The sequence below is a fragment of the Pseudomonas sp. CGJS7 genome (assembly GCF_036961695.1).
Genome location: NZ_JBAMDI010000049.1, coordinates 1 through 57,671, shown reverse-complemented (window position 1 = coordinate 57,671; position 57,671 = coordinate 1). Strand labels below are relative to the sequence as shown.

Below are 57,671 nucleotides of genomic sequence, written 5' to 3'. Positions count from 1 at the left end.
GACCGCCTGCAGAACGACCAGCGTGGCGGCACCCAGGAGCTGATGCGCCTGGAGCGTGAAATTACCGGTATCCAGCGCTGGCTAGGCGAGCTGTCGGTGCTCAAGCACCGCTTTGCGCTGGTCGATGACGTCAAGGTACTGGAGCAGCAACTGCTGGCGGCCAAAGACGCCCACGACGAGCTGGCCGGCGCGCTGGCCCAGTCACGGCAGTTCAGTGCCGAAGACCTCGACGAGCGCGTACGCGACCTGGAAAAACGCCTGAAGCAGGTCAAGCAGCAGCTGGATCACGCTGACAACAACAGCTATGCCCGCCTGCGCGAAGAGTTCTCGCAGCAGGACGTCGACCGCTTGATGCGCCTGTTCAACGGCGCGCTGTTCAGCCTGCCGCTGGGCGACCGCGGTATCGAGCTGGACGACAGCGACCTGTGGGTAAAATCGCTGGAAGCGGTGCTCGACGGCTTCAAGGGCGAGCGCTTCGAGGCCCCGGGCCTGGCCATTGACCTGACCCACATCGACCCACCGGCCCTGCAGGCCCTGGCCGACCGCGCCGCCCTGCGCGACCAGAAAGAGCGCCTGGAAAAAGAACTCAAGCAGCTCAAGACCCAGCAGGCCGTGGCCGCCGACCGCTCCGCGTCCAAAGCGCAGACCGAAACCCTGTACCAGGAAGTGCTGGACGCGCAGAAGGCGCTGGAAGACTTCCGCCGTAGCCAAACCCTCACCGCCGAAGAGCCCGAGAAGCTGGAACAGCTCTCGCAGCTGGAAGCGGCCCAGGACGAACTCAAGCGCTCCAGCGACGCCTTCACCGAGCGCGTCCAGCAGCTGTCAGCCAAGTTGCAACTGGTCGGCCGCCAGCTCGGCGACCTCGAGTCCAAGCAGCGCACCCTGGAAGACGCCCTGCGCCGTCGCCAGCTGTTGCCGGCCGACCTGCCCTACGGCACGCCATACATGGAAGCCATCGACGACTCGATGGACAACCTGCTGCCGCTGCTCAATGATTACCAGGACAGCTGGCAAAGCCTTCAGCGGGTGGACAACCAGATCGAGGCGCTGTACGCCCAGGTGCGCCTGAAAGGCGTTGCCAAGTTCGACAGCGAAGACGACATGGAACGCCGTCTGCAACTGCTGGTGAACGCCTACGCGCACCGTACCGACGAAGCCCTGACCTTGGCCAAGGCACGCCGCGCTGCGGTCACCGACATCGCCCGAACCCTGCGCAACATCCGCAGCGACTACGACAGCCTCGAGCACCAGCTGGCCCTGTTCAACCGCGAGATCAACAAGCGCCAGGTTTCCAACCTGGAAAGCTTCCGCGTGGTACTGGCGCCGAACAAGGAAGCGCTCAAGCACATCGACCAGATTATCCACAGTGCCGGCCAGTACGAAGAAGGCGAAACCCTGTCGGTCTTCGACCTGACCCAGAGTGCCGATCAGGACAACAAGAACGAAGAGGCCAAGGAGTACCTGGCACGGCTGGTGGCGGCCAACCACAACCAGCTGGGCCTGAAGGACCTGTTCGAGCTGGCGTTCGAGATCACCAAGGTCAATGGCCAGCCGATCATCCACGCCGACATCGACGGTGCGGCGTCCAACGGCACCACCATGACGATCAAGGCGCTGACCAACATGTACCTGTTGCTGCACCTGATGGACCGTGACCTGGCCGGGCGCATTCGCCTGCCGTACTACCTGGACGAAGCGGCAGACATCGACGAACGCAACCAGGCGGCACTGCTGGAGACCAGCCAGCAACTGGGCTTCGTGCCGATCCTGGCGAGTGTGAAACCACAGGTCTCGGCGCACGTTGCGATCGACCTGGAAGGTGGCAGCGGGCCGAACGGCATCTACATCGACGAGGCGGACTGGAAGTTCATCAGCCGGCTGGATGAAGTGAAAGCGGTTGTGCGTGAGGATCAGGCCGAGGAACTGGCCTGAGATAGCCGGGGCCGCGTTGCGGCCCATTCGCGGGTGAACCCGCTCCTACGGCGGCCTGTGTCCAGTCACCGATGCGTACGACGGCCTGCGTCCAACCACCGAGCGTATGTAGGAGCGGGTTTACCCGCGAATACGGTGGCGGCGGCAACGGTGAACGGCGGGTGGAAATTGGCCAGCAGGTCCGGCCCTTTCGCGGGTGAACCCGCTCTTACGACGACCTGCGCCCAACCACCGATGCGTATGTAGGAGCGGGTTTACCCGCGAATACGGTGGCGGCGGCAACGATGAACGGCGGGTGGAAATTGGCCAGCAGGTCCGGCCCTTTCGCGGGTGAACCCGCTCCTACGACGGCCTGCGCCCAACCACCGATGCGTATGCAGGAGCGGGCTATCAATGAGCCCAAGGCAGGATCGGAATGGCAGTCACCGCATTCTGCGGGCTGCCTTCGATCATGCGGTCGCTGTACACCAGGTACACCAGCGTGTTGCGCTTCTTGTCGAGAAAACGCACCACCTGCATGGTCTTGAACACCAGCGAGGTGCGTTCCTTGAACACTTCCTCGCCATCCTTGAGCTCACCCTTGAAGTTGATCGGCCCGACCTGACGACAGGCAATCGATGCCTCCGCCCGGTCCTCGGCCAGCCCCAAGCCCCCCTTCACCCCGCCAGTCTTGGCCCGGGACAGGTAGCACGTCACGCCCTCTACCTTAGGGTCGTCGAAGGCCTCGACCACAATGCGGTCGTTCGGCCCGACGAACTTGAACACGGTGGACACCTGGCCGACCTCTTCGGCGCCGGCCAACATCGGCAGCACGCACGCTGCCACAGCGATTACGTTCTTCAGCAGGCTCATACCAGCACCAGGTTGTCGCGGTGTACAAGTTCCGGCTCGGCGCTATAGCCAAGGATCGACTCGATGGCTTCGGACGACTGACCAATGATCTTCTGCGCCTCCAGGGCGCTGTAGTTGGCCAGGCCGCGAGCCACTTCAACACCGTCCGGGCCGACGCACACCACCATCTCGCCACGACGGAAGCTGCCCTGCACAGTCTTCACGCCAACCGGCAGCAAGCTCTTGTTGGCCTGACGCAGCGCTTGCACGGCACCAGCATCCAGCACCAGGGTGCCACGGGTTTGCAGGTGACCGGCCAACCACTGCTTGCGCGCCGCGAGCATGCCGCGCTCGGGCGACAGCAAGGTGCCCAGGCGCTCGCCCGCCTTCAGGCGGTCCAGCACGCGCTCGATGCGGCCACCGATAATGATGGTGTGAGCACCGGAACGGGCAGCCAGGCGCGCCGCACGCAGCTTGGTCTGCATGCCGCCACGGCCCAGGGCACCACCGGTACCACCGGCCACGGCATCCAGTGAGGGGTCGTCGGCACGGGCTTCGTAGATCAACTGCGCTTCGGGGTTGTTGCGCGGGTCGGCATCGAACATACCATCGCGGTCGGTGAGGATCACCAGCAGGTCGGCCTCGACCAGGTTGGCCACCAGCGCCGCCAGGGTGTCGTTGTCGCCGAAGCGGATCTCGTCGGTGACCACGGTGTCGTTTTCGTTGATCACCGGCACCACGCCCAGATCGACCAAGGTGCGCAGGGTGCTGCGGGCATTCAGGTAACGCTTGCGGTCGGACAGGTCGTCATGGGTCAGCAGGATCTGCGCGGTGTGCTTCCCGTGCTCCCCGAAGCTCGACTCCCAGGCCTGCACCAGACGCATCTGGCCGAGCGAGGCAGCCGCCTGCAGCTCGTTCATCGCACTCGGTCGCTTGGTCCAGCCCAGCTGGCTCATGCCGGCAGCCACGGCCCCGGAGGAGACCAGTACCAACTCCACGCCTGCCTCACGCAGCGCGACCATCTGCTCGACCCAAACGGCCATTGCACCGCGGTCGAGGCCCTTGCCATCGGCGGTCAGCAGAGCACTGCCAATCTTAACGACCCAGCGCTTGGCGCCCGTCACCTTGCTTCGCATCTTCTTCCAACCTATGTCGAATCTGTAGATACCGTGGATACAAAAACGCCGCTCCAGAGAGCGGCGTTTAGTGTACTGCAACCGATCAGTCGCGCACGTAAATGATTTCCGGACCGTCTTCGTCGTCCTCGAAATCATCGTCCCAACCATCGTCGTCGCCGATGTCATGCACGCTCTTGACGCCGGTACGACGCAGGGTACGGGCGTCGTCCAGGGCCTGCAGCTGGGCACGGGCTTCGTCTTCGATACGCTGGTCAAGGTCGGCCAGCTCTTCGGCGTAGGCCGGGTCGTTGGCCAGGCGGTCGGCGCGGTCTTCGAGGTAACGCATCAGGTCGTGGCTAAGCTTGTCGGTGCCCTGCTTGGAAATAGCCGAGATCACGTAGACCGGGCCTTCCCACTCCAGACGGTCGATCACTTCCTGCACACGCTCGTCGCGCTCGTCGTCCATGACCATATCGGCCTTGTTCAGCACCAGCCAGCGCTCACGCTCGGCCAGCGACGGGCTGAAGCGGGTCAGCTCGTTGACGATGACTTCGGCGGCATCGGCCGGGCTGCTTTCGTCCAGCGGCGCGATGTCCACCAGGTGCAGCAGCACGCGCGTACGCGCCAAGTGCTTGAGGAAGCGGATACCCAGGCCGGCACCTTCGGAAGCGCCTTCGATCAGGCCGGGGATGTCGGCGATGACGAAGCTCTTCCAGCGGTCGACGCTGACCACGCCCAGGTTTGGCACCAGGGTAGTGAACGGGTAGTCGGCGACTTTCGGCTTGGCAGCCGAGACCGAACGGATGAAGGTACTCTTGCCGGCGTTCGGCAAGCCCAGGAGGCCGACGTCGGCCAACACCTTCATTTCCATCTTCAGGTCACGCTGCTCACCCGGTTTGCCTGGGGTGGTCTGGCGCGGTGCACGGTTGGTGCTCGACTTGAAACGGGTGTTGCCCAGCCCGTGCCAGCCACCTTGCGCGACCATCAGCTTCTGGCCGGGGGTGACCAGGTCACCGATCACTTCCTGCGTGGAAGCATCGATCACGGTGGTGCCGACCGGCACGCGCAGGAACAGGTCTTCACCCTTCTTGCCGGTGCAGTCGGTGCTACCGCCGTTGGAGCCACGCTGGGCTTCATGGTGACGGGTGTAGCGGTAGTCGACCAGGGTGTTCAGGTTTTCGTCGGCAATCATGTACACCGAGCCGCCGTCACCACCGTCACCGCCGTTAGGGCCGCCGTTCTCGATGAACTTCTCGCGACGGAAGCTCATGCAACCGTTGCCACCGTCACCGGCCTTGACCCGAATGGATACTTCGTCAACAAACTTCATTAAAACCGCCTCTCGTCGGCAGACGAGCTGAATGACTCAAAAACATGAGGCTCTTGCAAAAATGAGCGCGGCGGCCCCGTACGACCGTAGAAACCAACGCCGGCAACCCAGACAAACAGCTTTGCAAGAGGCTCACCACAAACGAAAAAGCCCCGTCGCATGACGGGGCTTCTGGAGCGACGTCGCGATTAAGCGGCGACGATGCTCACGTAACGGCGCATGAACTCGCCTTTCTTCTCGAACTTGATCACGCCTTCGATCTTGGCGAACAAGGTGTGGTCCTTGCCCATGCCAACGCCGTAGCCAGCGTGGAATTCGGTACCGCGCTGACGGACGATGATGTTGCCTGGCTTGATAACCTGGCCGCCATACATCTTCACGCCAAGGCGTTTCGATTCTGAGTCGCGACCGTTACGAGTACTACCACCAGCCTTCTTGTGAGCCATGGTTCAATTCTCCAAATAAATTCAGGGGATCTAGGGGATTAAGCCTGGATGCCGGTGATTTTGATCTCGGTGAACCACTGGCGGTGGCCCATACGCTTCATGTGGTGCTTACGACGACGGAACTTGATGATGCGAACCTTGTCGTGGCGGCCTTGCGAAACGACTTCGGCCACTACTTTAGCGCCAGCAACAACTGGAGCACCGATGGTGACTTCTTCACCGTTGGCGACCAGCAGAACGCGATCGAAGGTCACGGATTCGCCAGTGGCGACTTCCAGTTTTTCGATCTTGAGGAATTCACCTTCAGCGACTTTGTACTGCTTGCCGCCGGTAACGATTACTGCGTAAGACATGGTATTTCTCCGATAATCCTGCTCACCCAGCGCTTTATATGATGAGTATTGGCTGGCATGGCTGCACAGGGCTGGAACGGCCCGGCGCAATTGCGTAAGGCAGGTGCTGCCCAGGAAGTTAGGGTGCGCGATTGTACGCAACCGCGGTTTTGCTTGCAAGTGCCGCCCCCGGCCTGCGGGCACCGCGCCTTGACACACCGGGACCCGCGACCTAGCATGCCGCGCAACCTCACTGGAGCAGCCGATGCAACCCCAAACCTTCTACCGCGCGGTGGCTGATGATTTCAGCGCCGTCGACGAGATCATCAAGAAGCAGCTGACCTCGCGCGTGCCGCTGGTATCGAAGATCGGCGACTATATCACGTCCGCCGGTGGCAAGCGCCTGCGTCCCCTGCTGGTACTGCTGTGTGGCAAGGCCCTGGGCCGCGAAGGCGACGACCTGCGCCTGCTGGCCGCCACCATCGAATTCCTGCACACCGCCACCCTGCTGCACGACGACGTGGTCGACATGTCCGGCATGCGCCGTGGCCGCTCTACCGCCAATGCCCTGTGGGGCAACGCGCCGAGCGTACTGGTGGGCGACTTCCTTTATTCGCGCTCGTTCGAAATGATGGTCGAGCTGGGCTCGATGCCGGTCATGCAGATCCTGTCCAAGGCCACCCGGGTGATTGCCGAAGGTGAAGTGCTGCAACTGTCGCGCGTACGCGACGCCAGCACCACCGAGGAAGTCTACATGGAGGTCATTCGCGGCAAGACGGCGATGCTGTTCGAAGCTTCTACCCACAGTGCTGCGGCGCTGGCCCAGGCCACCGACGAGCAGCGCGAAGCCCTGCGTACCTTTGGCGACCATCTGGGCGTGGCCTTCCAGCTGGTCGACGACCTGCTGGACTACAAGGGTGACTCGCAGACCCTGGGCAAGAACGTCGGTGACGACCTGGCCGAGGGCAAACCTACCCTGCCGCTGATCTACACCATGCGCGAAGGCACTGCCGAGCAGGCGGCGCTGGTACGCCAGGCGATCCAGAAGGGTGGCCTGGAAGATCTGGAACAGATTCGCGTTGCGGTCGAAGAATCGGGCGCACTGAAATACACCGCCGAGCTGGCGCGCGATTACGTGAAACGCGCCATCGCCTGCCTCGAAGTGCTGCCTGCCAGTGAATACCGGGATGCGCTGGTTGAACTGAGCGAGTTTGCGGTCGCGCGTACGCACTGACAGACCGAGTCGACTTCATTCGCGGGCAAGCCCGCTCCTGCACCATCTGTGGGGAGCGCGCTTGCCCGTGGTGCTTTTTGTCCGGACATAATCACTTCCGGAAAAATACCTTTTACAATGTGGGCTTTTAACCGCCCGTCTGTTTGTTTGAGGAACCGAAGTGAGCACTCTGCCACCCTGCCCAAAATGCAACTCCGAATACACCTATGAGGATGGCACTCAGCTTATCTGCCCTGAATGCGCCCATGAGTGGTCGGCCAGCGGCGATGCCGAGGCGGCCAGCGACGATGTGGTGAAGAAAGATTCGGTCGGCAACATCCTGCAAGACGGTGACACCGTCACTGTGATCAAGGACCTCAAGGTCAAGGGTTCGTCCCTGGTGGTCAAGGTTGGCACCAAGGTCAAGAACATCCGCCTGTGCGACGGCGACCACGACATCGACTGCAAAATCGACGGCATCGGCGCCATGAAGCTGAAGTCCGAGTTCGTCCGCAAAGTCTGATCAGGCAAAAAAACGCCAATTGGCGCTTGCTATTCTGGTAATAAGAATTATTCTCATTGGAATTGCTTTCCAAGGAGAATAGCCATGACTTATCTGATCGACGCCTGGCTGGAACGCCCTCACCCCTACCTGCGCATTCTTCATCGGGAAACCGGCGAAGTGTGCGCGGTGCTTGAAGAAGAAGCCCTCGACGAACTGCGTGACCAGGGTGACCTGGACATGAGCGGGCTGAATTCGAGTGAACCGGGGGTGCTCAAGGAACTGGTACGGAATCTGTTTCTGTTCTGCTATGCGCGGGCGTTGCGCCCTGGGGGGACAGACTGGAATTGAGGCCGGCAGGGCCGGCCTCCAGGGCATTACAGAACGTCGAGCAGCTCGACGTCGAACACCAGAACGCTGTGCGGCGGGATGCTGCCAACGCCTTGGGCGCCGTAAGCCAGCTCGCTTGGCACGTACAGGCGCCATTTGCTGCCAGCGTTCATCAGCTGCAGGGCTTCGGTCCAGCCAGCGATCACGCCGCCTACCGGGAATTCAGCCGGCTGGCCACGCTCGTAGGAGCTGTCGAACACGGTGCCGTCGATCAGGGTGCCGTGGTAGTGCGTACGCACGTTGTCTTCGCGGGTCGGCTTGGCGCCTTCACCAGCGGTCAGCACTTCGAACTGCAGGCCCGAAGCCAGCGTGGTGATGCCTTCACGCTTGGCGTTCTCGACCAGGAACTCCTTGCCAGCAGCAGCAGCGGCTTCGGCCTTGGCTGCAGCTTCGGCTTGCATCACCTCGCGGATGACCTTGAAGCTGGCCGACAGGTCGGCTTCGCTGACGCGGCTGTCGGCACCGTTGAAGGCGTCGGTCAGGCCGGCCAGGATGGCTTCCAGGCTAACGCCTGGTGGCGGGTTGTCGCGCAGCTGGCCGCCCAGCTGACGGCCGATACCGTAGCTGACGCGCGTTTCGTCGGTAGACAGGTTGAGTTCGGACATTGTCGTGCTCCACTGCAGGGCGCAATGCAGCCGCGCCCTTGATAAAAAGGGCGAGCAGCCTAGCACACTGGGGCGCTGCGAGCAGCTACCAGGCCGAACGCTGGGAAATCGGCACCTTCAGGTCTTCTTCCGGGTGCGTACCCATGCCGCACATTTCGTCCTGCACCGACCAGTGCACCAGGTTCATCGAGACCATGGGGATGGTTTGCAGCAACTTGCGCGCATCCTCCACCGAGTGCACGCGCAAGCGTTCACCACGGGTATCGGACAGGGGGTGAGGATGGCCTTTGACCCGGGCCTCGAGCAGGTAGTCACCGCCTTCGATGGCGATCAGGTTCAGTTCGTCGACATGGCCAGCCCTGGCCTCGGTATTGAGCTGATGCAGGTTCATGAGAGCACCTCGCGATGGGAACCACGCATGAGAGCTCATTTTTTGTACAGGAAGGGAGAATGCGCAAGGCATGACTGACGCCACTCGTCAGTTGAGCCTCGATATCTGTGGAAGCGGGCGTGCCCGCGAAGCAGGCCACGCGGTGGCTGGCACCGGCTTTGCCGGTGTTCGCGGGCAAGCCCCACAGGGATCACGCCAGCTTTCAGAAATTGAGCAAGACAGTTGCTCCCACAGGAGTTGCAGTGAGGCCTGGCGGGACTCAGTGCTTGGTCAGCTTGTCCAGGTAACCCATGCAGAACGCCGAGACCACGAAGGTCATGTGGATGATCACGTACCACATCAGGTAATCGGTGGAGATGTTCTGCGCATCCATGAACACCCGCAGCAGGTGAATGGAGGAAATCGCCACGATCGACGCGGCAACCTTCATCTTCAGCGACGAGGAATCCATCTTGCCCAGCCAGTTGAGCTTTTCCTTGCTTTCATCGATGTCCAGTTGCGAGACGAAGTTCTCGTAGCCGGAAATCATCACCATCACCAGCAGGCCACCAACCAGCGACATGTCGATCAGTGACAGGATCACCAGGATCAGGTCAGCTTCGCTCAACGCAAAGACATTGGGCAGGACGTGGACCACTTCCTGGAAGAATTTCAGCGCCAGGGCCAGCAGGCCGAGGGACAAGCCGAAGTAGATCGGTGCGAGCAGCCAGCGCGAGGCATACATCGCGTTTTCGAGGATACGTTCCATGAAGTTCAGGACTCATCAGGTGACTAAAAAAGCGACGGCGAGTATAGCCAGCCACCTGTTACAGCAAAAGCCCGGGGGCTGCTCCGCAGCCTGATCGCGACACAAGGCCACACTCCCACAGCAAGCCGATGCTGTACCTGTGGGAGCGGCCTTGTGTCGCGATGGGCCGCAAAGCGGCCCCGGCATTCTTCAGGTCTCAGGATGAAACTGGTAATCCCCCAGGTTGCGACACCGCTCACCATTGATCCGCCGCAACTGCGCCTGCAAATGCAGACACCAGATCTGCGGGTCATCGGCCACCTGATAACCATGCATGGTCAGGCTGTCGACGATGGCATTGAGCACCGACTCGGCCACCAGTGGCCCATGAAACGGGCCCTGCGCCTTGATCGCGGAGGGTTGTTCACCGGCCATGCCGGCGGCGAACAGCAGGGTCCACATGCCGTTATCCCCGGCCAGTGGACGAATGCTGCATTCGATACGGGTCACCAGGCCCAGGCACTGGCGTGTGAGGCTGAGGTTGCGCATGGCCGCGTCCCCTCCAATGAGCCTTGTTCAGCCCGAAACCCTCAGGCTGTTTCCATCCTGAACGCTGTACCGTCCTTAAGTTCCAGCATAGAGGAACCGCTCAGAAAGATGGAAAACTGGCGCTGAACGGTAGCACATCGCCGTCAGCGCCAGTTTATTGACTCAAGCCGGTTTGGCCTGGGCAATCACCTCTTCCAGGCGTTCCTTTTCTGCCTTCTCGATGTCTTCCTCGCTGATCATCTCGGCAATTTCACGCAGGCGCTCCACCACTCGGGCATTGACGCTGCCCTCGGTGAACAGCCCCTTGTCGTCGAGTACCCCGGCCTCCTCGCCCACCAGCAGGCTCAGCGCCTCATCAGCCTGGCTGACCGCGTAGACGTGGAACATGCCGTTCTCCACCGCCTGCAACACGCGCTCGTCAAGCATCAAGGTGGCGACGTTTGCACGCGGAATGATCACCCCCTGCTCGCCGGTCAGGCCACGCGCCTCGCAAAGGCGGAAGAAGCCCTCGATCTTCTCGTTCACTCCACCCACCGCCTGCACTTCACCAAACTGGTTGATGGAGCCTGTGATGGCGAAGCACTGCTTGAGCGGCGTGCGCGACAAGGCCGAGATCAGCGTGCAGGCTTCGCCCAGCGAGGCGCTGTCGCCGTCCACGTAGCCGTAGGACTGCTCCAGGGCGATGCTGGCAGAGATCGCCAGCGGGAACTCCTGGGCATAGCGGCTGCCCAGGTAACCGGTGAGGATCATCACCCCTTTGGAGTGGATCGGCTGGCCAAGGTTGACCTCACGTTCGATATCGACAATACCGCTGCCGCCGGGGTAGACGGTGGCCGAAATACGCGCGGGCATGCCGAACGCCGAGTCACCCACTTCCAGCACGGTCAGCCCGTTGCACTTGCCGATGGCCGCGCCTTCCGTGTCGATCAGGATGATGCCGGCGAGCATGTCGTCCAGCACCCGTTGCGACACACGGCCGGTACGGGTGGCCTTGGCCTTCAGCGCACGCTCGATGTGGCCTGCGTCGGTCATTTCGTCACTGGCCAGCTGGCGAATGAAATCAGCCTCGCTGACCAGCTGGAACAGGTCGCCGATACGCGCCGACAGACGCGACTGGTTTTCGGCCAGACGAGCACTGTAGGTGGCCAGACGCGCTACCGCGTCACTGGTCAGCGGCGCCATGCCCTCTTCGTTGGTGCGGGTGCGCAACAGCTGGGCGAACTGCTCCAGGTTCTCGTCGACCATCGGCATGTCTTCATCGAAGTCCACCAGCACGCGGAACATCTCCTGGAAGTCCGGGTCGTGGTCCTGCAGTGCGTAGTACAGCTGGCGCGAGCCGATGATCACCAGCTTGACGTTCAGCGGAATCACCTGCGGCTGCAGGCTGACAGTGGCAACACGGCCCAGCTCACCGATCGGCGACTCCATCTTCAGCTTGCGCGACTGCAACGCACGCTTGAGCGCGTCCCATACGAACGGCTCACCCAGCATTTTCTCGGCTTCCAGAATCAGGAAGCCGCCGTTGGCACGGTGCAGCGCGCCTGGGCGCAGTTGGCGATAGGAGGTATACAGCGCACCTTGGTCGGTGCTGTATTCGATACGGCCAAACAGGTTGTCGTAGGTCGGGTGTGGCTCGAACACCACCGGCGCACCACCGTCAGCGTGATGGCCCACCACCAGGCTGGGCGCGTACTGCTCTTCGAGCAGCTTGCGGGCCACGGCGTCGGACTTGCTGTCATCGACCAGTTGCTCGACCAGCGTACGCAACAGGTTCAACTGCACCGATTGCAGGTAGGCGCAAACCGCCGCGTTTTCGGCGTACTTTTCCGACAGCGGCGCCAGCAACGGCTGCAGCGCCAGGGTGATGGTTTCTTCGTTGAGCTGGCGCAGCTGGTTGTTCGATTCGCGCTTCCATTGCGGCAGGCTGGCCAGCTCTTCGTTGAGGCGCTCCTCAAGCAGGGCAATGTCCTCGTGGAACTGCTCGCGCACCTCTTCGGGCAATTGGGCAAACTCTGCTTCATCCAGCGCCTTGCCATCCGCCATCGGCGTGAAGGCGACGTTGCTGGCATCGCGGTACAAGGCCACGTCCTTTTCCAGCGACGCGCGCTCGATCACATCCAGAGCGCGGTCATAACGCTGGTTGAAAGCGCGGTCGATGGCGCCCTTCTTCTGCTGGTAGGACGGGTGTTCGAACACCGCCGGGAACGTCGACAGCAGGTTGTCGATCAATCCGCCCATGTCGCTGATGAACTCGGCGGCGCTTCCGGACGGCAGCTCCAGTGCACGTGGTTCACGGGTGTCGTCGAAGTGGTTGACGTAGACCCAGTCGGCCGGGGTCTGCTGGCGCTTGCCCTCGGCCTTGAGGTAGCGCTTGACGAACGAGAAGCGCCCGGTGCCGGGCTCGCCCATCACATACACATTGTAACCAGGACGCGGCATGGCCACGCCAAACTGCAGGGCCTCGACAGCACGTTCCTGGCCCAGAACTCCGCGAAACGGCTCCAGATCGTCGGTATGGGTAAAAGCAAACTGCTCGGGGGAGAAACGCCGGGTCAGGGCTTCAGGCGCAAGACGCAGGCGCGCAGCGACAGGATCGGGCATTGGGTTTCCTTACTTCGGCGGGGCAGATACGCAGCATTCTGGCGCTGCCCGCGCGCGCCTTGCAAGGCTCCACGGGACTTTATGTCGCAGCCGGTGCAGTCTTGTGACAGCAAATTTTTCGCAATCAACAACGCAACCTTTAGATCGTGCCTAAACTCCAAGCTGCGCGGGTGGGTGAAAAGCTTTCCCGACCTGGCAACCGAGTTGCCAGAAACCCTGACCCTTGGTTAAGACAAAGAGAACAAATGCTATGAAACGGATTCTTCTGGGTACTCTGTTCACCGTGGTCTCGCTGAACGCCATGGCCGAAGCGCCGGGCGGCCCGAACTGCGGCTGGGGCAACATGCTGTTCGAAGGCCAGCGCGGCACGCCGGCACACTTCCTGGCTTCTACCACCAACGGCACCTCCGGTAACGCCACCTTCGGCATGACCTCCGGCACCAACGGCTGCTCGACCAAGGCTTCGCTGACCTACGGCGGCAAGTCCTGGTTCGCCATGAACGGCATGATGAACGAGCTTTCCGAAGACATGGCCATGGGCCAGGGCGAAGCACTGACCACCTATGCCGTCGTTCTCGGCGTAGCACCGGAGGACCGCAGCTACTTCAACTCGGTCACCCACCAGCACTTCAACCAGATCTTCAGCAGCGCCGACGTCACTGCCGAAACTGTCCACAGCAACACCCTGGCCGTTCTGAAGAGCGACCCACGCCTGGCCAAATACGCTACCGAGGCCTAAGCACAGCTGCTCCCGCCCCACCCGGGGCGGGTTTCGCCTTTTTCGGCATCGTCAAGAAGTAGTTGCCCGATATGCTCAAACGCCTCACTGCCCTGGCGCTGTGTGCCTGCGCCCCTGTTCATGCCGCTCCCCTGCTGGATCCAGGCCGTCTCCAGCAATTGGCCAATACCCCCTACTGGCTCGCCATTGGACATTACGAAACCGCCAAGCTCGGCGGCTGGCGCAGCTATGTGGATGATGATGCGTTCTTCCTCGCCGAAGATGGCGCGCACCATCCGGACCAGGAACTCAAGGCTACGGTCGATGCGCTGTATGCCCCGGCCAGCCTCGGTGACAAGCACGCCCAGTGCGTATTCCCCGCGCGCACCCGCTGGCTGCGCGAACAGCTCGACCTGCAAGACTTGCCACAACCGGACTGCCAGGAATTCAAGACCTGGTACCAGTCGATCGACCCGCACAGCGCCGCGTTGATCTTCCCGGCAGCCTACCTGAACAGCCCGTCGTCGATGTTCGGACACACCCTGCTGCGCATCGACCAGTCCAACACCCGCAGCGACGACACCACGCTGCTGAGCTACGCCATCAACTTCGGTGCCTATATCGAAGGCAGCGACAACAGCATCCTGTACGCCTGGAAAGGCCTGATGGGCGGCTACCCGGGGCTGTTCGCGCTGATGCCCTACCAGGAAAAACTCTCCGAATACCGCAGCCTGGAAAACCGCGACCTGTGGGAATACCAGCTGGACCTGACCCCCGAAGAAACCGGACGTATGGTCGAGCATGTGTGGGAGCTGAAGCAGATCCAGTTCGACTACTTCTTCTTCGACGAAAACTGCTCGTATCGCCTGCTGGAGCTGCTGCAAGTGGCCCGGCCGAGCCTGGACCTGACGTCTCAGTTCCCGCTGACCGCCATTCCCACCGACACGGTGAAAGCCGTGAAGCAGTCCGGCCTGGTCGCCAGCGAAACTTACCGCCCTTCTCGCGAACGTGAATTGCTGGCCAGGGCCGAGCCACTCGACCACGACGAAAAGCGCCAGGTGCTGGCTGTAAGCGCCGACACTGCGCAACTGCAAAGCCCAGAATTCCAGGCCCTGCCTCGCGAACGCCAAGCGTTGGTGCAAGATGCCGCGTATCGCCTTGAGCGGTATCGGGCCAATGGCCAGGAACGCGACCCAGGGCAGGCCAAACGCAGCTTCGAGTTGCTGCGGGCGATCAACAGCAACCCGCCGCCGCCCCTGCAGATCGAGCGCCCCGGCCTGCCCGAAGATGGCCATGACTCGCGCACCTGGCAACTGGGCGTGGGCACCCGTGAAGACCGCGCCTACGCCGAATATGGCTTGCGCATGGCCTACCACGACCTGAATGACAACGCCTATGGCTTCCCGCTGGGCGCACAGATCGAAATCCTGCAATTGAAGCTGCGCCAGTACGAAGGCAACGATTGGCAGGTGCAGCGCCTGGACCTGGCCACCATCCGTTCACTGACACCCCGTAACGAGCTGCTCAAGCCTTGGTCATGGCAAGTGGCAGGCGGGCTGGAGCGGGTGCCGGGCAAGCATGATGACGAAGTGCTGGTGAGCCATGTGAATGGCGGTGCTGGCGGCACCTGGCAGCTGGCTGACGGTTTGCTGGGGTTTGCCTTGGGCACGGTGCGGGTCGAGCATCACAACGACTTCGCTCAATTCATTGCCCCGGCGGCAGGTTTCAATGGCGGGCTGCTGTGGCGCAATGGGCTAGGCAACATGACGCTGGAGGCCAAGGGCGATTACTTCACCAACGGCGAAGTACGTCGCAGTGTAAGCCTGAACCAGCAGTGGGAAATCAGCCAGAACCTTGGGCTTCGGTTGAGTGCCTCGCGGGAGTTCAGCCACTTGGCTACGGCGCAAAACGAGGTGATGCTGGAGCTGAAGTGGTATCACTACTGAGGCCGCTCTGCGGCCTTTCGCGGGCACGCCCGCTCCCACAAGGCTCCCCACAAGATCCGTGGCCTGTGCAAGTACCTGTGGGAGCGGGCTTGCCCGCGAATTGGCCAGTCAGGCTAGTAAAGCAGTGTGACTGAACCAACTCTTTGACACTGTTTTGACACCTACCCGACAAACCGCCACCTAGACTTCCAATCATCAACTGGAGGGCTTTGTGGCTATGTCGCGGTACTGGTTCGGCGTGTGCATTGCGTTGTTGCTGTCAGGTTGCGAAACCACCCACGAGCAGATGGTCAACCACGGTTACCCTCCCGCCTATGCGGATGGCTTCCAGGACGGCTGCAGCAGTGGCCGCCAGGCGGCCGGGTTGATGGTGGGCAACTTCCGCAAAAACGTACCGCGCTACCTGCACGATCGTCAGTACGAAACCGGCTGGGACGATGGCTTCCGCCAGTGTCATGCCATGCAGAACAGCGAAGAACAGCGCCAATACCACGAGCGCTTCTGGGACCAGCGTGACCGCGATTGGGAGCAGGAAAAGGACCGCGGCGCTGCCAAGGCCTATCGCCACAATTGAGTCGCAAACGGACATTCCTTTAAACCGGCGGCCTGCCATGATGGTCTCATGCACAAGGAGGCCCTACATGAGCCGAGCATTCGTCAACGAAGACCAAGCCGCCGACCAAGCCGACCAGCCGGTCGAGCGGCGCATCAGCGAACAGCCCAACTATGTGACGGCCAGCGGCCTGCGCCAGCTGCAGACACGGGTGGCCGAGCTGAATGCCTTGCGCAGCGAACTGCAGGCGCAGGGCGAACAGGGTGACAAGCAACGGCTGGCCGATACCGAGCGGGATCTGCGCTACTTCAGCGCGCGGGTGCAAAGCGCCCAGGTGGTACCCGCGGCGACTTCCCATAGCAAGGTACAGATTGGTAGCCGGGTGCGGTTTGTCGACGCGCAGGACCAGGAGCAGGTGGTGCAGCTGGTGGGCGAGGATGAGGCGGATGCCGGGCGGGGGTTGATCAACTGGGGTTCGCCATTGGGGCGGGCTTTGCTCGGGGCTGGGCCGGGTGATGAGGTGGTCTGGCGGCGGCCGGTGGGGGAACAGGTGATAGAGGTGGTTGAGATTCTGGGTGAGGGTTGAGGGCCCTGGGGCTGCTTTGCAGCCCATCGCGACGCAAGGCCGCTCCCACAGGGCCTTGACTGCCTGGTTGTCCAACTTCTCGGGTGCAGTCCAGCCTGTGGAAGCAACTGTCTTGCTCAACTTCTAAAAGCTGGCGCCATCCCTGTGGGAGCGGCCTTGCGTCGCGATGGGCCGCAAAGCGGCCCCCTACGGTCTCAGATCAGACCACGCCCTGAGCCAGCATCGCATCGGCCACTTTCACAAAGCCCGCAATGTTCGCCCCCTTGACGTAGTTGATCCGGCCATCAGCCTCTTCACCGTAGTGCACGCATGCATGGTGAATCGACTGCATGATGTTGTGCAGCTTGCTGTCCACTTCACCGGCCGTCCACAGCAGGCGCATGGCGTTCTGCGACATTTCCAGGCCCGACACGGCTACGCCGCCCGCATTGGAGGCCTTGCCCGGGGCGTACAGAATGCCGGCGTCCAGGAAGATATCCACAGCCTCTAGGGTAGTCGGCATGTTGGCGCCTTCGGCCACACAGATACAGCCGTTACGCAGCAAGGTGCGGGCATCTTCGGCGCCCAGCTCGTTCTGGGTGGCGCATGGCAGGGCGATGTCGCACGGCAGGCTCCACGGGGTCTGGCCCTTGCGGAACTCCAGGCCGAATTGCCCGGCCAGCTCGCTGATACGTCCGCGCTTGACGTTTTTCAGCTCCATCAAGGCGTCCCACTGGGCGTCGGTCAGCCCGGCTTCTGCATACAGGGTACCTTCAGAGTCAGACAGCGAGATCACCTTGCCGCCCAGGTCCATGACCTTACGCGCAGCATACTGGGCGACGTTGCCCGAACCAGACACCGCCACGCGGCGGCCGTCGATACGCTTGTCCTGACGCTTGAGCATTTCTTCGGCGAAGTAAACGCAGCCATAGCCGGTGGCTTCCGGGCGGATCAGGCTGCCGCCATAGGTCATGCCCTTGCCGGTCAACACCGAGGTGAACTGGTTGGCCAGGCGCTTGTACTGGCCGAACATGAAGCCGATTTCGCGGGCACCCACGCCGATGTCACCGGCCGGTACGTCGCAGTCAGCGCCGATGTGGCGATACAGCTCGCTCATGAACGCCTGGCAGAAGCGCATCACTTCGGCGTCGCTCTTGCCTTTCGGGTCAAAGTCCGAGCCGCCCTTGCCGCCGCCCATGGGCAGCGAGGTCAGCGAGTTCTTGAACACCTGCTCGAACGCCAGGAACTTCAGCACGCTGAGGTTCACCGACGGGTGGAAACGCAGCCCGCCCTTGTACGGGCCAATGGCACTGCTCATCTGAATGCGGTAGCCGCGGTTGACCTGCACCTTGCCCTGGTCATCGACCCAGGAGACGCGGAACAGTACGGCGCGCTCGGGCTCGACCATGCGCTCGAGGATGCCGGACTGCAGGTAGTGGGGGTTGGCTTCAAGGAATGGCCACAGGGTGCGCAGCACCTCTTCCACCGCCTGGTGGAATTCCGGCTGGCCTGGGTCACGCTGCTTTAGGCGTGCAAGGAAATTGTCGACAGATTCGATCATGGTAGACATCTCACCAAGAGGATTGGACTTATTGGTTTTTTTCAGAAATGTACCAAGAAGCAATCGCACCGGAATAGGGCGAAATGTCGTTTTTTTGAAATTATTTGGTGCGTTTTATGTAAGTGTATACAAAATACACCTTCGCCTCGCCCTTTATAGCGGTCCGCCAGGCACAAAAATGGGGCCACTTGGGGCCCCATTCTTGTGCATCAGAAAACCGGCTTACTGGGCCAGTTTCTTGTGCCGTACACGGTGCGGCTGGGCTGCAGCATCACCCAGACGCTTCTTGCGGTCGGCTTCGTACTCGGTGTAGTTACCTTCGAAGAACACCACGTTCGAGTCGTCTTCGTACGCCAGGATGTGAGTAGCCACACGGTCCAGGAACCAACGGTCGTGGGAAATCACGATCGCGGCGCCCGGGAAGTCCAGCAGGGCTTCTTCCAGCGAACGCAAGGTTTCGACGTCGAGGTCGTTGGACGGTTCGTCGAGCAGCAGAACGTTACCGCCTTCCTTCAGGGTCAGGGCCAGGTGCAGGCGGCCACGTTCACCACCGGACAGGTCCTTGACGAACTTCTGCTGATCGCCACCTTTGAAGTTGAAGCGGCCAACGTAGGTACGCGAAGGGATCTCGTAGTTGCCGATGCGGATCTGGTCGGAACCGTCGGAGATCTGCTGGAACACGGTCTTGGCGCCGTCCAGGTCCTCACGGCTCTGGTCAACACAGGCCAACTGTACGGTTTCACCGATCTCGATGCTGCCCGAGTCCGGCTGCTCCTTGCCCATCAACATGCGGAACAGGGTCGACTTACCGGCACCGTTACCACCGATCACGCCAACGATGGCGCCTTTGGGCATGGAGAACGACAGGTTGTCGATCAGCACACGGTCGCCGTAGCCCTTGGTGACGTTCTTGAACTCGATAACCTTGTCACCCAGGCGCGGACCGGCCGGGATGTAGATTTCGTTGGTTTCGCTGCGCTTCTGGAATTCCTGCGACTGCATTTCTTCAAAGCGCTGCAGACGGGCCTTGGACTTGGACTGGCGGGCTTTGGCGCCTTTGCGCACCCACTCCAGTTCCTCTTTCATGGCCTTCTCGTGGGCGCTCTGCTGCTTGGATTCCTGCGCCAGACGCTCCGACTTGGCTTCCAGCCAGCCCGAGTAGTTGCCTTCGTACGGGATGCCGGCGCCGCGGTCCAGCTCCAGGATCCAACCGGCGACGTTGTCGAGGAAGTAACGGTCGTGGGTAATGGCTACCACGGTGCCCGGGAAGTCGTGCAGGAAGCGCTCCAGCCAGGCCACCGAGTCGGCGTCCAGGTGGTTGGTCGGTTCGTCGAGCAGCAGCATGTCGGGTGCCGACAGCAGCAGGCGGCACAGGGCCACACGGCGTTTCTCACCACCGGACAGGTGTTCGATGCGCGCATCCCAGGCCGGCAGGCGCAGGGCGTCGGCAGCGACGTCCAGCTGGCGCTCCAGGTTGTGGCCATCGGCGGCCTGCAGGATGGCTTCCAGCTTGGCCTGCTCGGCGGCCAGCTTGTCGAAGTCGGCATCCGGCTCGGCGTAGGCCGCATAGACCTCGTCCAGGCGGGCCTGGGCGTCCTTGATTACGCTGACCGCTTCCTCGACCACTTCACGCACGGTCTTGGTTGGGTCCAGTTGCGGTTCCTGTGGCAGGTAACCCACGTTGATGTCGGGCATCGGACGGGCTTCGCCGTCGAATTCCTTGTCGACGCCCGCCATGATCCGCAGCAGGGTCGATTTACCGGCGCCGTTCAGGCCAAGTACGCCAATCTTGGCGCCTGGGAAGAACGACAGGGAAATGTTCTTGAGAATTTCCCGCTTCGGCGGCACGACCTTGCTCAGCCGATGCATGGTGTAGACGTATTGAGCCAAAACCAAGCCCTCTAATCAGATAGGTAAAGACATCGCCGATCGCCCCGGCACGCGGTGGCCAGTGGGATGTGTTTACGGGGTGTCATTGAACAAAGTCGACCATTCTACGCCAACGCGCGGCGTTGCATAGGAGGGGCCGATGGTGGGGTGTGATCAGTGCGGTCACTGGGATGAATTCATTGCCTGTGCCGGCCTCTTCGCGGGCATGCCCGCTCCCACAGTGTCACCACAGAGTCTGAAGAATCCGCGATTCCTGTGGGAGCGGGCGAGCCCGCGAAAGGGCCGGCACGGCAGCCGAAGAGGCTCAGACGTGACGCTGTTTGGCCTTGCCCCGCGGCAGGCGGCAACGGTCGCCCTGCTCGGCCAGGCGCGCGGCCCAGGCGGACTTCACGCTGAAGCCGCCGCTGCGGGCAGGTTGCTGCTCGGCCGCCTTGGCCGGTTGGCCAGGTGCAGGCGCAGTGCTGACCACCTTGGCTGCTGGCTTGGCCGCCGCCACTGCAACAGCCGGCTCTGCTGCCACCTTGGCGGTCTTGCGCAGTTCAGCCAGCGATGGGGCCTTGCTTTTTGCGGCAGCGGCCGCCTCGGGTTTGCCCAGCGAACGCTGGCAAGACTTGCAGGATACGTCCTCGGTCACGGCAGTGCTGACAAGGGTCTGACTGCTGCGCCCGCAGGCGGAATCGAGGCCATTGGAGGAAAAGTGAGTAACCAAAACCGAACATCTCCGATGCGTTGTCATGTGAAGCGGGCGCTATTCTCGCACAGGTTACAGGGGCTTGCCGAACCACCGGGCAGCCACCATCGGTCAACATGGCTGGCACTTCGCCATAATCCGAGGCATGCTAGCCGGTTTCGGGTGTCCGGCCTTATAGTGCGCCACCGCGGTGCGCAAGCCGGGCGCCGGCACGCACCGTGCACGATCATTCCCTGCCATCGCCAGCCCAATCGCAGGATCAACGCTTGACCAACCTTACTCATCCGTCGTCATTGCGTTCCGCCCCACAAGCACCCGCGACTCTCCTGCGCGGGTCGATCAAGGGTGCGCTGGCGCTGCTGGCCCTGATCCTGCTGGGCCTGCTGCTGTGGCAGCTGTTCGCCCAGTTCAATCATACCCAGGCCGAATTGCGCAAACAGAGCCTGGACGCCTCCGCGGAACTGGCCGACCACCTGAGCCTGAACATGGCGCTCAAGGCGCAACAGGCCGTGAACGTGGTGCAACCCTACCCTGATGCACCGACACCTGCCGCCCTGCCCAGCCTGCTCGGTACCCTGCGCGAGCGCCTTCCCGCCCTGCAGAGCGTGGCCTGGCTGGACAACGTCGGGCAGCTACGCGCCGACAGCCAGGCCGGCAGCCCCGACCGCCAGTCGCTTGACGAGTTGCTCGTACTGAGCCAGGGTCGCCCGTACTTCTTCACCAATTCGGCCGACAACCACCTCCTGTACCTGTTGCTGCGCCAGGATACCGCACAGGGTAGCGGCTACTGGTTACTGCGCCTGTCACCGGACTATTACCGCGAGCTCACCCTCCACCTCGAGGGCAGTGGCCACCCGCAGTGGCTGCTGGAAAACAGCCGCAGCGGCGAGGTGCTGCAGCGCCATGCCGCAACCGACACCAGCGACGAGCCGCTGCAAAGCGTGATGCTGGCCTTTATCGAAAACAGCACCTGGCAGCTACGCGGTCTGTTCGACGCCAAACTGGCCCAGCAAAAATTATTGCCGGCGCTGCTCGGCAAGTGCCTGCTGGTGCTGTTCTGCGCCCTGCTGCCAGTGCTGGCGCTGATCAACATGCGTCGCCGCCAGCGGGCGCTGCAGGAAGACCGCCGGCGTTATCAGGAAATTTTTGAAGGCACCGGCGTTGCCCTGTGCGTGCTCGACCTGTCCAGCCTGCCCGGCCAGCTCGACCGCTACCACCTGCGTAACCGGGCCGCACTCAAGCACAGCCTGGCGCTGGACCCGAACCTGCGCCGCTCGCTGCTGCTGGAGCTGAAGATCACCGAGGTCAACCAAGTGGCGCGCCAGCTGCTGAACATCGACTGCCACGAAGGTGCCTGGCAGCGGCTGATCGATGGTACTGGCGACAGCCGAGACAGCGTCGGCATGCAACTGATCGACGCACTGATCGAACAACGCCCGTTGCTGGAGCTGGAAGTGCGTCTGCCGACACCGCAGGGCACCGAACTGCACCTGTGGCTGATGGCGCGCCTGCCGCTGCAGCGCCGTGATTATCAGGCGGTGATCCTCAGCATCAGCGATATCACCAGCCGCAAACAGGTGGAGCTGTCGCTACTGGAACGCGAAAGCTTCTGGTCGGACGTGGTACGCACCGTACCCGACCAGTTGTATGTGCAGGATGTGCCGAGCCAGCGGATGATCTTCAGCAACCGCCACCTCGGCCAGACCCTGGGCTACGACCGCACCGAGCTGGCTCAGATGGGCGACCGCTTCTGGGAGCTGCTGCTGCACCCCGAGGACGCCGCACACTACCAGGCACTGCGCCGCCAACAGCGCGACAACTGTCATGACCAACCGCTGCACTGCCAGCTGCGCTTCCGCCACCGCGACGGAAGCTGGCGCTGCTACGACATCCGCGAGCAGGTGCTGACCCGCAACGCCGAAGGCCTGGTGACGCGCATCATCGGTGTGGGCAAGGATGTGACCGTTCAGATCGAGGCCAGCCAGTCGCTTCGTGACAGCGAGCAACGCTACCGCATGCTCGCCGAAAGCATCAGCGACGTGATCTTTTCCACCGACAACCAGCTCAAGCTCAATTATGTCAGCCCCTCGGTACAGAGCGTGCTGGGCTACCAGGCCGACTGGATCTTCGCCAACGGCTGGCAGTCGATCGTCGCCAACCCGGCTCAGCTCACCGGCATCTACAGCCTGATGGAGCGTGTCAGCAAGGCCATGGGCGATCCGGCGCAGATGGCGCAACTGTGCAGCCAGTTACCCACCCAACTGTTCCTGTTCGACTGCCTGCGTGCTGATGGCCGCAAGATCCCGATCGAGCTGCGCCTGGTGCTGGTGTGGGACGATGACCAGCGCTTCGAAGGCGTACTCGGGGTGGGCCGCGACATCAGCCAGCAACGCCGTGCCGAAAAAGACCTGCGCATGGCCGCGACCGTATTCGAACATTCCACGTCGGCGATCCTCATCACCGACCCGGCCGGCTATATCGTTCAGGCCAACGAGGCGTTCAGCCGCGTCAGCGGTTACGCCGTCAGTGAAGTGCTCGACCAACTGCCGGGCATGCTCACTGTCGACGAACAGCAGGAAGGCCACCTGCGCTATGTGGTCAAGCAACTGCACCAGCGCGGCAGCTGGGAAGGTGAAGTGTGGCTCAAGCGCCGTGACGGCGACCATTACCCGGCCTGGGTCGGCATCACCGCGGTACTGGACGACGAAGGCGACCTGGCCAGCTACGTGTGCTTCTTCACCGACATCAGCGAACGCAAGGCCAGCGAACAGCGCATCCACCGCCTGGCCTACTACGACGCCCTTACCCACCTGCCCAACCGCACACTGTTCCAGGACCGTTTGTACAACGCCCTGCAGCAGGCCGAGCGGCAGAAGGCCTGGGTGGTGCTGATGTTCCTCGACCTCGACCGCTTCAAACCGATCAACGACTCCCTCGGCCATGCGGCCGGCGACCGCATGCTCAAGGACATGGCCCTGCGCCTGCTGGCCTGCGTGGACGACGACGACACGGTGGCACGCATGGGCGGCGACGAGTTCACCCTGTTGCTGCAACCGCGCCCCACCCGCGAAATGGCCCTGAACCGCGCCATCCACGTGGCCGAGAACATCCTCGGCAGCCTGGTGCGGCCGTTCGTGCTGGAAAACCGCGAGTTCTTCGTTACCGCCAGCATCGGCATCGCCCTCAGCCCGCAGGATGGCAGTGAGCTGAGCCAGCTGATGAAGAACGCCGACACCGCCATGTACCACGCCAAGGAGCGCGGCAAGAACAACTTCCAGTTCTACCAGGCCGAAATGAACGCCAGCGCCCTGGAGCGCCTGGAGCTGGAAAGCGACCTGCGCCATGCCATGGAGCAGAACGAATTCATCCTCTATTACCAGCCGCAGTTCAGCGGCGACGGCAAGCGCCTGACCGGCGCCGAGGCACTGCTGCGCTGGCGTCACCCGACCCGAGGCCTGGTGCCGCCGGGCGACTTCATCCCGGTGATCGAGGAACTGGGCCTGGTGGTGGACGTGGGCGACTGGGTGCTGCGCGAGGCCAGCCGCCAGCTCAAGGCCTGGCACAAGGCCAAGGTGCGGGTGCCGAAAGTGTCGGTGAATATTTCGGCGCGGCAGTTCTCCGACGGCCAGCTGGGCACACGGATTGCCAACATCCTGGAAGAAAGCGGCCTGCCGCCGGCATGCCTGGAACTGGAGTTGACCGAAAGCATCCTGATGCGCGAGGTGAACGAGGCGCTGCAGATTCTTGCCAGCCTGAAGAACCTCGGCCTGAGCATTGCGGTAGACGACTTCGGCACCGGCTACTCGTCGCTCAACTACCTCAAGCAGTTCCCCATCGACGTCCTGAAGATCGACCGGACCTTCGTCGACGGCCTGCCCGAAGGCGAGCAGGACGCGCAGATTGCCCGGGCGATCATCGCCATGGCCCACAGCCTCAACCTGGCAGTCATCGCCGAGGGCGTGGAAACCCACGAACAGCTGGAGTTTCTGCGCGAGCATGGTTGCGACGAGGTGCAGGGCTATCTGTTCGGGCGGCCGATGCCGGCGCATCAGTTCGAGGCGCAATTCTCCAACGAGACCTTGTTCATGTTCCATTGACCCGCACACAAGGTCCCCGTAGGAGCGGGTTTACCCGCGAACACCGGCCAAGCCGGTGCCATCCACCGCGCCGCATTCCTGCATAAAAAAGCGGACTTCCAGGTCAACTCCCGCCCCCGCCCAGCCCAGAAACGGCGCGGGATGCAAGATGAAGCCCATTGGTCTGCGACTTGACGCCACTTCATATGCCAGCCGCGAATCAATCGGTTAGAATGCACACCCAAATTACCCCGATCCTTGAGGACCGCCATGTTCAGCCGTGATTTGACCATTGCCAAGTACGACGCCGAGCTCTTCGAAGCCATGCAGCAAGAAGCTCTGCGCCAGGAAGAGCATATCGAGCTGATCGCTTCGGAAAACTACACCAGCCCGGCAGTCATGGAAGCCCAGGGCTCGGTCCTGACCAACAAGTACGCCGAAGGCTACCCAGGCAAGCGCTACTACGGCGGTTGCGAGTACGTCGACGTCGTCGAGCAACTGGCCATCGACCGTGCCAAGGAGCTGTTCGGCGCCGACTACGCCAACGTACAGCCGCACGCTGGCTCCCAGGCCAACGCTGCCGTCTACCTGGCCCTGCTGTCTGCCGGTGACACCATCCTGGGCATGAGCCTGGCCCACGGTGGCCACCTGACCCACGGTGCTTCGGTAAGCTCCTCGGGCAAGCTGTACAACGCCATTCAGTACGGCATCGACGGCAATGGCCTGATCGACTACGACGAAGTCGAGCGCCTGGCTGTCGAGCACAAGCCCAAGATGATCGTTGCCGGCTTCTCGGCCTACTCGCAGGTTCTGGACTTCGCCCGCTTCCGCGCCATCGCCGACAAGGTCGGTGCCTACCTGTTCGTCGACATGGCCCACGTTGCCGGCCTGGTTGCCGCTGGCGTGTACCCGAACCCTGTTCCGTTCGCCGACGTGGTCACCACCACCACCCACAAGACCCTGCGCGGCCCGCGCGGCGGCCTGATCCTGGCCCGTGCCAACGCCGACATCGAGAAGAAGCTGAACTCCGCCGTCTTCCCGGGCGCCCAGGGCGGCCCGCTGGAGCACGTCATCGCGGCCAAGGCCATCTGCTTCAAGGAAGCCCTGCAGCCAGAGTTCAAGGCTTACCAGCAGCAAGTCGTGAAGAACGCCCAGGCCATGGCCAGCGTGTTCATCGAGCGCGGTTTCGACGTGGTTTCCGGTGGCACCCAGAACCACCTGTTCCTGCTGTCGCTGATCAAGCAGGAAATCTCCGGTAAGGATGCTGACGCCGCCCTGGGCAAAGCCTTCATCACCGTCAACAAGAACTCGGTACCGAACGACCCGCGTTCGCCGTTCGTCACCTCGGGCCTGCGTTTCGGCACCCCAGCCGTTACCACCCGTGGTTTCAAGGAAGCCGAGTGCAAGGAACTGGCCGGCTGGATCTGCGACATCCTGGCCGACCTGAACAACGAAGCGGTGATCGACGCCGTCCGTGAGAAGGTCAAGGCCATCTGCAAGAAGCTGCCGGTTTACGGCAACTGATTGGCGCTTGCCTGAAGTGAAAAAGCCCGGCCCAGTGCCGGGCTTTTTCGTGAACGGACCATGAAACACGTTCGCAGGCCTGATACACATCCTGTGGGAGCGGGCGTGCCCGCGAAGAAGGCTACGCGGTGGATGGCACCGGCTGCGCCGGTGTTCGCGGGCACGCCCGCTCCCACAGGGAATGATTTCGAGCAGCCACGTGCCATCACGTATTACCCTGTTTGACACCACCAACCACAGGCCACACCTTGACCAGAGAACAACTCGAAACCCGGCAGATCCCCATCTACTTCGCCGCCGTACTGGCCGCGATCGTTTTCGGCCTGCTGGCCAGCGACACTGCGCGCCAGCTTGAAGCCCTGATCACCCCCGCCATCGCCGTGCTGATGTACGCGATGTTCCTGCAAATACCCTTCCTCGACCTGCGCCAGGGCCTGGGTAACCGCCGCTTCATCACGGCCCTGCTACTGGCCAATTTCATTCTCGTTCCGCTGCTTGTCTGGGCCATCACCCGCGGGCTGGTGGAACACCCGGCGATCCTCGTCGGAGCCTTGCTGGTGCTGCTCACGCCCTGCATCGACTACGTGGTGGTGTTCACCCACATTGGCAAAGGCGACTCACGCCTGACCCTGGCCGCAACCCCCGTGTTATTGCTGGCGCAACTGGTGCTGCTGCCGATGTACCTGGCCCTGATGCTGGGTGGCAGCAGCCAGGTGGCAATCTCCATCACCCCGTTCGTGGAAGCCTTCGTGCTGTTGATCGTGTTGCCGATGGCCCTCGCGGTGCTCACCAGCGCCGGTGCCCGGCGCTCGCGCGCAATCGCGACCTGGAACGACGCCTGGGCGTGGTTGCCGGTGCCGGCGATGGCCTTGGTGCTGATGGTGGTGATCGCTTCGCAGATTGCCGTGGTACTGCGTGATTTCGACCGTTTGCTGCCGGTGGTTCCGGTATACATCGGCTTCATGCTGCTGGCGCCGGTGCTCGGCTTCATCTGTGCGCGCCTGCTGCACCTGCCGGCCAGCGAGGCACGCTCGGTAACCTTCAGTGCAGCCACGCGCAACTCGCTGGTGGTGCTGCCGCTGGCGCTGGCATTGCCAGAAGAGATGCGCGGGTTGGCGGCAGCAGCCGTGATCACGCAAACCCTGGTAGAGCTGGTGAGCGAACTGATCTATGTACGGGCGGTACCACGGTTTGTGCGTTGACCCGTGGTACTCGTCATAGAGAAAAGGACTATTCGGGGCACACGGCGAATACCTGCACCTCTACCAGGTAGCCAGCCCCCAGGTCGGCACCCACGCAGGCCCGCACCGGTTTTGCACAGCCTTGCAACCAGGCGTCGTACACTTCGTTGACCAGGTCGAAGTGGCGGTAGTCGGCCAGCCACATCTGAACCCGCGTCAGCTGCGCCTTGCCGACGTTGGCCTGCACCATCAGGCCGTCGATCACGCTCAGCGCCTGACGCAACTGCCCCTGCACATCCTGTTGCAGGTCGTCGGCCACGATGCCTGCCGTTTCGAACAGGCCCCTGTAACTGACCGCCAGTGACATCCGCGCGCTTGATCCGTAGCGAGTGATCATCGAGGTACCCTCCCCCTCAACCCATCTGGTTGAAGCAGACGACTTTGGGTTGGGTCATGTCCTCGTAGGCAAACCGCACCCCCTCACGCCCAAGACTCCCATACTTGGCGCCACCAAATGGCATGGCATCGAAGCGGTAGTCGGAAGAGTCGTTGATCATTACACCGCCGGCCTCGATACGCCGGGCCAGGCTCAACGCCAGCGACAGGTCGCGGGTGAACACACCGGCATGCAAGCTGTACTCTGGGGCATTGGCCAGCGCTATCGCCTGCTCGACAGTCTCGAAGGGCGCCAGCATCACCACCGGTGCAAAAACCTCCTCAAGCCACAGCCGGCTGACGGGGTCCACGCTTTCGAGCACTGTCGGCGCATAGATCGCCCCCTGACGCTGGTGGCCACAGAGCAGGCGGGCACCGCCCTCAAGCGCCTGGTTGACGCGTTCTTCGATCTGCCGGGCAGCCGCTTCGGTGATCATCGGCCCCATATCGGTTTCGCGCCGGCCCGGATCGCCCCAGACCATCGCCTGGGTCAATGCCACGAAGCGCTCACGAAACGCCTCGTAGATCGAGGCATCCACGAGAATGCGCTGGGTGCCGATGCAGTTCTGCCCGGCCGCCCAGAACGCGCCCGACACACACGACTCGACAGTGGCTTCCAGGTCGCAGTCCTTGAGCACCAGCACCGGGGCATTGCCGCCAAGGTCCATGGCAAGCTTTTTCAAGCCAGCCCCGTGCGCAATCTGTTCGCCCGTCGCGAAACCGCCCGTAAAGGAAACCATGCGCACCTCACGCACAGCCACCAGCGCCTTGCCCAGTTCGGCGCCCCCTGTGGCTACGGTGACGACGGCCTCCGGCAACCCTGCCTCCACCAGGTACTGCACCAGTTTCAGGGCAGAAAGCGGGGCCAGTTCCGAAGGTTTCAGAATGACCGCATTGCCCCCTGCAAGTGCTGGCCCCAGCTTGTGCGCCACAAGGTTGAGCGGGTCGTTGTACGGGGTAATGGCCAGGATCAACCCCAACGGCTCGCGGGTGAACCAGCCCTGACGCGATTCGGAGCCTTCATAGGCATCGAACGGCACCACCTCACCGGCGTTGCGCCGCGCCTCTTCGGCAGACAGCTTGAGCGTGTTGATGCAGCGTTTGACCTCTTTTTCGGCCTGGCGCAGGGTCTTGCCCGCTTCATCGACGATCAGGCCGGCAAAGTCTGCCGCATCCCGTTCAATGAGCTGAGCGGCGTGTTCCAAAATAGCTGCCCGACGGTGCCGGGGCAGCGCCGCACTTTCACGCATACCCTGACGGGCAAGGGCGAGCAAGGCAGGCACCGCTTCTGCGCCGAGGTTGTCGACGCTGCCAACCAGGCTGCCATCGAAGGGGTTGTACACATCGATCAAGGCGGGTTGCTGAACAAGCGCCCGCGATATGGAAGTCAGGCTCATGAACGTTGCTCCTCAGGCCGAATGGCCGGCCGCGTGAATGGCGACAATGTCCGACAGCAGGGCAAAAGCCGTTTCGATGCGCCCCGCCCCCGGGCCGGACACGGTTACAGCTCCCAGCAACTCGGTGTCGAACGCCAGCGCATTGGTGGCGCCTGAAATACCTGCCAAGGGGTGATGGCCAGGCAGCAGCTTCGCTTCGACGCTGGCACGCACCGAGCCATCGGCTTCACGGCGGGCGCTGCCGATCAGCTTCCAGCGCTCGCCCGCCGCCCGTGCCCGCTCGATAGCCGCGCTGTCAATGGCACTGATACCGCTGCAGGCCACATCACCCACCTGCAGGCAGGCGCCGAGCAACTCATTGGCGAGGATCACCACCTTCAGGCGTACGTCATGGCCTTCCACATCGGCGGTCGGGTCAGCCTCGGCAAAGCCAAGCGCTTGTGCCTGGGCCACCGCCTCGTTGAAGCCCAGCCCTTCCTCCATGCGCGTGAGCACATAGTTCGAAGTCCCGTTGAGAATGCCCTCGAAACCCACCAGGCCCGCGCCCGCCAGGGTCTGGCGCGCCATGCGCAGCACCGGTGTGCCGCTCATCACGGCGCCTTCGTATTCGAACGACACATTGTTGGCCTTGGCCAAGGCCTTGAGCGCCTGGGCATGCAAGGCAATCGGCCCCTTGTTGGTGGTGACCACATGCTTGCCCGCCTCCAGCGCCCAGCGGCAGAAGGTTGCCGCCGGTTCACCGTCCTTGGGGTTGGTGAATGTGGCCTCGGCGATGATGTCGGCGCCTGATTGCTTGATCACCGCCTCATTGAACGCCTCAGCCGAACCTTGAGGGATTTGCGCCAGCGCGCCCTTCTGGGCCGGCAGCGCGGCCAGCATGGCGGCATCCAGGCCGTCGCGGTCGATCACCGACCCCAGGAACAAGTCGGTGACACCAACGATTTTCAGGCCAAAGCCCAACTCTTGCTGCCAGCGCGCATTGCGTTCGGCGATCAGTTGGGCAAGAGCGCGGTTAACGCCACCAAAGCCAACGAGTGCAATTTTGTATTCGGTCATGGTTTGCTGTCCTGTCCAGGCAGTGGGTCGATGAGGGCTAGCGTAAGAGCCGTGCACTGCCAGTTGAATATGGCAATCCGCTGTATTTATTGGCCAATCTGGCCAGTGCAAAGCGCGCACCTGCGCCAGGGCAAAACGCACAACGCCGCCTGGGCGCGAACCCAGGCGGCGTTGTGCTAGCCAATGCAAAGACGCGGTTCAGACCACCGCGGCCAGGACGAACGAAGTCACCGTGTTCTCCACCCCGGGCATGGCAGCGATTTCCTTCCACACATGATGCACCCGCTCCGGGCTGGAGGCCTCGACGCGCAACATCAGGTCGAACTCGCCGCTGAGCACTTCACACTGGATCACCTCAGGGATCTGGCGAAGCGCATCGAGTACCGCGTCACCGCGCATGCGGTCATAGCGGTAGACGAAGATCACCGCGTTGATCAACGACGCCGGCCGTCTGCCCTCACCGATGCGCAGGGTGTAGCCCTGAATGGCGCCGTCGCGCTCCAGGCGCTCGATGCGCTGGCGTACCGCATTGCGCGACAGGTTCACCTTCAACCCCAATTCGGCGTGGGCGATACGCGCATTGGCGGTGAGCTCGGCGAGAATGCGCTCGTCCAGGGGGTCGAGGATGCGCTTCATCGCCCAGCCTGCAACCGAGTCAACAAGGCATGAACACCGGCCAGGTCGTCAGCTGCCAACAGCGGCCCATCGCCCGCTGTGCCGACCGCGCCGGCGGGCACCTCACCGTGCCAGGCCCCCAGCTCCGCCAGCAGCTCGGCAGACTTTTCGGGGGCAAACTGCCCCAGCGTGACAATGGGCGCACCGATGTTGCGCCGGTGCAGGCGCCCGGCGAATACCCCTGTCGCGGCATGAGGGTCTACTGCGCTGCCCGTTTCGTGGAACAGCGTGACAATTTCTTCGCGAATCAGCGCGTCGTCCACGGCATAGGAGTCGAACAGCATGCGCGCATGCAACCACTGGCGGTTGCCGATGCTCAGCTCGCCGCACGCCTCGAAGTGCTCCATCAGTGCCCGGGTCGCCCCGCCATCGCGGTCATACAGTTCCCAGACAAAGCGCTCCAGGTTGGAGAACAGCGAAAAGTCCATGACCGGTGACAAGGTCTGGCTGGTTGAGCCACGGCTGTAGCGGTTGCAGTGGATGAACCGGTGCAAGGCATCGTTGCGGTTGGTGGAGACGATGATCTGGTTGATCGGCAGGCCCATTTTCTGGGCAATGAACCCCGCGTAGATCTCGGCAAAACTGGCCGTGGGGATGCTGAACCCGACCGGGCGTATGCCGCCACCGAGCTGCAGCGCCGCATGGAAATAGAACACGATCTGCGCCAGCACACCGACCCAGTTGGTGGAGTTGAAGCTGACCGGAATCAGCCCGGGGCATGGCCAGTCACGCAGCAGCGCCGACACCAGCGACTGGCAATCGTCAAAGCTGCCATCCACGGCCACGCAGCTCACGCTGTCGGACGCGGCGCTGCGCATCACTGCCGCGCGGTCGGCGGGCGTGCCTGCGCTGGGGTATAGCGCCAGCAAGCCTGCTGCAGGGCAATGCCGCAGCGCCTCGATAGCCGCTACTGCGGTATCGCCGTTGCTGGCACCGACCAGCATGACCCGCTCGCACTCCGCCCCCAGAAAGTGCCGGACAAAGCGCGCCTGCAACTGCGCGGCAAAGTCCTTGGAGGACCGGGTAGGCCCATGGAAAAGCTGCAGGATCCATTCGTTATGGCCAAGCTGCTGCAACGGCGCAATGCCGCGGTGGCGGAACCCGCGATAGCTGTCGCTGACCAGCGCCCTGAGCGTAGGCTCGTCGAGGGTATCGCCGACAAACGGTGCCATTACCCGCCAGGCCAGTTCGTCGAAGGGCAACCACGACCAGCTGGCAATTTCCTGTGGGCTGAACACCGGCACCGAGGTGGGCACATAAAGCCCGCCATCATCGGCCAGGCCAGAAAGCAATGCCGTGCGGAAATCGACCCGTGTCTCGTTGCCGCGCGTGGATGTGTACTGCATCGGTGCTCCAGATAGCTACGTAAATTAACGATGCGCCATGGCCACCAGCCAATGGCTGAACGCCTGGGCATCGGGGGACAACGCTTCACCCAGGCCGCGTACCAGGAAAAACGACTCGCTTGCCTCGATACGCTGGGCAAAGGGAGCGACCAGCCGCCCCTCCTGCAGCAGCTCCTCTACCAGCGACGAGCGTGCCAGCGCCACCCCCAGCCCCAGCTCCGCCATGCGCAGGGTCGACACCAGCGTGTCGAACTGCAGGCCGCTGGAAGAATCGACCTGATCGGCACCGACCCGCTCCAGCCAGTAGCCCCACCCCTCCTCGTAACCCAGCACATGCAGCAACGGCACACGGGCCAGGTCGCGCGGGTCGCGCAGCGGGCAACCGGCCAGCAGCGCGGGTGCGCACACCGGCACCAGCACGTCGCGGGTCAGGCGCTGCGCCTCTACGCCAGCCCACTGCCCGCTGCCCCAGCGGATTTCCAGATCATCTTCGGCATCCAGCTCCTTGACCCACAGGTTGCTGATGTAGCGGATGTCCACCTGCGGGTGCGAACGCCGGAAGTCGGCCAGCCGGGGGGCCAGCCAGAAGTGCAGGAACGACAGGCTGCCCCGTACCTTCAGGGGCCGACGCTGGCGTTGCCCGAAGATTTCATTGGTGCCTACCGCAAGGCGGCTGATGGCGTCCTGCACCACCGGCAGGTAGGACTGCCCTTCTTCGGTCAGCCCCAGGCCGCGCGGCAGGCGCTTGAACAGCGCCACACCCAATTGGCTTTCCAGGTGACGAATCTGCTGGCTCACGGCCCCTTGGGTAAGGTGCAGCTCTTCTGCCGCATGGGTGAAGTTCAAGTAACGCGCCGACACTTCGAAGGCTCTCAGCCAGTTCAGGGGGGGGAGGGTTTTCTGAGTCATCGGCGGCATCTCGTGGCTAGGTTCCGGTGGCCTAGTATCACCTGCTCAGGCGGCCTCGGAACCTGGGGCGACAATTTCCACCGGGCCCGTACGGCGGCTGCGGTACTTGCACGTCAGCCAATAGGCCAGGTAGCACCAGGCAATGAAGGGCAAGCCGAAGTACAGGGCAACCCGCTGAGCTGGGTCGAAGGCAATGCCGACGCAGGCCAGTACGCAGCAGAAAATGGCCCCCAGTGGTACGAAGGGGTAGCCACGCACCCGGAACTTGAGGTCCTCGAGCTTGCCGCCGCTGGCGATGTAATGACGGCGGAATGCGATCTGGCTGGCCGCGATGCTGATCCACACCACCACCACGGCCAACCCTGAAATCGACACCAGCGCCAGGTAGATGGTGTCGGGGGCAAACACACTGCTCAACAGCGAAGCCATGCCGCCAGCCATGCTCAGCACGATCGCATTGAAGGGTGTGCCGCGGCGCGACAGCGTGGCGTAACGGCGGGGCATGTTGCCTTGGTCGCTAAGGGTCCAGAGCATGCGCGAAGCGGCGTAGAGGCCGGAGTTGGCGGCAGACAGCAGCGCGGTGATGATGACGAAGTTCATGATATCGGCCGCATACGGGATACCAATCATCGCAAAGACCATCACGAACGGGCTTTCAATAACCCCGGCCTGTTCACGCGGCAGCAAGGTGGCCACTACAAAGATGGTGCCGATGAAGAACAGCGCCAGGCGCAGGACCGTGGTGCGAATGGCCTTGGGCACGTTCTTTTCCGGGTCTTTGGTTTCGCCGGCAGCGATGCCGATCAGCTCGGTACCCGAGAACGCGAAGGCCACTGCCAGCAGGGTCATTGCAATGGACCAGAAACCGGTGGGGAACAACCCTTCACGGGTGAAATTGCCCAGCCCTGCACTGTGCGCCTGCTGGATCTCGAAGCCACCCAGAATGGCCCCGCCGCCCACCACCAGAAAGGCGATGACGGCCAACACCTTGACCAGTGACAACCAGAATTCGGTTTCGGCGAACGATCGCACCGAAATGATATTGCTGATGAACACCGCAGCGCCGAACAGCGCACTCCACATCCATACCGGCGTGTCGGGGAACCAGCGCACCATCAGGATGCCCGCGGCGGTGAATTCGGAGCCGATGGCCACCGTCCAGGTCAGCCAGTACATCCAGGCCACCATGTAACCGGTGCCAGGGCCGAGGTAACGCGTGGCGTAACTGCTGAACGAGCCGACTTCCGGCATGTGTACCGCCAGCTCACCCAGGCACATCATGACCAGGTACACCATGATTGCGCCAAGTATGTAGGCGATGACCGCGCCCAACGGGCCGGCCTGGTTAACGGTGTAGCCCGACGTGAGAAACAGGCCGGTGCCTATCACTCCGCCCAGCGCCAGCATGACGATGTGGCGGGTTTGCATATCCTGCTTGAAGGTATGCGCCGAGGCATTTCTAGTTGTGGTTGTCTGCACGGACATTGTGGGTTACTCATGAAAGTTGGCGGGCAAGGACGTAGCAACGACCTCGTCTTGGCAGAGCGAATCGAGTTGCCTTGCATATTGTTTTTGTTCGACTTCATGAAGTGGCACCCACCACACGGGTGGGTGCTACGCGCCAGCCTCAGGCCTGCACCGGGCTCTGGCAGGCGTCTGCGTCAGCGTGCAATTCCTTTGCGACGGCCAGTTCCTCACGCACCGATGCACAGGCCTGTGCCAGGTCCGCCAGCAGGTCATCGGTTTCCTCGATGCCCACTGAAATGCGCACCAGCCCTTCGGAAATGCCCAGCGCCAGGCGCTCTTCCAAAGTGTTCTCGACATGGCTGGTGGTGCGCGCCGGGCCATAGATGGTCTCTACCGCGCCGAGGTTGCCGGCCCGGTGGGCATACTTCAGCCGCGGCAGCAAACGGGCCACGGTCGGCATGCCGCCCTTCAGCACGAAGCTGACGATGGCGCCAAACCCGCGCATTTGCGCCTTGGCAATGGCATGCCCGGCATGCGCCGGCAAACCTGGGTAGTTCACCGCTTCAACCAGCGGCTCGGTGCTCAGGTAATGGGCCAACGCCATGGCACTGGCTTGCTGCTGGCGCAGGCGCACTGCCAGGGTCTTGATACCGCGGATGATCAGGTAGGCCGAGAACGGGTCCAGCGCCGCACCGTTGATTTCCCGGTAGTGCCGCACCTGGGCCATCAACGCCTCCGCGCCGCACACCACGCCACCCAGCACGTCACCATGCCCGGACAGAAACTTGGTTGCGCTGTGCACCACCACATCCACGCCCAGCGCCAGCGGGTTCTGGTTCAGTGGCGTGGCAAAGGTGTTGTCGGCCACCACCAGCGCCCCCACCTTGTGCGCAGCGGCGCTCAGCCGACGAATGTCCAGCACCTTCAGTGTCGGGTTGGTGGGCGTTTCCAGGTACAGCAGGTCGCAACCGGCGGCAATCTCGCGCTCCAGCGCTTCAGTGTCCAGGGTATCGCACAGGCACACTTGCACGCCCATGCGCGGCAGGAACTCTTCGAAGATCTTGTTGGTGCCGCCATAGCTGTCGCGGGTCGACACCACGCGTTTGCCGTTGGACAGGAAGGTGTGCAGCACGGCACTGATGGCCGCCATGCCGCTGCTGAACGCGACTGCCGACTCGGCTTGCTCCAGTTCGGCCAGTTTTGCTTCCAGCGTGGCGACCGTGGGGTTGCTCATGCGGCTGTAGATGAAGCCCGGCTGCTTGCCCTGCGCCACGTCGTACCAGGCATCGATATCGTTATAGCCATAAGCGGCGCTGACCACGATCGGGGTCTGCGTGGCGTTGTACGGGTGCTGTACCTGTTCCCCGCTCCACACGACCCGCGTCCCCACACCGGCCGCAGCATTGCCCTCGAATTTTTCGTTGTTGTTCATATCCGGTTCCCGCCCAGCTGAGTTGTGTACACCGATGCAGCATCGGCCTTCAGCGGACTATAGGGAGATGGCGGGGGCCTGAAAAACGATGGAATCCGGGTCTGACTGGCGTTTTTTTTAATGGCTGCGGGCCGGGCGCTGCAAAAGCCGCCCGGCCATGTGGGCGCTTAGGCCAGGTTGCGCTTCAGCTCGGCGATATGCTCCGGGCCGATGCCACAGCAACCGCCGACCATGCTGGCACCACGCGCACGCCAGTCCTTGGCCCATGCCAGGTAACCCGGCGGATCGAGGTCTTCGCGCAGTTCGTCCAGGCCATCGTTGGCAGTGGCTTCTTTGGGCTGCGGCGGGAAGGCGTTGGCATAGGCACCGATGGCAATCTCGGCGTTGTGTCGCTCGATGACCGAGCGCGCGACATCAATGGCGGCGCCTATCACCTCCGGCTGGCTGCAGTTGAACAACACCGCAGCCACGCCCAGGCTGACTGCGGCTTCGATGGCTTCGGCCACCGGTTCACCGGAACGCAGGCGCGGAACCTCGTCGACGTCCTCGTCCTGCAGGGTGAAGGACACCCAGAACGGCCTGCCGTCTGCCGGCAAATGGCTATGAATGGCCCGCACTTCGGCCACGGAACTCTGGGTTTCGGCCAGCCACAGGTCAACATGCGGGGCCAGGCCCTGGAGCAGCGGGGACAGCACCTCTGCCACACGCTCGGGCTGGAACAGGTCTGGGCGGTAGGACCCGAACAGCGGCGGCAGCGAACCGGCCACCCTGACCGGGTGCGCGCCGCTATCTGCCGCGTGCCGCGCAAGCTGGCCTGCGATATGGGCCAGCTGTCGCCCTTCGGCGGCAAAGCGTTCTTCACCGATGTGGAACGGCACTACCGCATAGCTGTTGCTGGTGATGACCTGCGCACCCGCCTCAATGAAGGCTGCATGCACACCCACGACCGCCTCCGGCGCCTCGCTCAGCGCCAGCGCCGACCACTCGGGCTGGCGAAACGGTGCGCCACTGCGCTGCAGCTCTCGGCCCATGCCGCCGTCCAGAATTACCATCGTTCGCTCTGCCATATAACTTCTCTGAAGGTTCTTATGAATAAAATTCATTATGGGGATTGGCGGTTATAACTATTAAATACCCTATCACCCATTTGCCCAACATATCAGGTATGTACATGCGATTTTCTTCTCTGCTGGGTGCGGGCCTTGTACTGCTCGCAACTGCCACCCAAGCCTTTGCTGGCGCCACGTTGGAGCGGGTTGAATCGCGCAAGGAAATGGTCAACGTGCTGATGGAAAGCTACCCGCCGTTTTCCTTCCTCAATGACCACAACCAGCTCGACGGTTACGACGTGGACGTGGCCAAGGCAGTGGCCGACAAGCTCGGCGTCAAACTGCGCCTGGAAACACCGTCCTGGGACGTGATTGCCGCTGGCCGCTGGAGCGGGCGCTACGACATCTGCATTTGCTCGATGACCCCGAGCAAGGCGCGCGCCGAGGTGTTCGACTTCCCCGTGGAGTACTACGCATCGCCCGCCGTGATCGTGGTCAATGCCTCGGATGAGCGCATCCATGGCGCCAAAGACCTGGAAGGCCGCAAGGTGGGTTCGATCAGTGCATCGAGCTACGAAAGCTACCTGAACAAGAACCTGGTCATTGAAGGCAAGGAAGACCAGAAGATCGATTACCCGTTCGACTTCGTGCAGGCTGCGCCCTACGACACTGAAAACGTCGCCTTCCAGGACCTGGGCCTGGGCACTGGCGTGCGCCTGGACGCCATCATTACCAACCTGGTGACCGCGCAGCCGCGCCTGCAGCAAGACAAGCGCTTCAAGCTGGCCGGTGCGCCGCTGTATGAAGAGCCCAACGCGGTGGCCATCGAAAAAGGCGACCCTGAGTGGGATGCCAAGGTACGCCAGGTGTTCGCCGAGCTGAAGGCTGATGGCACCCTGGCCAAGCTGTCGCAGAAATGGATTGGCGCCGACATCAGCAAATGAGCACCTTCCCTCCCTCCCCCAAGCCCGTGGCAAAGCCTGCGGGCGCCGGCCTGTTCGGCTTTCGCACCCGGTTACTGCTGACCTGGCTGGCGCTGTTCGGGCTGTTTGTCGCCTTCTTCCTCAGCTTTGACCTGAAGTTCGCCATCATTCTGGAGAAGTTTCCCAACCTGGCCGGTTTCAAGCTGGGGCCCAATGGTTTTCTGCAAGGCGCCGCACTGACCCTGTTCCTGTGCCTGTGCTCGATGGTGGTATCCGTGCTGCTCGGCTTTGCCGCCGCGCTGGCACGGTTATCCAACAGCGCGGTGCTGGTGGGTGTGGCCAGCTTCTACACCTCGTTCTTCCGTGGCACGCCGCTGCTGATCCAGATTCTGCTGATCTACCTGGGGCTGCCGCAGGTGGGCCTGGTACCCGGCGCCATCAGCGCCGGCATCATTGCCTTGTCGCTGAACTACGGCGCCTACCTGAGCGAAATCTTCCGCGCCGGCATCCTCGGCGTGGCCCGTGGGCAGCGTGAAGCAGCATTGGCGCTGGGCATGCGCACGCCGCAGATCTTCTGCCACATCATCCTGCCCCAGGCCATGCGGGTGATCATTCCGCCCACCGCCAACCAGTTCATCTCGATGCTCAAGGATTCGTCGCTGATTTCCGTGATGGGGGTTTGGGAGGTGATGTTTCTGGCGCAGTCGTATGGGCGTTCGAGCTATCGCTACCTGGAAATGCTGACCACCGCAGCCGTGATCTACTGGGTGCTGTCGATACTGCTGGAACTGCTGCAGGCGCGGCTGGAACGGCATTTTGGCAAGGCTTATCAGCGCTGAGGGCTGCCACACGGCCCTTGCAAAATCATCTACGCAGGCACGACGTGCAGGAGCGCCACCAGGGCGCTCCTGCATCGACCGCGTCAACTGAAGCCGCTTTGCTGCTCACAAAGCTTTCATCTCGGCAATATCCCGCGCCACCTGGTCTGCCGAGTGGTCGAACATCGCCTGTTCCTGCGCATCCAGCGGCAACTCGATAATCCGCTCAAGCCCCTTCTCTGCCAGTACGCAGGGCACACCCATGGCGATATCCGTTCGCCCATACTCGCCCTCAAGAATCGCCACCGCCGGCAAAATACGGTTCCGCCCATTGGCGATCGCATCGACCATCTGCGCAATGGCCACGCCCGGTGCATCGCAAGCGCTCCCCATCTTCTTCAACCCCAGAATCTCGCCGCCGCCCTTACGTGTGCGTTCGACAATCTGCTCGATCTGCTCATCGGACAAGAAGTGCGACAACGGCACCGAGCCAATCTGGCAGTAGCGCATCAGCGGCACCATGCTGTCGCCATGCCCGCCCAACACCAGCGCCGTGATATCCCGTGCAGAAAACCCAGTTTGCTCAGCGATAAAACACTTCATGCGCGCGGTATCCAGCACCCCCGCCTGCCCAAACACCTTGTCGCGCCCCTGCCCGCTGACGCTCCAAGCGCGATAGGTGAGGACATCGACCGGGTTGGACACCACCAGCACCGTCGCTGTCGGCGCGTGGTGTTTGATGTCCGCCATGATGCTGTCGAGGATTGGCAGGTTGGTACTCAATACATCCTGGCGCGACTGGCCGGGCTTGCGCGGCACGCCGGCCGTGATCACCACCAGCTCGGACCCCTCCAGCATCTCGGCTTTGGCCCCGCCGTGAACATGGGTATCGGAACCTGAATCCACCGCCGCCTGCCAAACGTCCAGCGCCTTGCCTTGCGCCAGTTCACCCTGCACGTCCATCAACACCAGCTCACGGCACAACTCATCCCGGGCGATGATCTGCGCCGCCGCCTCGCCGACCAGGCCGGCACCCACAATCGTTAATTTGTTCACCAGACACCTCCCAGCGGCGCGCGCCACCAGGAACACGCCTGCGTATAGAGAGAAGTATTGCCTGCCGGGGCCAAATGGCCACCCAAGATGATGCGACTACCTTCACTTGACAGTATTCCACGGCAGCGCGAATACTTTGGCCAGATTCATATAGATGACCATACAACAAGGTGAATCAATCGATGAACATACTGCCCAAGTGCCCCGTCGCCACACCACCACCCGCCGGCCTGAGCGCCACGCCTCCATGCTGCCCATCTTCCGTTACCAGGCGCCCGCCTGTGAGCGGCAGCTAGCGCAAAGCCGCGTTCCCTTCCTCGAAACCGCAGCAGCAGCCGCAACGGCAGCCACCTGGCATGCCCCGTGGAAACGCCCGTCACGCCTTCAAACCCTGAGTGCACGCCAGCCCAACCGAGACTCCTTGAATGACTCCCTTAGATATACAGCTATTACTGACAGCATTGGCCAGTGTTCTGGTGCTGGTGGCGCTCATCGTTTCGCGCCTGAAAATGCACCCGCTGCTGGCCTTGCTGGTGGTGTCCATTGGCGTGGGCTTCGCGACGCATATGGCGCCAGGCAGCATCGTCTCCCACCTGCTCACCGGCGCCGGCAAGACACTGGGCGCAGTGGGGGTGGTGATTGCGCTGGGTGCGATGCTCGGCAAGATCCTGGCTGACGCTGGCGTCACGGAGCAGGTCGCGGATGTCATCCTCAAGCGCACCTCCGACCGCATGATCCCTTGGGCCATGATGCTGGTTGCCTTCGTCATTGGCATCCCCATGTTTTTCGAAGTCGGCCTGGTGATCATGCTGCCGCTGATATTCAGCGTGGCGCGCAAACTGGAAAGCAAGGCGCGCTTCAAAGGCTCGGCGTATGTGTATGTAGGTGTGCCGGTCATTTCGGCGCTTGCCGCCATGCACGGCATGGTACCGCCGCACCCAGGCCCCTTGACCGCCATCGCCGTGCTCAAGACCTCGGTTGGGCCCACCATGCTCTATGGCTTCCTTGCCGCCATTCCGGCAATGATCCTGGGCGGCCCGCTGTACGGCATGTTCATTTCACCGCGCATGAACACGCGGCCCGATCAGGCATTGCTGGACCAGTTCACACTGGCTGATAAAGCCGATGGCCAACCCCGCCCCGGGGTAATGGTCGGCATGCTGGCCGCATTGCTGCCGGCCATCCTGATGCTGGTGCATGCCGTTGCCGAGATGCTGCTGCCCAAAGGCAATGCGCTGCTGGAACTGGCCAGCTTCCTGGGCAACCCGCTGATCGCCATGCTGCTGGGCGTGCTGTTCGCCGGCGCCAGCCTGGTGCTTGCGCGCGGCGGCGACGCCGAACAGCTGCGCGATGCGCTGGGCAAAAGCCTCAAGCCGATCGCCTCGATCATCATGATCATTGCCGGTGGCGGTGCCTTCCAGGAGATGCTGACCAGCGCCAAGGTTGGCGATGCCATTGTGCACCTGACCCAGCAATCTGCCTTCCCTCCCCTGATCCTGGGGTGGCTGATCGCGATGCTGCTCTCGGTGTCTACCGGTTCCGCCACGGTCGGTATTGTGGGTGCTGCCGGCTTGCTGGCGCCGCTGGCAGGTGCAGACCCCAGCCTAAACCTGCCTTTGCTGGCCTTGTCCATCGGCTGCGGTTCGCTGTTCTTCAACTATGCGAACCATGCAGGCTTCTGGATGGTGAAAGAATCCTTTGGCATGACCATGGGCGAAGCCACCAAGACCATTTCGGTGGTGCAGTCCATCGTGGCGGTGGTCGGGCTGATGGTGGTGTTGATGTTGAATGCGGCCATCACCATAGGTTGAACTCGAGTCAACGGGGGCTGCGCAGCAGCCCCAATCTGGCCCCCCCTCGAGCAACGATCTGGCCTAACGCTGCAGATCCTGCTCGCTTCGTTCCATTACCTTCCCACACTGCTCACTGGCCAACCGGCTGATGATCCGGATCGCTTGATGGATACCGGCCGTGTTGCGAAAACTCAGCCGCGGGTTGTGTTCGCACTCGAGCATTTCGTCGTGCTGGACCAGGGCCTCGCCTAGCAGTTCCAGGGTCCAGGCGTAGCTTTGGATGGTGGAGAGGCGTTCTTGGTCAGACATGGCGGGCCTCCGGTTGGGTGGAGACGAAGCGGGGTTGGTTGAGGGTGACGTAGCTGAGGGCCGTTGAGGAACGGCGGGGGAGAACGGATGCGAGGGTCCTGCTTGGACTTGAGATAAGCATGCATGAGGCTCCAAGTTTTAGTTGGAGCTGCCACGATCCTTCCTACGGGATTGGGTGACAGCTGTGTGCGGGGTAGGAATACCGGGAAACTTGGAAACCCGGCCAGGCCGAAGCCTGCCCACACACAGCCGCCATGACACAGCACGGCAGACGCAAAAAAAGCGCCAGCTGTGATGCAGGGGCGCCTAGTGCGTGCGCCAAGTTTACCAACGGGTTCCTACGCCCGGTCACGGGATTTACCGTGACGGAGAGATTTAGCCTCACATTGGTTGGTCGGGCAATAGGGTAACTTGTAGGAAACGTCTACGAATAACGTATGAATCGCGCCGATAGGATGACAACCTTTAAAAACCAATGACTTCTGCGCCTGTAGCAATGAGCTAAGGATTAATCGCTAACCTGCCAGAGCAGCCGTGGTTTCGACTTCAACGTAGCTTGACTCTCCACCTCCCTGTGCCCCCGACAACCAACCCCATACGAAATGAAGTGTGGTGCGCCCTGCATCATCCACCCCTACCCGGCCACGTGACCATCCGGCGAGAATTTCGCCGTCATGAGTGATGCAGTGGTAAAGCAGTTCGATAGTATCGAGGCCAGTTACCCGGCCTATCTGGTGGCCGGTACGGATTCGGCCACCCTGGTAGGTGCTGGTGATAGCAATACCTTCGACCTGGTAATGGAAAACCGTACCAGTACCTGACAGCCCCTGAGTATTGTTGGCAACCGCGAAACGACGATTGTGCAGCCGGTCTTTGACTTGGGCGAAGGTGCTTTCCATGGCGGTGTATTCTCAATGTGGGATGCCGAGACTAAGACGCTTACTACCACGGCTGCAACAGAACGGCACTGGAGTGAGGTATTTGAGCCAGGAGTCGCGTCGAATTTCTGCCGGACGTCCCCCCAAAAAATGGCTGGCAGTTGCCGAATTTCAACGGAATTCCGTAATGAACAAACCACGAAAAAGCGGGTTTAAGGGGGTCTAGAGATTTTGGTCGCTCTCAGTGAACGCTGAATTGGTGCGGAGACAGACGGACGGTTGTTGGGCGTCAGGGCCCGGTTTTCACGGGGCTGGAATTTGGTGGTTTTATAGACGTACCTCATAGGGTATCTATAAACAAATCAGCTATTTATGGCTTTCAGTGGAATCGAATCGGGACTTGCGAAGGATCCAGTGAGAGCTACGACCGCCGTGGCATCAACGTTCACGCCTTGATGAATCCATAGGTCACCCACATCCAAGCGAAGCCAAAGGCCGTCAGCCACGTGGATACCTGTAGAGCCAACTTAAGTTTTGCAGGGAAGTTTTCTAGTTCTTCGATGTCCAGATGCCCTCGGCGCATATGTACGCCAGGCCAAGTGAGTATTCCACAAAGAAACGTTATCAGCAGCCACCGAGCGCCAAAGCGCCGCGTGCCCAAAAACAGCTTCATTTGCTCCAGGCCGGGATGACTTTGGATAGCCGAGGTTGCAACAGTGAAATTTCTTGTACCCGCGATGAATGCACTGACCGCACCACCGGCCAACGCGATCACGAACGGACACGCCAGCATTATCCACTTCAGCCACACGGGCCAACTCTCGAACTCAGTCATAATGTGATTCGTAGATCAGCTCGCCCATTTGCTCACCGCCCTCCGCACCGGCGATGCTCCCAGCAAAAGCCCCTCCCCCGACCAGCGCAATGCCACATACCGGCGCCCCGAAACCCGCGGTACCAGCAGAGAACACCCCACATACAGCGAGCGCAGTGATCCCAGCAATCTTGCCACCCACGATCCCTCCCGCCAGCCCCCCAGCGAAAGCACCTGCCTCAAACAAACGAATTTTTTTGCAGCCTTCGGTTTCCCCTGCACGGCAGGCCTCTTGGACTTTCAGATAGGAAGATGTACCACCTAAGCCAATTCCGACATGCCCACCATACCGAAGGTACTTACTAAGCTTCGCCACTTTGTCCAAGTATGTGGCGTACCCAGGAATCTGCCCTGGCCCACCGGCTTTCGACCAATGATGCACAAGGCTCTTGGTCGAGATATTCAAGCTTTTCTTCAGCCGCTCGTAGGCCCCTAGATTCAGATGTTTATTTAGAAAAGTCGCCTTCAGCTGACCATCTAGCTGTTCCAATAACAGCCGTCGTTCGGCGAAGAAGGATGGGCTATTCAGATGGCCATGGCGCAGAAATTCTTGCTGATGCAAACGCTCGATGTTGCCAAGTGTGCTGCGAAGCTGCCGGAGGCCGTGGTCCATCATGTCCTTACCCACACCCATGGAGAGACTGGCGTCACTAAGCAGTCCGGCAATTTCAGCCTGATACTCCATCATGAAATCTGACTCGGCAAAATCGAGTACAGCCAAGGAACGTCGCGCGCGCTCGGCGGCCGCCATGAGTTGGCCCTCCTCCTGGGTGCAGGCATAACCGTTATCCGGATCGCCGATGACGAAGATTTCCCCTGCCTTGAACCCCTGTTCGAAAGTCGGGTTCAGGCGTTGCAGGTACGAAATGGGCAAGGTCGAATCATGGCTAGCCAGCTCCAACAGAATCTGCGGGAACGACATGCTCCGGGGCACCACATAGAATCCCGGCTGCATCTGCCCAGGCAACCCGCCAACCATGGCGGGCGAAGCCCCTGCCAAAGCGCTAGAGCTCCCAGGGCCAGTGGGTGTGAGGCTAGTGCGTACGGCAACCGGCAGCCGCGGCGGGGGCATTTCCCCTAAAGGCGCCACCACCCGGTTGCTACCCTCTGGGCAACCGCAATCAACTAACGCGCCATCCATCGCGACTGGCTGGCCATCCGAGATGAAGTGCCACACCCCTTCGACGACCTTTCCTTCCAGCCCGCAAAGTGGACAAGGTGTGGTGGGATCCCCCATCCTCAGGACCATTCGTCCCTCGTCGAGGTAACCTTCCCCGGTGGCGATGCAAATCGCACCTGTGGTGGTCACATCACCGTCTACTGCTTGGCCAAGCCCATCCAGACTGACGCGCATTTCAGAGTCCCTTGCGAACTGTAGGAGCGAAAGAACCTAACAGCTAAGAAGGGGCAAATGAGGCCTCGAGCAGCCAACGAGACGATTCCTACAAGCAACGCGGATTTAGGACTAGGCACGACCTAGCGGTTTGAGAACGGGACAGCGGGAACAAAAAAGCCCGCACAAGGCGGGCTTCTATTGGTGCCAGGTAGCGAGAAATCGCCATAGGCCAACTGATTCTGGTGCCGGAGACAGGAATCAAACAGTGGACGATATGACCAGTATCTACAGGGGAATCTAGCTAATCGCATGAAGCCGTATCCCTAAATGTATCCCTAAAGCAAAAGTCACCTCACCGGAGTCGAAGCCGGGAGACCGTCTAGGATTAGCTGAACCCAACCCAGAGCACTGCCATATGACTACCACGCCCCAAAATCTCAACACCATGCTGCGCACACTGCTGAAGATGCATGAGGAAGGCCAGGAACTCGAGAGGACATTCATCGAGTCCAATGCGGAAATTTTTGAGCAACTGTGGGCGAAAGGTTACGGATGCTACCGAATCACGAGGATGCAGGCCGGTAACATCAGGCCTCGTAGGGAGTATGCCGGCCTGCTAACCCCACGCGGCATTGAGGCGGCTCGAGCCCTTGGCGGTTAATGCACCGCAACACTCCTGCTGGGATCAATGAGCTGACTGCAAGCGAAGCCTCATTCTTGCAGTTGGCAAGATAATTCGAGGGTTAACCAATCATTTGGGTGGGTTCACCCAGTGAAGCAGTTCACTAAGCTGTGAACGCTCCCGCTAACAAGAAAGCGCGGGTTCCCAGCCCCGTATGTTGCGCATACTCCCAGGGTCCCCGGCTGGTTACAGAAAACGGGAGATCGGGACTACCTGTACCGCTGAAGGCGTGAACATATAGGGGCATGGGGTTTCTAGCTAGCCAACTCTATCCAGCGGTGTAACAGGTGTAATCCGTGTAACCAGCACTACTAATCTATTGATTTTAAAGGCCTAAAGCATAGTTACACGCTAGCTTGGCCGCTCGTGCCTTGCAGTGTAGCGGTCGGATCGGTGTAACCACCGATAATGAGGTTCTATTGCTGAGCACTGACAATAGGTCGTTACCATTCTATTTGCCGTTAACACCACGGCATGTCGGCCTGTAAGCTGTACAGGAGGCCGCCTACCAACTCTCTCAGGATCGTTAGCGATTCGTCACCAATCCTGACAGAGAACCCCATGACTACACCCATCCGCCGAGCAACATCCCTTCGCCCAGAACAGTTCAAGCACCTGATCCGCGTAGCATCCGTGACTGGCCGCCTACCAGAGCGCGACGTGATGCTTATATGGCTAACACACACGACTGGCGTTCGCGTTACCGAGCTGGCCTTGCTGGAAGTCGCAGACGTGCTGTATCCCAGCGGGGCTATTAAACCCGAGGTGTATCTGCGCGCAGCCATCACAAAGGGCTGCCGACCGCGCAACGTGTACCTGACCCATCCAGGATGCGTCGCCGCCTTGGAAGCGTGGATCACAATCCGCTTGCGGCGCCGCTGGGCGCTTTCCGGTACTGACGAATACCGAGGTCTACGCCCAAATTCGAAACTGGTCACTACACACAAGGGCCATGCCTTTGAACTGGCGTTCAAGCACCGTGAACTGGAGGGGGGACCAAAGGTGTACCGGGCTTGTGATTCGCTGCAGCAGACCATCAGCAGGCTTTACCGGCAGGCAGGTATCAAGCTGGGATCTTCTCAAAGCGGCAGGCGCTCCCTGGCGGCCAAGGTGCTGGCGGCAACAGGAGATGTTGAGACGGTGCAGACTATTCTTGGCCATTCCAGTCTTGATCACAGCAAGCCTTATTTGGCCGTTGACCAAGCGACGGTCCGGCATGCATTCGAGGTTGCACTGGCATAGCGACATCAGTAGTGTTCATTGGATCCATCTTTGCACTGGAATTGCCCCATGCACACCCACCCCCTGCTGTCGAACGTGAGGCCCATGCCGTAGGAGGGGCACAATCCACGGCGCCCAGGATCGAGCAGGTAAAATGCTCAAACGCGCATCAAGGACACGATCGTCCAGCCATGTGCCATAACGCTCGCAGCAGTAAAGCGGGCTCACTGCTTGACTAATTGAAAAGGACCTCTTTCCATGAGTCTGTCTGAAAGTCTTCGCTTGGCTGTGCTTATCGACGCTGACAACGCCAGTTCGTCCGTGGTCCAAGAGCTTTTGCAGGAGGTAGCAACCCTAGGGACTGCTACCGTCAAGCGCGCGTATGGCGACTGGACCACCTCCAACCTGTCGGGTTGGAAAAACCACCTGCACAAACATGCGATCCAACCTATTCAACAGTTCGCCTACACCCAGGGCAAGAATTCGACAGATTCGGCGTTCATCATTGATGCCATGGATTTGCTATATGCCGGAAACGTGGATGGGTTCTGCATCGTTTCGAGTGACAGCGACTTCACACGGCTTGCCACACGTTTACGAGAGGCCGGCAAGCATGTGTACGGACTTGGCGAACGTAAGGCTCCTGAAGCTTTCAGAGCCGCCTGCGAAAAGTTCGTGTTCTTCGAAGTGCTCAAAAAGCCAGCCCAGAATGCGGCGCCAGTGGCCATCGAAGACCTGCCTGACCTCAAGGAAATTCTGACCCAAGCTATCGAGGCCAAAGCGCGCGAGAACGGTTTCGCGCCGCTGTCGGCAGTGGGTAGCTACATCCAAAAAAACCACACCTCGTTTGATCCACGAAACTATGGCTTTGCCAAATTGAGCACGCTGGTGCGCGACGTGCCCTACATCGAAGTGAAAGAGGTGCCCTCTGGCGAGGTTCTCCACATTTACATTCGAATGAAGGCCTAAATGGAAGGCTGGGGAACGGAATGCCCCGGACACAAATGTAAGTGAGCTTCGTGCGCCTCTCTCCGAAAGTCTGACCATTGATCGGCTCGACGCGATAAGACGTAGGCTAGGCTCTATCTGGATGAAAGAGCCGAAGACGGCGCATGGAGCAAGCTCTCTAGACCATCACGCCGTAGCTTCTTGTAAGCTATTGAAGCTCAGACAATGAGGCGGTCCTATGTTCAGCCAGCGAACCTGCCGCTGGATGAAGTTGCGCTGTCGATAATTGTACAGCTAAAAATTTCGGTAACCTGAGCCAGGGCTTAGGATTGATGGAGTGCACCGTTATGATGGGTTTGACTCGATATTGGTCGCAGCACCGGCAGAAGGCCTCAGCGGGGTAATCATTTTCTGCAAGCAACGATTTGGAACGCTTGCAATGGCGGCCCCGCTGGCTTGCTGGGATGCAGTCATCAACTAGCATTGGCTGGGCATAGTCGATTTCATCGGTTTACCCGCCGGAGAGAAATAAATGCAACGGCACGCTTTTAGCGTCGCAGAGCATATGGATGTTGGTAAACCACACCACCACAACTGCAATCTAAAACGTGTTCAGAGGGCTCGTCAGGCCCCTTTTTCCGTACCCAGATCAGGCAAGGGTAAGGGATTACCTCGAAAAGCCTTTAGGCCGAAATCGTTACCTGGCCAACTCTAATTACTCCGCCAATCTATAGCTGCCAACAATATTATAGTAGGCGTAAAGCAAAAACATACTTTGATCAAGGAGAGGGGATAAGTCTATGAAGATTTTCGAAGCTACAGCGGATCAAATTATTAGGCTCAAGGATTTTGAATTAGTAGATTTACTACGGAGGCTCATAAGTGCTGAACTTAAAAAAAATGGGATCCCCCTTGGGTCTGGCACAGCACCGGCCCAGATAACCATCGCCGATGGCGGGGAAGATGGTCGCGTTTCATGGTCTGATGGACCATTAAAAACAGACTTCATCCCACACCGCTATACAATTTTTCAGTGCAAGAAAAGCGCCCCCTCCCCTTCCAGCCTCAAAGAAGAAACTTGGACGAAAGCATCTCAAGGAAAAGGTAAGACGAGGGAAATTAACGAGGCGCTAGCCGAGACGATAAAAAACGAGGGCGCGTATATAGTAATCACTGGAAGCCCTGTCGTAGGAGTGAAAGTTACACGTCGCATCGAAGCGGTGAAGCAAGGTATCCGTGAAGCAGGTGGAGACCCTTCTAAACTTTCCGCCATTGACATTATCGATGCGAATAAACTTGCTACATGGACAACTACTCACCCCTCTGTGGCGTTGTGGCTTAACTCAACGCTGAGCGAGATACACCTACACGGTTTTCGAAACTATGACGAATGGTCATTGCACCCTAATATCACTGAAACGAAATTCCAATGCATTGGAGAGAAACGCCTTTTAATGCGCGGAGCTCCTATTCGCGCATGGAAGAAAGACCGAGAAGATCTGGAAGACCTTCAAAGTGTCGAGACCTTACGGACATCTCTAGAGGAGTTCTTCAAAGCCTATGGCCGAACGATTCGTATTATAGGCCCTTCTGGCTACGGCAAGACAAGACTCGCACATGCTTTATTTGGTAGTGAAAGATCTGGAGACTATCTCGACCCCAGGCAAATCGTTCATGTATTCTATGATGATGTAAAGCACATTATCGTCAACATTGCACGGGAGATTGCCTTATCAGGATCCCCGTGCATTCTAATCGTCGATGATTGCCCTGATGAAGTCCATACTCGACTTTGGGAGGCAATGGGCCGTGGGAAAGCTAATAGCATCCTACTAACAATAGGTGTAGAAACCAAATCTGACTCGCTCGACAGAAACTTAGTAATTGAATTAAAAAAAGCATCAGACGAACTGATAGAAGGTATAGCCAGTGACATTTCAGGCGAGAGCACATTAAGCGATAACCATTTTGTGCGCGAACTAGCCCAAGGATTTCCAAGTATGGCGGTCCTGGCTGCTCATGCCGCCAGAAACGGAGACGAGCAATTATCATCTGCTGAAGCGCTTGTCGATCGCATCGTATGGGGAGAAAAGCAACAAGATCAGGATGCATTATTTGCGCTTCAAACTCTAAGTCTCTTTACTGCCCTCGGCGTCGAAAATGAGCCAAGCAAAGAGCTCAATGAAGCTTCCGAGTTCATCGACATGAAACCCCAAACTATGTTTCGCTTGTTAAGCAGCTTTCGGGACAGGGGTATTGTGGGGCGCCTAGGAGACTATGCACATGTGCAACCCATTCCACTTGCGATGCGACTTGCTAATGGTTGGTTAGCATCAATGCCTAGAGGAACTCTTGAGCGTCTGTTTCGTGAAATAAGCCCAACACTTCAACTTCGCCTTGCTGGACGTTTGCGCTGGGTTTCGTGGTCAACAGAGGTAAATAGCGCAGCAGAACGACTTCTCGGCGAACTTCTGCCAACTCAAAGCGATCTTAATACAGAACATGGCTCAATGTTGCTAGACCGATTCGTTCACCTTGCTCCCGACCGAGTCATGGAGCATTTGAACAACTTACTTGGAGACCAAACGCTAGATGAATTGTTGGACTTCAGTTCAGGGCGACGCCACACAGTCTGGGCGCTTGAGAAGCTGGCATTCAGAAAGGAAACTTTTACAGACGCTGCAGCATTGCTGCTTAAACTAGGTGCAGCCGAAAATGAAAGCTGGGGCAACAATTCAAGCGGCCAGTTCAAATCGCTTTACAAACTACACCTCTCTGGCACTGAGGCTGAGCCACCTTGCAAATTAGCGCTTTTAGACAACGCCCTACTAAGTGAGGACTTGAGAATACGAAGTATATGTGTTGATGCTCTGGAAAACATGCTGTATACCGATCATTTCTCAAGATCGGGTGGACAAGAGCGAATCGGGACATCAGAGCCACTTTCTGACTGGCAGCCGAAGACTTACGGTGAAATATTCGATTACTACCGCTCTGCTCTAGTTCGCTTAAAAGATATTGCACTTAACAACAAAGACCCTCTCCAAGCCACAGCAATCAACCATATCGGCAATCACCTTCGCGGGTTGTTTAGTATCCCGGCAATTTACGAAGATATATTGGAAACAATTAACGGCATCCGAGCGGCTCATCCGCGCTGGCATCGTGGGCTATCCGCCGTTAGTGACTGGCTATACTTTGATCGAAAGTCCGCCCCACAAGAATATATAAATCGGCTACGCACCCTTTACGACGACCTGATGCCCAGCGAACACCTGGAACGAATTTTAATATATAGCGCCGGCTGGCGAGTTGAACTTCATGACCCAGATGTTCCTTACAAAGAAGACGGTGAAAACGATTACTATTACGCCGACAGAATGATTGAAAGCTTAATTACAACCTCGCCCATGGAGAGCGCTTACTTCGAGTCAACAGTAAAGGCATTTACTGAAGACACTTACCATAACGCCGGCTCCACATTGACTCGAATTGCAATGCATGTAACAGACCCCCACAACCTCGTTGCATACACCCTTGGTTTTTTGGGAGATGAAAATGGGCTTCACACTACAGCTTCAATGCTTCGTAGCATTCTCTATGGCATCAATAAAGTCAATGGAGAAGTAGCCCGCCTGCAACTCGAAATAATTTTAAGCAGAAAAGAACTTTCACCCTACACTGCCGACCTGATTTCCTCCGTTGGAGTGGACGATAGGCTTTTCGGCTTACTGATCGATCGTCTGCGTGTAGGCGACATGTCACCCTGGAGCGCCAATTCACTTGGTCATGTGGCGGAGATGAAGAGTGTATCCAGCAAACTAATCACTGAGCTTATTGATGTGCTAATCGCTTCAGGAGCGGAAGGGGCTTGGGCAGCCGTAGACTTCCTTACTTATTTCCTGCACAACAATAAAAAACTTGCAGCTACAGAAGCGCTCCTTATTAAATCCGCAGTCATCAACCCTAACCTTTTACTGAAAGAACAGTTTGGGCACATGGACGCGTACCATTGGAAAGAGCTCACCAAAAAACTATTCGAGGATGACTTCCTTGATCCCAACTTTGGACGAGACCTGACCCAGTTCATTACATCAATGATTGATATACCGGACTACAGCGTTCAGCTTTCCTTCCGTGAATATGCACGAGACATATTGAAAAAAATGATTGACGCCCACCCTGAGATCGTTTGGATGGAATATACAGAACGCTTAAAACTATCCCCTAAAAAGAAACACAGACTTGCGACATTATATGGAACAGATATAGGAAACCCTGCTGAAGGAGGGGTATTAGACTATATGCCCTTAGCCATCATCGAACCATGGATGCTGGAGGATAAAAGCCAAAGACTACCTGTGATATTGAGCTGGATTAAAATCTTTGAAGATAACGAGTCAACCGGACATTGGAACTCAAAGTTCGTTATATTTCTTGAGCGACACATTAGCAATGCCGAGGAATTGACACCCCTTATCTCCCGACTCACAACAGGTAGCTGGTGGGGCTCCTATGCTAATAAATTAAACCCTATAGTTGAACGACTAGAAGCTCTAGCCAAAATTATTACTAACCCTGCTGTACGTCGATGGGCAGTCCAGACTCGACACTCTCTTCTACGTGCAATTGAGCGCGCTCGGCACGACGAAGAAAATCGTGACATCGGATTCAGACTGTAATTCTATAAAGACCACACAAGCATACGACTTAAGCCAGTACAGAGATCAATAATTTCTGCACGGCTTAAGTCGTAATCGATGTCCCAGATATCCAGTCGCTTACATCTTCCGCATCACCCAAACCTAATTACCAAGGAGATTGACGACACCTACTGACGGGCACCCTTGGTCAGTGTAAATACGCACCAATCACAACTAACCATTTCGGACACATATTATTCAAAAGCTCTCAACTAACGGATCGAGACTCGGAATATTTATATCGATAATTTCGGCAGGAGAGTAACGATAACTCATACCAGCCAAGTCACTTTCCTCCCAACTTTTAAAGCTCTCTAGTTGACTACCAACATAGAAACGATGAAATGCCATCTGCTCGCGCCCCATATAGCGTTTCGCTGCATATAGCTTGGCGCCCAGATCAAGAAGTTCCTTAACCGACGCATCCCACTGCTCTTCCAAGCGTTCCAAAGCTATTACTACTGCAGAGCGTTCGGCCTTCAGGACTTCGTCTGCAGCCTCTTTGATATGCGCGTCGATCGTTTCGATTTCCTGCTCCATGGCAGTGATCAGCAAACCTTGGCGCCGCTGATGCTCCATCGCTGAACTCAAAGCTTTGGCAGCCTTCTGCGCGTCATCAGCGGCCTTTTTCTCGCCCTCATCATCGCTCCAAGCAACGGCTTGAGCATAGGCCCGTGCGGCCTCTTCTTCAGCCTGACGAGCATCAGCGATGAGCTTCTCGGACTGGCTCTTGGTTTCCGCCAGCCGAGTATTCAGAACCCTCCGTTTACCCTCTAGGTCCGCCTTATCGGTTGCCCAGTTGCTCATGGTTTCCTTGTAGTCAGCCATCAATGCGGAGCTGTTAGCTTTCCGATCGAACCATGCAATTTCCTGATCGATAACCGAAATTTTATACTCGACGTTATCGACTTTCGATCTCGCTTCTTGGAGAGGAATCTTAAGGCTCTGTCCGTTCGGCGATTCAGCGAAATCTGGGTCCTCCAAATGCACTTCCCATTGGGTGATTTGCTGTTCTAGTTCATGGAGGGCCGCTTGGTGTTGACTGCGTTCAGTGTTCAGTTGTTCGAGGCTTTTCATTGATCTGTTTTCCTAGAGTTGAGGTGTGGGGTAAGTGGCTGGCGAGGCCGGACACGCCGGCGTATGCCTCACGTGCAAGGGCTGCTTTTAGGCAGCCGCCGTCTCAGCCAGCGGACTCTCGGTGCTCGGCTCACTGAGCACCACATAACAGCGCTGCATTCCCATGCCAGGCAGCCTCACAGTGCAGGACGCCTTTCCATCCTTACCGCTCTGTAGAACACCTCGCTCTATCAGCTCGCGATTAACGGCCGTGATGTTCATTCCCCGGAACACCTCAGATCGCCACGCCTCCGGGAGCACGTAATACGTGATGGTCGTATGCATGGTGTCGCCCATGCCGTGCTCCATTGTTTTGCGGAAGCCCAAACGGTCGATTGTGCGAGGGCCATGCTCATCAATCTTCGCGGCGATGGACTCCCACCGTGTGAACCGGCTCTCACCGAAGCGCTCTATGATTTGTCGCAGGCGAGCCATGATGGCTTCCCCCTCCATGTTCCCAGCACCGCCGCGCTCCGCCAGCCAGGCGTGCAGACAAACGCGAGCTGCCGTGAGTGCAGCGCCGTCAGGCCAGCCGGTCACGCCCAAAGCAGTGGCGAGCTCGCCCGCTGCGCCGGCCAGGCCGAAGCGCAGAGCAGCACGCTGGACCTGCCCACTTGCAGACGCCGGAAGGTTCTGTGCGATGAACTGCTCGACAGTACGACGCATGATGCTAACCAGACCGGGAAGCTTGCCGGGAGCGCAAAGGGCCTCCAGGAATGCTGTGAGCGGCGTGCCGTAGAACTTGCTCACCCGCAGCTTGAGTGCATCGGAGAGCGTCGCGGCATCTTCAAATCCACACAGGGTGTCGAACATCCCTAACCCTTTGCTGGCGTTCGCCGGTACCGCCAGCATGCGAACCTCCATGCCAGCCTTGAGCTCTTTGTTGGCTTCAGCCATGTGTTGCGCCAGCGTCTTCTCACCGGTCGAAAGAAACAGCAGGCGCCATTCCTGTACGGTACGGCCTGCTTGTCCTCGATCATTCGCCCGGGCTTTACCGGTGCCGTTGCCGAGCATGTAGACGGTCTCGCCGATAATGCGAGCGTCGCACATGCCGATTTCATCCAAGATCAACAGTCCATCAGAGTGCGCTGCAGCGATTGACTCAAGCGCGTTGTCGGTCGACCTCCATGACCGTACCAAACGTGGTCCGCCGTAAACCGACGCGGCTACCTGCAAGTGCGTGGTCTTCCCACCGGAACTGTCACCATAAAGGTGAAAACCGCCGGACTCGTGTCCCAGCAGATGAAGCAAGGGGCCGGCAAAGGCCGTGCTGACCACAAACGCCAAGCGATGATTACCGACACAGAGAGCGCCGATCTGGCTCTGCCACTGCTCTAGGGTGCCCGCCTCGTTGATTGGCGGGAGTTGGGCTCCAGCGTCATAGAAATGCAGGTGCTCGCCATGCTGACCGATCTGACGATCAGGCAGCAGGAATGCGTTGTTGTGCCAGCCCAAACGGGTAACCAGTCGTGCGCGCTGCGAGCTATCAAAACCCTGCAGATAGCTCTGCAGGTCGTTACGCGCATGCCTGCCTGACCTAGAGCCGGCCAGGCGCAGCCCCATGTCGACCAGTGGACCCAACACGTCTTTGCCGAAATCGCCGGTCATAGTGCGCGCCGGGATGTTCCAACGCTTCTTTTCACCGTCGGGGTCGTCGAACTCGACCAGAAGTCCCCAGTTGTGTCCCTTCTCGTCGCGGGTGCGCGCGAGAATCTCAAGGGGCGAACATACGGGACGTGCCTCACCATCTTCAGTGGCGTAGAACACGCCTTCTTCTGTCAAGCGGAAGCCAGTCGGGAGTAGTTCCCGACTATGGCGAGACTTCACTTTCTCTGCTTTGCTTGGCCTCGCATCAACCAATTCCTCAACCGATTGAGCGCTCTGGTTCGAGCCGCCGACCAGCTCTCCAGTGCTAGCAAGCAATGCGAAATGCGCAGCAGTCCACCCTTTCTCCAGTGCGTCGGCGGCGTCATCACCGTCACCCCATCGGCCGCCTTTGGTGAAGCTCGGTGTTTCGCCCTTGAGCACAGGCTTGCGCTTAAACACCGCTAGCTCGATGGTTTGAACTACACAACCAATTTCCGCCAGCTTGGTGGCTATCGCCTGCATGCATTTGGCGCCGCTGTCGTCGTTATCGGGCCACAAGAGCACCTCACGTCCCTGCAACGGGGTGAAGTCCGCCTTGTGCCAAGAGTTGGAGCCGTTTGGCCAGCAGGTGGCCACGTGACTGGGCAGAAGCACCTGCGCTGCATCAGCGGCCTTCTCGCCCTCGCACAGAATCACTGGAGCGTCTGGCTTCTTATCCAGCTCGTCCAGGCGTAACAATGGTCGTGGCCCAGCTAGCCCCTGCCAGCGCCATTGAGCCGGACCCTGCGCGCCACGCATGCACCACGTGAGCGGCGTAAATACCTTCTTGGCGGGTTCTTCTGGACTACCGGCGACATCGAATCGATAGAGAACCATCAAGGGCTCGCCTTGGCCATTGCGGTAACACCAAACTTTCGACGGAGCCCCATGCTGTCGGTGCTTGCTTGGGCATTTGGTCATCGCCTCAGCGGGGATCGGTAATACCGCCTGCCATTCAGCAGTTGCTGGCTTTTTAACCGGCTGAGCCGGGATCGCGGTACGAGGATCAATACGCAGAAACTCGACCAGCTTCTGGCATGCATCAAAGTCAGACGAGCTTTCGAGATAGCGCACTAGGTCGATCAGATCGCCGCCTTTGTCACCCGTTGCAAAGTCAGCCCACGTGCCCTTCGTCAGGCTAATCTTCAGAGAGCCAGCGTGCTTGTCATTTCTGGTCGGGTTTGGTGCGGTGTATTCCTTACCACCGTCTACACGCTTTCCGTTCGGCAGCCAGTGCGAGAGCACTCGGTCGATCTGACGCAGCGCCTCAGCTTTGACCTGTGCAAAGGTAGGGCGACGGCTGTTGACTTTTGTTCCGCTCATGCGCCACCGCCTTGGGCAGCTTGAAGCCCTGTGGCGACGTCATCGATGAGGGCTTTAGCCATTTCCCCGAGATAATGAGCAGCCCAAACTACCGTACCATTCTCATTTTCCATCCCGCCTCGTAGAGTGAGCTTATTTATGCAGTCCATCAGAAGAGAGGCTTGCTCAAGCGCTTCCTCACAAGAAACGCCGGCATTAACACGGAACAGCGGTGAACCCTGCGAGTTGCAATTGGCAAAGGTGGCGCCGCCGGCGGTGTTGATCACCAAAGAGGCCTTCATTGCGCACCTCCAGATACCGAGCGACGGCTAGATTCGTCAGCATGAATCACCAAGGTGCGAATCAGCCCCAGCGTCCCGCGTACGTCCCACAGGGCAGCGGCGATCACGCAGTTTGCCAAGCGAGGGGCGTCACATTCGAACTGATCTTCTAGCAGCAGCAGAACAGCGTTCGCACGCTCTACCGCGCAAGTGATGGCATCGACTGGAATACCGGCATCAGTCTGTTTAGGAACAGCGAGGATATCTTCGGGAAGGGCCATAGTCAGAGAAGTGCTCATTGCGCCCCCCCTGTACTTTCCAGGGCGCGGGCTTTGGCCATATGGTCGTTGTAACGGGCAAGACGAGT

At 60.1% G+C, this 57,671-nt stretch carries 48 protein-coding genes (1 of these 48 running past the window's edge); 17 read left to right on the top strand and 31 right to left on the bottom strand.

What is annotated here, in order from left to right; translation table 11 throughout:
- Positions 1–1,932: the 3' portion of an Mks condensin complex protein MksF gene (mksF, locus tag V7787_RS26455; protein WP_064491212.1), read on the top strand. Its footprint begins 900 nt before the window's first position; 1,932 of the gene's 2,832 nt are visible here — the last part of the coding sequence; its start codon lies beyond the left edge, outside the window; the stop codon is at positions 1,930–1,932.
- A gap of 390 nt (positions 1,933–2,322) precedes the next feature.
- On the opposite strand, the gene V7787_RS26450 is transcribed toward mksF, so the two are convergent.
- The 5 genes from V7787_RS26450 to rplU all read right to left on the bottom strand — a co-directional run bounded on the left by V7787_RS26450 (position 2,323) and on the right by rplU (position 6,010).
- Positions 2,323–2,784: a CreA family protein gene (locus V7787_RS26450; protein WP_010951941.1), complete on the bottom strand. Its 462-nt coding sequence runs from the start codon at positions 2,782–2,784 to the stop codon at positions 2,323–2,325.
- Entirely contained in the window at positions 2,781–3,899 is a 1,119-nt protein-coding gene (proB, locus tag V7787_RS26445; RefSeq protein ID WP_003247458.1) for a glutamate 5-kinase, read from the bottom strand. Before proB ends, V7787_RS26450 begins: the two co-directional genes overlap by 4 nt.
- An 85-nt stretch (positions 3,900–3,984) precedes the next feature.
- The gene (gene cgtA, locus V7787_RS26440; protein WP_003247460.1) at positions 3,985–5,211 is read right to left on the bottom strand and encodes an Obg family GTPase CgtA; all 1,227 of its coding nucleotides are present in this window, start codon (positions 5,209–5,211) and stop codon (positions 3,985–3,987) included.
- A 188-nt stretch (positions 5,212–5,399) separates the two neighbouring features.
- Entirely contained in the window at positions 5,400–5,657 is a 258-nt protein-coding gene (rpmA, locus tag V7787_RS26435; protein WP_003247464.1) for a 50S ribosomal protein L27, read from the bottom strand.
- A 38-nt stretch (positions 5,658–5,695) separates the two neighbouring features.
- Positions 5,696–6,010: a 50S ribosomal protein L21 gene (rplU, locus tag V7787_RS26430; protein ID WP_003247466.1), complete on the bottom strand. Its 315-nt coding sequence runs from the start codon at positions 6,008–6,010 to the stop codon at positions 5,696–5,698.
- Between the two features lie 244 nt (positions 6,011–6,254).
- Between rplU and V7787_RS26425 the strand changes: the two genes are divergently transcribed.
- The 3 genes from V7787_RS26425 to V7787_RS26415 all read left to right on the top strand — a co-directional run bounded on the left by V7787_RS26425 (position 6,255) and on the right by V7787_RS26415 (position 8,055).
- On the top strand, positions 6,255–7,223 hold the full coding sequence (locus V7787_RS26425) for a polyprenyl synthetase family protein (RefSeq protein WP_010951940.1): 969 nt from the start codon (positions 6,255–6,257) through the stop codon (positions 7,221–7,223).
- Between the two features lie 160 nt (positions 7,224–7,383).
- Positions 7,384–7,725, top strand: coding sequence for a zinc ribbon domain-containing protein YjdM (locus V7787_RS26420; RefSeq protein ID WP_010951939.1), 342 nt, complete (start codon positions 7,384–7,386; stop codon positions 7,723–7,725).
- An 84-nt stretch (positions 7,726–7,809) separates the two neighbouring features.
- Positions 7,810–8,055 (top strand): PA4570 family protein, encoded by a 246-nt coding sequence (locus V7787_RS26415; protein WP_010951938.1) that lies wholly within the window; start codon positions 7,810–7,812, stop codon positions 8,053–8,055.
- 26 nt (positions 8,056–8,081) lie between these two features.
- Here the strand turns inward: V7787_RS26415 and V7787_RS26410 are convergent, their stop codons facing one another.
- The 5 genes from V7787_RS26410 to V7787_RS26390 all read right to left on the bottom strand — a co-directional run bounded on the left by V7787_RS26410 (position 8,082) and on the right by V7787_RS26390 (position 12,967).
- Positions 8,082–8,699, bottom strand: a complete 618-nt coding sequence (locus V7787_RS26410) for an FKBP-type peptidyl-prolyl cis-trans isomerase (RefSeq protein ID WP_003247482.1) — start codon at positions 8,697–8,699, stop codon at positions 8,082–8,084.
- 85 nt (positions 8,700–8,784) lie between these two features.
- Positions 8,785–9,090 (bottom strand): DUF6482 family protein, encoded by a 306-nt coding sequence (locus V7787_RS26405; protein ID WP_014589631.1) that lies wholly within the window; start codon positions 9,088–9,090, stop codon positions 8,785–8,787.
- A 259-nt stretch (positions 9,091–9,349) separates the two neighbouring features.
- Positions 9,350–9,838 (bottom strand): TIGR00645 family protein, encoded by a 489-nt coding sequence (locus V7787_RS26400; protein ID WP_003247486.1) that lies wholly within the window; start codon positions 9,836–9,838, stop codon positions 9,350–9,352.
- Between the two features lie 189 nt (positions 9,839–10,027).
- Entirely contained in the window at positions 10,028–10,366 is a 339-nt protein-coding gene (locus V7787_RS26395; protein WP_010951936.1) for a PA4575 family protein, read from the bottom strand.
- A gap of 162 nt (positions 10,367–10,528) precedes the next feature.
- Positions 10,529–12,967 carry a Lon protease family protein gene (locus tag V7787_RS26390; RefSeq protein ID WP_004575710.1) on the bottom strand — a complete coding sequence of 813 codons (2,439 nt, stop codon included), beginning with the start codon at positions 12,965–12,967 and terminating at the stop codon, positions 10,529–10,531.
- A gap of 250 nt (positions 12,968–13,217) precedes the next feature.
- Between V7787_RS26390 and V7787_RS26385 the strand changes: the two genes are divergently transcribed.
- The 4 genes from V7787_RS26385 (at position 13,218) to V7787_RS26370 (ending at position 16,770) form a co-directional block, all read left to right on the top strand.
- The gene (locus tag V7787_RS26385; protein ID WP_003247492.1) at positions 13,218–13,706 is read left to right on the top strand and encodes a DUF3015 domain-containing protein; all 489 of its coding nucleotides are present in this window, start codon (positions 13,218–13,220) and stop codon (positions 13,704–13,706) included.
- Between the two features lie 71 nt (positions 13,707–13,777).
- Positions 13,778–15,631 (top strand): Lnb N-terminal periplasmic domain-containing protein, encoded by a 1,854-nt coding sequence (locus V7787_RS26380; RefSeq protein ID WP_064491213.1) that lies wholly within the window; start codon positions 13,778–13,780, stop codon positions 15,629–15,631.
- A 217-nt stretch (positions 15,632–15,848) separates the two neighbouring features.
- Positions 15,849–16,205, top strand: a complete 357-nt coding sequence (locus V7787_RS26375) for a hypothetical protein (protein ID WP_064491214.1) — start codon at positions 15,849–15,851, stop codon at positions 16,203–16,205.
- Positions 16,206–16,272: 67 nt separating this feature from the next.
- Positions 16,273–16,770 carry a GreA/GreB family elongation factor gene (locus tag V7787_RS26370; RefSeq protein WP_004575713.1) on the top strand — a complete coding sequence of 166 codons (498 nt, stop codon included), beginning with the start codon at positions 16,273–16,275 and terminating at the stop codon, positions 16,768–16,770.
- 199 nt (positions 16,771–16,969) lie between these two features.
- Here V7787_RS26370 and gdhA read toward each other — a convergent pair whose 3' ends face one another.
- The 3 genes from gdhA to V7787_RS26355 all read right to left on the bottom strand — a co-directional run bounded on the left by gdhA (position 16,970) and on the right by V7787_RS26355 (position 20,909).
- Entirely contained in the window at positions 16,970–18,310 is a 1,341-nt protein-coding gene (gene gdhA / locus V7787_RS26365) for an NADP-specific glutamate dehydrogenase (RefSeq protein ID WP_003247498.1), read from the bottom strand.
- A gap of 222 nt (positions 18,311–18,532) precedes the next feature.
- Positions 18,533–20,200, bottom strand: coding sequence for an energy-dependent translational throttle protein EttA (ettA, locus tag V7787_RS26360; protein ID WP_010951931.1), 1,668 nt, complete (start codon positions 20,198–20,200; stop codon positions 18,533–18,535).
- Between the two features lie 304 nt (positions 20,201–20,504).
- Positions 20,505–20,909, bottom strand: a complete 405-nt coding sequence (locus V7787_RS26355) for a hypothetical protein (RefSeq protein WP_064490907.1) — start codon at positions 20,907–20,909, stop codon at positions 20,505–20,507.
- 248 nt (positions 20,910–21,157) lie between these two features.
- Between V7787_RS26355 and V7787_RS26350 the strand changes: the two genes are divergently transcribed.
- The 3 genes from V7787_RS26350 (at position 21,158) to V7787_RS26340 (ending at position 27,693) form a co-directional block, all read left to right on the top strand.
- A complete protein-coding gene (locus V7787_RS26350; RefSeq protein WP_336090170.1) occupies positions 21,158–24,988 on the top strand; it encodes a sensor domain-containing protein in 3,831 nt (1,276 codons plus the stop codon).
- A 249-nt stretch (positions 24,989–25,237) separates the two neighbouring features.
- Positions 25,238–26,491 (top strand): serine hydroxymethyltransferase, encoded by a 1,254-nt coding sequence (glyA, locus tag V7787_RS26345; protein ID WP_003247505.1) that lies wholly within the window; start codon positions 25,238–25,240, stop codon positions 26,489–26,491.
- Positions 26,492–26,739: 248 nt separating this feature from the next.
- The gene (locus tag V7787_RS26340) at positions 26,740–27,693 is read left to right on the top strand and encodes an arsenic resistance protein (RefSeq protein WP_336090168.1); all 954 of its coding nucleotides are present in this window, start codon (positions 26,740–26,742) and stop codon (positions 27,691–27,693) included.
- A 28-nt stretch (positions 27,694–27,721) separates the two neighbouring features.
- Here the strand turns inward: V7787_RS26340 and V7787_RS26335 are convergent, their stop codons facing one another.
- The 9 genes from V7787_RS26335 to V7787_RS26295 form a co-directional block, all read right to left on the bottom strand.
- On the bottom strand, positions 27,722–28,069 hold the full coding sequence (locus V7787_RS26335; RefSeq protein WP_029615639.1) for a RidA family protein: 348 nt from the start codon (positions 28,067–28,069) through the stop codon (positions 27,722–27,724).
- A 16-nt stretch (positions 28,070–28,085) separates the two neighbouring features.
- Entirely contained in the window at positions 28,086–29,504 is a 1,419-nt protein-coding gene (locus V7787_RS26330; protein ID WP_336090165.1) for an aldehyde dehydrogenase family protein, read from the bottom strand.
- A 12-nt stretch (positions 29,505–29,516) separates the two neighbouring features.
- Entirely contained in the window at positions 29,517–30,560 is a 1,044-nt protein-coding gene (locus V7787_RS26325; protein WP_064492828.1) for a homoserine dehydrogenase, read from the bottom strand.
- Positions 30,561–30,758: 198 nt separating this feature from the next.
- Entirely contained in the window at positions 30,759–31,196 is a 438-nt protein-coding gene (locus V7787_RS26320; protein WP_014589620.1) for an Lrp/AsnC family transcriptional regulator, read from the bottom strand.
- The gene (locus V7787_RS26315; RefSeq protein WP_104886704.1) at positions 31,193–32,581 is read right to left on the bottom strand and encodes a threonine synthase; all 1,389 of its coding nucleotides are present in this window, start codon (positions 32,579–32,581) and stop codon (positions 31,193–31,195) included. The genes V7787_RS26320 and V7787_RS26315 overlap by 4 nt, the downstream gene beginning before the upstream one ends.
- Before the next feature lie 24 nt (positions 32,582–32,605).
- Positions 32,606–33,490 (bottom strand): LysR substrate-binding domain-containing protein, encoded by an 885-nt coding sequence (locus tag V7787_RS26310; RefSeq protein WP_064492831.1) that lies wholly within the window; start codon positions 33,488–33,490, stop codon positions 32,606–32,608.
- Positions 33,491–33,535: 45 nt separating this feature from the next.
- Positions 33,536–34,975 carry an amino acid permease gene (locus V7787_RS26305; RefSeq protein ID WP_064492826.1) on the bottom strand — a complete coding sequence of 480 codons (1,440 nt, stop codon included), beginning with the start codon at positions 34,973–34,975 and terminating at the stop codon, positions 33,536–33,538.
- A 142-nt stretch (positions 34,976–35,117) separates the two neighbouring features.
- A complete protein-coding gene (locus V7787_RS26300; protein WP_010951917.1) occupies positions 35,118–36,389 on the bottom strand; it encodes a cystathionine gamma-synthase family protein in 1,272 nt (423 codons plus the stop codon).
- Between the two features lie 167 nt (positions 36,390–36,556).
- Positions 36,557–37,441, bottom strand: a complete 885-nt coding sequence (locus V7787_RS26295) for a homocysteine S-methyltransferase family protein (protein WP_198747363.1) — start codon at positions 37,439–37,441, stop codon at positions 36,557–36,559.
- 119 nt (positions 37,442–37,560) lie between these two features.
- On the opposite strand from V7787_RS26295, the gene V7787_RS26290 reads away from it, so the two are divergent.
- Both V7787_RS26290 and V7787_RS26285 read left to right on the top strand, forming a co-directional pair.
- Positions 37,561–38,382 (top strand): ABC transporter substrate-binding protein, encoded by an 822-nt coding sequence (locus V7787_RS26290; RefSeq protein ID WP_003247511.1) that lies wholly within the window; start codon positions 37,561–37,563, stop codon positions 38,380–38,382.
- A complete protein-coding gene (locus V7787_RS26285; RefSeq protein ID WP_003247513.1) occupies positions 38,379–39,200 on the top strand; it encodes an amino acid ABC transporter permease in 822 nt (273 codons plus the stop codon). The genes V7787_RS26290 and V7787_RS26285 overlap by 4 nt, the downstream gene beginning before the upstream one ends.
- A 105-nt stretch (positions 39,201–39,305) precedes the next feature.
- Here V7787_RS26285 and V7787_RS26280 read toward each other — a convergent pair whose 3' ends face one another.
- Positions 39,306–40,235, bottom strand: coding sequence for a malate dehydrogenase (locus V7787_RS26280; RefSeq protein ID WP_198747362.1), 930 nt, complete (start codon positions 40,233–40,235; stop codon positions 39,306–39,308).
- Between the two features lie 425 nt (positions 40,236–40,660).
- Between V7787_RS26280 and V7787_RS26275 the strand changes: the two genes are divergently transcribed.
- Entirely contained in the window at positions 40,661–42,046 is a 1,386-nt protein-coding gene (locus V7787_RS26275; RefSeq protein WP_198747361.1) for a GntT/GntP/DsdX family permease, read from the top strand.
- 63 nt (positions 42,047–42,109) lie between these two features.
- On the opposite strand, the gene V7787_RS26270 is transcribed toward V7787_RS26275, so the two are convergent.
- The 4 genes from V7787_RS26270 to V7787_RS26255 form a co-directional block, all read right to left on the bottom strand.
- Positions 42,110–42,337, bottom strand: a complete 228-nt coding sequence (locus V7787_RS26270) for a hypothetical protein (protein WP_014755271.1) — start codon at positions 42,335–42,337, stop codon at positions 42,110–42,112.
- Positions 42,338–42,852: 515 nt separating this feature from the next.
- On the bottom strand, positions 42,853–43,236 hold the full coding sequence (locus V7787_RS26265) for a hypothetical protein (protein ID WP_081273280.1): 384 nt from the start codon (positions 43,234–43,236) through the stop codon (positions 42,853–42,855).
- 424 nt (positions 43,237–43,660) lie between these two features.
- A complete protein-coding gene (locus V7787_RS26260) occupies positions 43,661–44,050 on the bottom strand; it encodes a hypothetical protein (protein WP_064492822.1) in 390 nt (129 codons plus the stop codon).
- Positions 44,043–45,443 (bottom strand): PAAR domain-containing protein, encoded by a 1,401-nt coding sequence (locus V7787_RS26255; protein ID WP_266023759.1) that lies wholly within the window; start codon positions 45,441–45,443, stop codon positions 44,043–44,045. Before V7787_RS26255 ends, V7787_RS26260 begins: the two co-directional genes overlap by 8 nt.
- A 1,225-nt stretch (positions 45,444–46,668) precedes the next feature.
- On the opposite strand from V7787_RS26255, the gene V7787_RS26250 reads away from it, so the two are divergent.
- The 3 genes from V7787_RS26250 to V7787_RS26240 all read left to right on the top strand — a co-directional run bounded on the left by V7787_RS26250 (position 46,669) and on the right by V7787_RS26240 (position 52,958).
- Positions 46,669–47,349 carry a site-specific integrase gene (locus V7787_RS26250; protein ID WP_336090159.1) on the top strand — a complete coding sequence of 227 codons (681 nt, stop codon included), beginning with the start codon at positions 46,669–46,671 and terminating at the stop codon, positions 47,347–47,349.
- Positions 47,350–47,586: 237 nt separating this feature from the next.
- Positions 47,587–48,297, top strand: coding sequence for an NYN domain-containing protein (locus V7787_RS26245; protein ID WP_133970200.1), 711 nt, complete (start codon positions 47,587–47,589; stop codon positions 48,295–48,297).
- Positions 48,298–49,076: 779 nt separating this feature from the next.
- Complete coding sequence (locus V7787_RS26240) at positions 49,077–52,958, top strand: hypothetical protein (RefSeq protein ID WP_336090155.1); 3,882 nt, start codon at positions 49,077–49,079, stop codon at positions 52,956–52,958.
- Between the two features lie 219 nt (positions 52,959–53,177).
- Here the strand turns inward: V7787_RS26240 and V7787_RS26235 are convergent, their stop codons facing one another.
- The 4 genes from V7787_RS26235 to V7787_RS26220 all read right to left on the bottom strand — a co-directional run bounded on the left by V7787_RS26235 (position 53,178) and on the right by V7787_RS26220 (position 57,603).
- Positions 53,178–54,056, bottom strand: coding sequence for a hypothetical protein (locus V7787_RS26235; RefSeq protein ID WP_336090153.1), 879 nt, complete (start codon positions 54,054–54,056; stop codon positions 53,178–53,180).
- A gap of 87 nt (positions 54,057–54,143) precedes the next feature.
- Positions 54,144–57,044 (bottom strand): DUF927 domain-containing protein, encoded by a 2,901-nt coding sequence (locus V7787_RS26230; RefSeq protein ID WP_336090151.1) that lies wholly within the window; start codon positions 57,042–57,044, stop codon positions 54,144–54,146.
- A complete protein-coding gene (locus V7787_RS26225; protein WP_336090149.1) occupies positions 57,041–57,325 on the bottom strand; it encodes a DUF3077 domain-containing protein in 285 nt (94 codons plus the stop codon). The genes V7787_RS26230 and V7787_RS26225 overlap by 4 nt, the downstream gene beginning before the upstream one ends.
- Entirely contained in the window at positions 57,322–57,603 is a 282-nt protein-coding gene (locus V7787_RS26220) for a hypothetical protein (RefSeq protein ID WP_336090146.1), read from the bottom strand. Before V7787_RS26220 ends, V7787_RS26225 begins: the two co-directional genes overlap by 4 nt.
- Positions 57,604–57,671: the final 68 nt, after the last annotated feature.

Excerpts from the sequence above, each read along its gene's own strand:
- V7787_RS26450 (WP_010951941.1), bottom strand. The coding sequence starts at position 2,784 with ATGAGCCTGCTGAAGAACGTAATCGCTGTGGCAGCGTGCGTGCTGCCG.
- proB (WP_003247458.1), bottom strand. The coding sequence starts at position 3,899 with ATGCGAAGCAAGGTGACGGGCGCCAAGCGCTGGGTCGTTAAGATTGGC.
- cgtA (WP_003247460.1), bottom strand. The coding sequence starts at position 5,211 with ATGAAGTTTGTTGACGAAGTATCCATTCGGGTCAAGGCCGGTGACGGT.
- rpmA (WP_003247464.1), bottom strand. The coding sequence starts at position 5,657 with ATGGCTCACAAGAAGGCTGGTGGTAGTACTCGTAACGGTCGCGACTCA.
- rplU (WP_003247466.1), bottom strand. The coding sequence starts at position 6,010 with ATGTCTTACGCAGTAATCGTTACCGGCGGCAAGCAGTACAAAGTCGCT.
- V7787_RS26425 (WP_010951940.1), top strand. The coding sequence starts at position 6,255 with ATGCAACCCCAAACCTTCTACCGCGCGGTGGCTGATGATTTCAGCGCC.
- V7787_RS26415 (WP_010951938.1), top strand. The coding sequence starts at position 7,810 with ATGACTTATCTGATCGACGCCTGGCTGGAACGCCCTCACCCCTACCTG.
- V7787_RS26410 (WP_003247482.1), bottom strand. The coding sequence starts at position 8,699 with ATGTCCGAACTCAACCTGTCTACCGACGAAACGCGCGTCAGCTACGGT.
- V7787_RS26405 (WP_014589631.1), bottom strand. The coding sequence starts at position 9,090 with ATGAACCTGCATCAGCTCAATACCGAGGCCAGGGCTGGCCATGTCGAC.
- V7787_RS26400 (WP_003247486.1), bottom strand. The coding sequence starts at position 9,838 with ATGGAACGTATCCTCGAAAACGCGATGTATGCCTCGCGCTGGCTGCTC.
- V7787_RS26395 (WP_010951936.1), bottom strand. The coding sequence starts at position 10,366 with ATGCGCAACCTCAGCCTCACACGCCAGTGCCTGGGCCTGGTGACCCGT.
- V7787_RS26390 (WP_004575710.1), bottom strand. The coding sequence starts at position 12,967 with ATGCCCGATCCTGTCGCTGCGCGCCTGCGTCTTGCGCCTGAAGCCCTG.
- V7787_RS26385 (WP_003247492.1), top strand. The coding sequence starts at position 13,218 with ATGAAACGGATTCTTCTGGGTACTCTGTTCACCGTGGTCTCGCTGAAC.
- V7787_RS26380 (WP_064491213.1), top strand. The coding sequence starts at position 13,778 with ATGCTCAAACGCCTCACTGCCCTGGCGCTGTGTGCCTGCGCCCCTGTT.
- V7787_RS26375 (WP_064491214.1), top strand. The coding sequence starts at position 15,849 with ATGTCGCGGTACTGGTTCGGCGTGTGCATTGCGTTGTTGCTGTCAGGT.
- V7787_RS26370 (WP_004575713.1), top strand. The coding sequence starts at position 16,273 with ATGAGCCGAGCATTCGTCAACGAAGACCAAGCCGCCGACCAAGCCGAC.
- gdhA (WP_003247498.1), bottom strand. The coding sequence starts at position 18,310 with ATGATCGAATCTGTCGACAATTTCCTTGCACGCCTAAAGCAGCGTGAC.
- glyA (WP_003247505.1), top strand. The coding sequence starts at position 25,238 with ATGTTCAGCCGTGATTTGACCATTGCCAAGTACGACGCCGAGCTCTTC.
- V7787_RS26335 (WP_029615639.1), bottom strand. The coding sequence starts at position 28,069 with ATGATCACTCGCTACGGATCAAGCGCGCGGATGTCACTGGCGGTCAGT.
- V7787_RS26330 (WP_336090165.1), bottom strand. The coding sequence starts at position 29,504 with ATGAGCCTGACTTCCATATCGCGGGCGCTTGTTCAGCAACCCGCCTTG.
- V7787_RS26325 (WP_064492828.1), bottom strand. The coding sequence starts at position 30,560 with ATGACCGAATACAAAATTGCACTCGTTGGCTTTGGTGGCGTTAACCGC.
- V7787_RS26320 (WP_014589620.1), bottom strand. The coding sequence starts at position 31,196 with ATGAAGCGCATCCTCGACCCCCTGGACGAGCGCATTCTCGCCGAGCTC.
- V7787_RS26315 (WP_104886704.1), bottom strand. The coding sequence starts at position 32,581 with ATGCAGTACACATCCACGCGCGGCAACGAGACACGGGTCGATTTCCGC.
- V7787_RS26310 (WP_064492831.1), bottom strand. The coding sequence starts at position 33,490 with ATGACTCAGAAAACCCTCCCCCCCCTGAACTGGCTGAGAGCCTTCGAA.
- V7787_RS26305 (WP_064492826.1), bottom strand. The coding sequence starts at position 34,975 with ATGTCCGTGCAGACAACCACAACTAGAAATGCCTCGGCGCATACCTTC.
- V7787_RS26300 (WP_010951917.1), bottom strand. The coding sequence starts at position 36,389 with ATGAACAACAACGAAAAATTCGAGGGCAATGCTGCGGCCGGTGTGGGG.
- V7787_RS26295 (WP_198747363.1), bottom strand. The coding sequence starts at position 37,441 with ATGGTAATTCTGGACGGCGGCATGGGCCGAGAGCTGCAGCGCAGTGGC.
- V7787_RS26290 (WP_003247511.1), top strand. The coding sequence starts at position 37,561 with ATGCGATTTTCTTCTCTGCTGGGTGCGGGCCTTGTACTGCTCGCAACT.
- V7787_RS26285 (WP_003247513.1), top strand. The coding sequence starts at position 38,379 with ATGAGCACCTTCCCTCCCTCCCCCAAGCCCGTGGCAAAGCCTGCGGGC.
- V7787_RS26275 (WP_198747361.1), top strand. The coding sequence starts at position 40,661 with ATGACTCCCTTAGATATACAGCTATTACTGACAGCATTGGCCAGTGTT.
- V7787_RS26270 (WP_014755271.1), bottom strand. The coding sequence starts at position 42,337 with ATGTCTGACCAAGAACGCCTCTCCACCATCCAAAGCTACGCCTGGACC.
- V7787_RS26265 (WP_081273280.1), bottom strand. The coding sequence starts at position 43,236 with ATGGAAAGCACCTTCGCCCAAGTCAAAGACCGGCTGCACAATCGTCGT.
- V7787_RS26260 (WP_064492822.1), bottom strand. The coding sequence starts at position 44,050 with ATGACTGAGTTCGAGAGTTGGCCCGTGTGGCTGAAGTGGATAATGCTG.
- V7787_RS26255 (WP_266023759.1), bottom strand. The coding sequence starts at position 45,443 with ATGCGCGTCAGTCTGGATGGGCTTGGCCAAGCAGTAGACGGTGATGTG.
- V7787_RS26250 (WP_336090159.1), top strand. The coding sequence starts at position 46,669 with ATGACTACACCCATCCGCCGAGCAACATCCCTTCGCCCAGAACAGTTC.
- V7787_RS26245 (WP_133970200.1), top strand. The coding sequence starts at position 47,587 with ATGAGTCTGTCTGAAAGTCTTCGCTTGGCTGTGCTTATCGACGCTGAC.
- V7787_RS26240 (WP_336090155.1), top strand. The coding sequence starts at position 49,077 with ATGAAGATTTTCGAAGCTACAGCGGATCAAATTATTAGGCTCAAGGAT.
- V7787_RS26235 (WP_336090153.1), bottom strand. The coding sequence starts at position 54,056 with ATGAAAAGCCTCGAACAACTGAACACTGAACGCAGTCAACACCAAGCG.
- V7787_RS26230 (WP_336090151.1), bottom strand. The coding sequence starts at position 57,044 with ATGAGCGGAACAAAAGTCAACAGCCGTCGCCCTACCTTTGCACAGGTC.
- V7787_RS26225 (WP_336090149.1), bottom strand. The coding sequence starts at position 57,325 with ATGAAGGCCTCTTTGGTGATCAACACCGCCGGCGGCGCCACCTTTGCC.
- V7787_RS26220 (WP_336090146.1), bottom strand. The coding sequence starts at position 57,603 with ATGAGCACTTCTCTGACTATGGCCCTTCCCGAAGATATCCTCGCTGTT.